Here is a 56,240-nt window from a genome sequence, read left to right as displayed (position 1 = left end):
CGCGAACTTCGAGACGATCGTCCCGGGGACGATCATCACGTCCGCCTGCCGGGGGCTGGCGCGCGGGACGCCGGACCCGAAGCGGTCGAGGTCGTGTTTCACGGCGTACGTGTGCATCATCTCGATGCTGCAGCACGCGATGCCGAACTGGAGCATGAACATCGAGTTCCCCCGTGCCCAGTCCACGAACTTATCGAACTTCGTGAGGATGAACGGCGTGGAGCCGAACGCCTCCCGGAGCTTCGAGTTGAATCGGTCGCCGCGGCCGACTCCGGCGCGGGCGTCCTGTGTCTTCCGGAGCGGTTCCTTACTCTCGACGATGCTGTCCCGGGGTGTGTCACTACTCATAGTGTCCGTGTTCTCCGTAGCGTGGGTTGCGCACCCAGCGGACGGCGCCGTTCCGCCACGCCCACGCGAGCCCGACGACGAGAACGCCGATGAACGCGAGCATGGGGACGAGCGCGGGAAGGAGGCCGACCGATGCGACGGCGTCGCGATAGATAAGCGTCCACGGGAAGATGAGGACGGTCTCGACGTCGAAGACGACGAACAGCAACGCGACCATGTAGTACTGCACGTTGAACCGGAGACGCGTCCCGCCCGTGGGGACTTCGCCGCTCTCGTAGACGGCTCGCTTCCCTTGTTCGGGCACGCTCGGACGGAGCAGGCTCGACAGTCCCATCATGCTCAGCGGAATGAGGACTGCCACTACCGCCAGCGCGCCGATGGCGATCCATGGATTCATAATCGTCGTATCGTGTGACGCTTCCAGCCGAACTCCTATAAACGTTGATTCTTCCAAATCTCGCGGCGTGGCGGCCGGATTCCGCGAATTCAGCGGTTCTGTATGAACCCGTCGATTCCGTCGTCGTGGAGGCGCTCGGAGACGTCGGCGACGCCCGACTTCTGGTCGTCGTGGAAGGCGACGAGGCGCTCGCGGAGCGCGTCGTCGGAGCGCGCGAGCACTTGGGCGGCGGACAGCCCGGCGTTGTAGGATTTCCCGGCGTCGACGGCGGTGAGCGGCGCGCCCGTCGGCATCCCGATGACGGAGTCCACCGACTTCTCCTGGACGGGGACGCCGACGACGGGAACGGGATAGGCGATGCTCGCGGTCATGTTCGGGAGGTCGGCGGATTTCCCGCCCGCGCCCGCGACGATGACGTCGACGCCGCGCGCTTCCGCGGTGTCCGCGTAGGCGTACATCAGGTCGGGCGTCCGGTGCGCCGACACCACCCACGTCTCGTAGGTGTAGTCCGCGTCATACGTGGTTTCGACGTCCGTGCACTCGGCGAACCCGAGCTCGTCGAGGGCGTCGGCCGCGCCCTTCATGACGTCGAGGTCGGAGTCGCTCCCCATCACGATACCGACGTCGGGGGCGGTGGCGAGGTCGCGTTCGGCTTCCGATTCGAGTCGCTCGATGAGGTCAGTCTCGGTGGTCATAGCTGTGAGCGGTGAGTCGTCAGTCGAAGTCGAGGGCGTCACGCGCCGCTCGTGCGCGCGAGAGCATCTCTTCGCGGTTCTCGCCATCGGTGTGGTCCGGTTCGACAGACGGGCCACTCCCGACGAGCGTGAGGTGCCCCATCTTTCGGAGGGGGCGGACGTCGTCTTTGCCGTACCAGTGGAGGTGGACGCCGGGTTCGGCGAGGACGTCCCGGACGCCGGTGAGCTTCGCGGGGCGCGTTTCGTCGACGGTGCCGAGGATGTTCGCGGAAACGGCAGCATCGCGGAGGGCGGTCGGGGCGAGCGGGAGGCCGAGGACGGCGCGCGCGTGCTGTTCGAACTGGCTCGCGTGCCCGGCTTCGATGGTGTAGTGGCCGGAGTTGTGCGGGCGCGGCGCGACCTCGTTCACGAGCACTTCGCCCTCGCTCGTCTCGAAGAGTTCGATGCCGTAGACGCCGCGGCCGTCGAGGGCGTCGAGGACGTCCATCGCGACGTCGCGGGCGCGCTCCGCCACCGCGTCGGTGGTGCGGGCGGGCGCGACCGTCTCCCGGAGGATTTCCGCTTCGTGGATGTTCTCCACGACGGGGTAGGCGGCGCGCTCGCCGTCGCCGACGACGCCGATGATGGAGAGCTCGCGTTCGAAGTCCACGAACGCCTCGGCGACGAGTCCCTCGAGGCCGCCGAAGTACTCCTCGGCGTCTTCGACCGTCTCTGCGGGCGCGTTCCCGCGGCCGTCGTACCCGCCGGTGCGGGCTTTGAGCATCAGGGGCGAGCCGAGTTCCTCGAACGCGGCTTCGAGGTCGTCGGCGTCGTCCACCTGCCTGAACGCGGGGCCGGGAACGCCGGCGTCGGCGAAGTGCGAGTCCTGCACGTACTTGTCCTGTATCGTGCGGAGCGTGTCGGGGTCCGGGTGGACAGGGACGTCGTGTGTGTCGCTTACTTCGGCGAGTACGTCCGGGTCGGCGAGTTCGATTTCGAACGTGAGCGCGTCGCTCCGCGCGGCGAGTTCGTCGAGCGCCTCCGGGTCGTCGAAGTCGCCCTGTATCTGCGCCGCGGCGGGCGGCGCGGCGGGACAGTCCGGCGTCGGGTCGAGCACGACGACGTCGACGCCGAGCGGGCTCGCCGCCTCGGCGAGCATCCGCCCGAGCTGTCCGCCGCCGACGACACCAAGCGTCGCGTCCGGAACGAGAACCGTCATCACCCGACGAGTGTGGCCGGGAGTGCATAACGCTCCCGGTTCCGACCGTCAGGTGTGCACGTCCGTGCCGTCACGTGCCTGTGGCTCGGGCAGGGCGGCCGGGTCGACGAAGACGACGATGACGGTGTTCGTCGACGTCAGCCGATAGGTTCGGGCGTCGTAGCCGGGGAGCGTCTCGCTCAGCTCCTGGTAGTGCTCGGCTTTCGCGAGGACGACGGGCGGGGCCGTGTCGTTCACGGCCGCGAGGTTCGTCGTCGAGTCGACGGTGACGTTCGAGCGCGCGAGATACCACGGGAGCGGCAGGCGGTTGTACCAGTTCCCGGCCGGCAGGTCGGTATCCCGTATCGAGGGTTCGTTCGCGACGTTGAAGTGCGAGCCGTAGAAGAGGAGGTCCGTGCCTTCGTGGTCGGCGGCGATGCGCGCCGTGTCGTCGAGGGCCGGGCGGACGTCGTAGGCGGGCTGACCGTACTGGACGAGGACGTTGTCGGGGTCGGAGTGGTTCGTGTACGAGGTCTGCGCGGCGACGACGCCGACCTGGCCGACGGCGGCGACGAGGACGACGACGGCGAGCGCGACGCCGACGGTGTCGCCGGCGCGGACGGCGCGAGCGCTTCGGCGGACGAGCAGGCCGCCGCCGACGCCGCCGAGGAGCGCGAGCGGGACGACGACGTGGACGACCGACCAGTGGCCGGAGATGTCCGTGATGGCGGGGTAGCCGAGGAGGCTCGCGAGCGCCCACGCGGCGGCGAACGTCACGAGCGGACGCGGCCCCCGCTCGCGGTAGCGGTCCGCGAAGAAGCCGAGAACGGCGAGCAGCGTCGTGACGAACGCCGCCTCCGCGAGGACCTTCCCTTGGTCGACGAAGAACGAGGAGTAGGAGGACTCGTGGCCTGACCCCCACTGGTCGAGGAAGGACCGGACCGCGCCGACCGTCGCGTCGTCGAGGAGATGCGGGTAGGCGGACGGCTGGTAGACGTCGGGGCGCGGCGCGAACAGGAATATCCACGCGACGACGAAGACGAGGAGCGCGACGACGGCCGGCGGCCACCGCTCGGCGACCGCGGGCGGCACGCGGAGCCGGCGTCTCGCCCGCTCGGCGGCCGGCGTCTCCCGGCGGTTCACGGCGTCCCAGAGCCCGCCGAGCAGGTCGACGTACGGCTGGAGGGCGTCGCCGCCGGTGGCGCGGGCGCGGAGGATGTAGTGGTCGAGGAGGACGGCGAGCGCGCCGAGCCAGCAGAAGAGGTAGAGGAGAGCGTTCTCCTTCGTGCTGAAGGCGAGCGCGAACGCGACGGCGGCGGCGTAGAGGTAGCCGTGGCGGCCGGTCGCGCGAGCGCGGAGACAGAGGCCGACGGTGGCGACGGCGAACGCGGCCACGAGGACGTCGTTCCGCATGAACCGCGAGTAGTAGAGGAGGACGGGGTTGAGCGCGAGGAGCGCGGCGAAGCAGACGGTCTCGGCGCGGTCGAGGTGGTCGCGGTAGAGCCAGGCGGTGAGCGGGAAGAGGCCGCCGACGAGCGCGACGACGGCGCGCGCGGCGTAGTCGGTCGCGCCGAAGACGTCGAAGACGACGCGGTTCACGAGGAAGAGGAAGGGGCCGTGGACGATGGGGCGGTACTCGTAGTGGCCGGTCGCGGCGAACTGGAGGGTGAGGTAGCCGACGCGCGCTTCGTCCCAGTGGAACATCCGCGCGTCGAGGAGGGCGAAACGGAGGACGAGCGCGACGGCGGCGGCGAGCGCGACGCCGAGGGCGGTGCGGCGGTCCGACTCGTTCATCTACCGGGACTCGGGACCGGGAGGGGTACAAAGTTTCCGGAGAGCGGTAGCGTTTTACTCGCCCCGCGGAAGGGACAGGTATGGTTGCACTCGGAATCGTGGTGGCGCGGTTCAACCGACCGGTCACCGAAGAGATGGAGTCGGCGGCGCTGGACGCGGCCGACGCCGCCGACGCGGACGTCGCGGCCGTCGAGCACGTCCCGGGCGCGTTCGACGCGCCGCTCGTCGCGGACCGCCTCGCGCGGAGAGACGACGTCGACGCCGTCGCCGTGCTCGGCGCGGTCGTCACGGGCGACACGGATCACGACCAAGTCATCACCCGCTCGACGGCGCGCACCCTCCAGCAGGTGAGTCTGGACCGCGACAAACCAGTCACGCTCGGCATCACCGGCCCCGGGATGTCCGGCGACGAAGCGTACGCGCGGACGGAGAACGGCGCGCACGCCGTCGACGCGGCGCTCGACCTCGTGAACACGGGGGTGGCGGCATGACGGCGTTCGACTTCGCGCGCCGCGTCACGAACGTCGAACCGTCGGCGACGCTCGCCGTCAGTAACCTCGCGTCCGAGCTCGAAGCCGAAGGCGTCGACGTCGTCGACCTCTCCGTCGGCGAACCCGACTTCCCGACGCCGGAGAACATCGTCGACGCCGCCGAGGACGCGATGGAGGCCGGCCACACGGGGTACGCGCCGTCGAACGGCGTCCCCGAGCTCAAGGACGCAATCGCCGAGAAACTCCAGGGCGACGGGCTCGCCTACGAGTCCGACCAGATCATCGTCACGCCCGGCGCGAAGCAGGCGCTCTACGAGACCTTCCAGGCGCTCGTGGACGAGGGCGACGAAGTCGTCCTGATGGACCCCGCGTGGGTCTCCTACGAGGCGATGGCGACGCTCGCCGGCGGCGACATCTCCCGCGTCGACCTCGAACCGCACGGCTTCCAGCTCGAACCCGCGCTCGACGACCTCGCCGCCGTCGTGAGCGACGAGACGACCCTCCTCGTCGTGAACTCGCCGAGCAACCCGAGCGGCGCGGTGTTCTCTCGCGCCGCCATGGAGGGCGTCCGCGACCTCGCCGTCGAACACGATATCACCGTGATTTCCGACGAGATCTACCAGCACATCAACTACGGCGCGGAACACGTCTCCCTCGGCACCCTCGACGGCATGGAAGACCGGACGGTAACAGTGAACGGCTTCTCGAAGGCGTACTCGATGACGGGCTGGCGGCTCGGCTACCTCGCCGCCCCCGACGAGGTCATCTCGCAGGCGGGGAAGGTCCAGTCGCACTCCGTCTCCTCCGCGACGAACTTCGTCCAGCGCGCCGGCGTCGAAGCGCTCGAGAACACCGACGACGCGGTCGACGAGATGGTCGACGCCTTCGAGGACCGCCGCGACCTCCTCGTCGACCGCCTCGCCGACCACGGCGTCGACGTCGCCGTCCCCGACGGCGCGTTCTACCTCCTCCTCCCCACCGACGACGACGACCAGGCCTGGTGCACCGAGGCCTTAGAGGAGGCGCACGTCGCCACCGTCCCCGGCAGCGCCTTCGGCACGCCCGGCTACGCCCGCATCTCCTACGCGGCCAGCCAGGAACGCCTCAACGAAGCCGTCGACCGCCTCGCCGACGCCGGCTTCCTCGACTAACCCACCGCCCGCCCCGACTTTCTCCGCGCGCCCACGACATCGCCCGCGACGAGCGACGGGCTTGACGACCCGTTCGACGACGCTCGCTCACTCCCCCGAAAACCTTTATGAGTGAATTAGAATCGGCCGTGCGAACGCTTCTCCCGATTTCTCTTCGTTCCAGTAATATCTGAAACATATGCTGAATCCCTCAGAATGTGCGCACATTGTCGAATTCCCGGTGCTCACCGGGAACCCGTATAAATGCGTACCGGCTCCGGCCACCAGCTTCTTACGAGAGTACGAAGACGAATAGAACAGATGGATTCACACCGGAACGGGGGCGTGCCGGACGCCGACGGCCCCCTGACCATCACACCGTCACCGGCCGGGGTCACCGTGATAGACCCCGTCGAGCGACGCCGCTGCTCGCTGGCCCTCGCCGGCGACGGTGCCTCCCCCCACGCCACCCCCCACCCCCCCACTCCCGAAGCGACGGCTGAGAACTCGCTGTCTGCCAAACCCGAAAGTACCGACACCTCGCCGTCCGTCGAACCGGCGAGTATGGGCGACTTCGTCTTCCCGGTCGACACCGCCGTGACGGCGTCGACGACTTCGATTTCCTTCGACGACGGCGTCCCCGTCATCGTTCGCGACGCCGACGGTGAGACGGTCACGGAAGCCCGCCCGACGACGACGCGCTCCTTCGACGCCGGCACGTACAGCGTCGAGTTCTGCGCGGCGCTCAAACTCTACGTCCGCGTCGACGCCGGCTTCGACCTCGCCGTCGAACCCGGGCAGACGCGCCTCGACTTCGCGGACGAAACGACTGTTCGCATCGGCGCGCGCTCCCGGCACGAACACCCCGCGGGCACCATCACGACGACGACCGACCCCGCGGACGTGATGCGCGCCGTCTCCCTCCTCGGGAGCGCGCTGAAGACGACGACGCCCGAGCGCTCCTACCCGACGCTCCGCGGCCACCCGCCGCTCGTCGAGCTCGGCGACGAGTTCGACGCGCCCGACCACCTCGAACGCCCCGACACGGGCGTCCGCGTCGAAGTCCCCGCGGACTACGAATCGGTTTTCGTCGTCGCGCCGCTCGCCTACTACCTCGGCGCGGACGTCGTTCCGGGCGACGACCCGCGACTCGTCGCCGGCGACTTCACGCACTCCCTCGACCACCGCGACGGCCTCGCGGCGGGCGTCGAGGAAGCGCTCAAGCAGGTGTTCATCCTCGACTGCGCGACGCGGACCGAGGGGGTCTACGACGTCGACCTCCACGAGCGCGACGAACTCGACGCCGCCGTCGACCTCGACTTCCCCGCGCTCTACGACGCCGACGCGGAGGCGCGCCTCGCCGCGTACTTCGCCGTCCCCTTCGAGACGGTCGCCCCGCACGTGCCGGAGTGGAAGCAGACGACGCACGTCGCGCCGACGCCGGACAGCGTCGAACTCCTCCCGCACGTGGTGAACGACCTCGCGCTCGTCCGCCCGCCGCAGACGCGAGCGCTCGGCGACGCCGACGCGAAGACCGACGCCGTCCGCGACTTCATGCGGTCCACGGGCGCGTCGACGCCCGGGTCGGCCACGGCCGTTCCGCGCACCGTCCGCCCCGAACACACGCCGTCAATCGAGCAGTCGTGGATCGGCGAGGGCGCGCCGCTCGGCGCGAGCAAACCCACGCGGGACGCGTTCGAGAACGCGCTCGGCCGCACGCCCTCCGACGGCGACGTCGACGTCGCCGTCGTCTGCAACGACGACGCGATGAACGCCGAGGGCGACGTCGTCAACGACGCCTACGAACTCCGCGGCGACGTCGCGATGAACGTCACCGTCTACGAGCGCCTCCACACGGACGCCCTCCGCGACCTCCTCGCCTCCGACGTGGACTTCCTCCACTTCATCGGCCACATCGACGGCGAGGGCTTCAAATGCCCGGACGGCCTCCTCGACGCCCGCACCCTCGACGACGACGCGGTCGGCGTCGACGCCTTCCTCCTCAACGCCTGCCGGTCCTACGAGCAGGGCATGGCGCTCCTCGAACGCGGGAGCATCGCGGGCGTCGTCACCGTCCGCGACGTCGTGAACCGCGGCGCGACCGCCATCGGCCAGACGCTGGCGCGCCTCCTCAATCACGGCTTCCCCATCACCGCCGCGCTCGACGTCGCGGGCGAGGAGTCCTTCATGTCGAATCGATACGTCGTCGTCGGCGACGGCGGATTCTCCCTCGCCCCCACCCGCGGTCGCACCCCCGCGGTCTACGAGGTCGACGAGCACGCCGACGACACCTACACCGTCGGCATCGACGCCTACCCGACGAGCGACGCCGGCATGGGCAGCATGACCGTCCCCTACTTCGACGGGAACGACCAGTACTTCCTCAACTCCGGGCGCGTCAGCGAGTTCACGCTCGACCACGGCGACCTCATCGAGTTCCTCACCCTCCAGGACGTCCCGCTCCGCGTCGACGGCGACCTCACGTGGAGCACCGAGTTCGCCCTCGACGCGCTCTGAGAGGGTTTGACGCGCCTCCGTTCCGCTTCCCTCCGCGTGTTCTCCCCGTCTCGCGCGACGGAGTCGCTGCCGTGGCTCTCACCGTTCGGACTTCGCCGTCGAGGGTAGGAAGGAGATACGTACGTCCCGCGTGGCGCGGCGAGGCGGCGGAGAGAATGCGAAGAGAACGCCGACGGTCGGAACAGTCAGTGTGGGTCAGCCTTCGCGTTCGCGTTCGCGTTCAGGGACCGCTGATGGTGCCGAGGTTGCTGGCACCGAAGCGGGCGGCGCTGGAGAGGGCGAGACCGCAGGCGAAGAGCATGCCGATCGTCCGGGGGTGGGCTGCGAGATAATCAGTGTGCGTCGTCGCGCTCATCGTATATTCCTGTCCGCGAGGAACCCGTATAAACGAACTGGCCGTTCACCTCTGCGTATTCACCGACCCGCGGTATCGGGACCGGAGTTATCTGTTCTTGGTCGTTCGGTCAGTCCTTGCTCGGGGGTCGGAGGGCGAGCGCGGCGAACCCGGAGAGGAGCGCGAGGGTGCCGCCGAGGAGGAAGGTCGCGTCCCAGCCGAGGTCGGTGACGAGGAAGCCCGTTATCGTGCCGCCGAAGACGCCGCCCCACATCTTCCCGGAGTAGAGGAGGGCGTAGTTCGCGGAGGAGTTCTCGTCGCCGTAGTAGTCGCCGACGACGCTCGGGAAGAGCGTGTACTGCGGGCTCCAGAAGAACGTCGCGACGACGACGGCGACGATGAAGAGCGCGGCCATGCCGCGCACGCCGAAGTAGACGACGGCGTAGAGGCCGAGGCCGCAGAGCGCGAACGCGGCGGCCATGGCGTTCTCGCGGTCGACGCGGTCGGAGACGCCGCCGAGGACGAGGCGGCCGACGCCGCCGGCGAGCGGGAGGACGGTCGCGGCGAGCGTGCCGACGACGGGGAGGAGGCCGAGCTGGTCGTTGTACGCGACGATTTTCTCGGTGAGCATGAGGCCCGCGCCGGAGACGCAGACGAACATCGCGTACATCACCCAGAACTGCCAGGTGCGGAGCATCTCCCGCCACGTGAACTGGACCCGCCGAATCCCGCTGCTCTCGCCGTCATCGGTGTCGAGCCACCCGCTCGGCGGGTCGCGGAGGAAGTACGCGCCGACGAGGATGACGAGGAAGATACCGATTCCGAGGTTCCGGAGCACGCTGACGTAGGTGCCGGGCGGTGCGCCGGGGCCGAACTGCCAGCGGAGGTAGGGGACGAGCGCGGCGCTCCCGCCGGCGAACGCCATCGTCCCGACGCCGGACGTGAGGCCGCGGCGGTCGGGGAACCACTTGATCGCCGTATTTACGGCGACGGTGTAGACGATGCCGACGCCGACCGCGCCGAGGGAGTAGAAGAGGTAGACCTGCCAGACGCTCGTGGCGTAGGCGACGCCGAGGTAGCCGCCGCCGGCGAGGACGGCGGCGAGGTAGGTGATGGCGCGCGGGCCGTGTTCGTCGCGCCAGGAGCCGACGGGGAACTGGCTGCCGGCCTGGAAGATGACGAAGAGGGTGAAGACGGTGGAGAGCGCGGCTTCGTTGATTCCGATCTGTGCGGCGACGGGCTGGCGGATGACGGACCAGACGTACTGGTAGGGGCCGACGACGGCCATCATCGCGGCGGCGGCGAGGATGAGCCACCACCGGGAGTGCCCGAGCACCTCGCGGGCGCGGTCGGCGTGGTCGACGTTAGAACTCATACTATGCATCGTTCCAGTTCTCGGTCGGGGTAAAGCCCCGGCACGAATATATCGGGGTTGTCACTCATTAGCAAGGGGTGTCTGGTGTTCAGTGAGCGCACACGCCACGGCGGTCTGCCATCCACTACATGCCGTGCGACGTGATGTGCTCGCCCACCTCGTCCATCACTTTTCCTTCCGCGCGGACGAGGTGTTCCCACGCGGTCGTCGGCGCGATGCCGACGGCGTCGCCGATGTCCTTCACGGCGACGTCCGCGCCCGGCTCGTAGTAGCCGAGGTCGATGGCGACGGAGAGGACTTCCCGCTGGCGGTCCGTGAGGTCGTCGAGCATCCGGGAGAGCGCGAGGTGCTCGCGGCCCTCGACCTCCTCTAAGGAGACGTCGCGGAGGAGCTCGGCGGTGTTTCCGGCGTCCTCGATGGAGCCCACGATGTCGGAGAGCGAGTCGTCGTCGTCGAGGTAGAGCGTCCAGTGCTCCCAGCCGTCCTTGATGGTCGTCCCCATGCGGTAGTGGACGCCGAGGTCGGTGAGGCGCTGGGCGATGCTGTCCCACCGGTAGAAGTCGATAGTGACGCCGGCGAAGACGCGGTCGTTCGTCAGCGGGGAGAACGGCTCGACGTCGAGGACGGGTTCGGCGTTCCCGAACTCGTCGAGGAACGCCGCGACTTCCCCGGCGGGACCGGTGAGCTCGACGATGCGCTTCCGCTCGGCGGCGCTCCCGGTGAGCGAGGAGACCGACCGGAGCGTCACGTCCGGGTGGGCGCGGCTCACTTCGCTCTCCGGTTGGCCCTGGTGGCGGATGCGGAGGGTGACTTCGCGCATACGTGTAAGTGAGGTGCGTGTGAACTTACGCCGTTCGGTCGGACCCAAATATATCCGGCGACATGTGTATACAGTTCACATGGTAACGGGAGGGTGTAACACGCATGGCAGACGATAGCGAATTCACGGACGAGGCCCTCTCGGGCCCCGTCGTCGACCGTCGTACGACCGTCTCACTCCTCGGCGCTGCCGGTCTCGGCGCGCTCGCGGGGTGTTCCGGCGGCGGCGACTCCGGGGGGAGCGGGGAGACGACTACGAGCAGCGGTGGGGAGGAGACGACGACGACTGAGTCGTCCGGCGGCGCGCAGACCGGCGGCCGCCTGCAGGCCGGCTGGTTCACGGGCAGCATCGACGTGCTCGACCCGCCCTACATCAGCGTCGGCCAGTACTTCCAGGCCGCGGCGAACATCTTCAGCGGGCTCGTCACCCTGAAGGACGACCTCACGGTCCGCGGCGACCTCGCGAAGGACTGGGAGGTCACGAACGGCGGGAAGACCTTCACGTTCCAGCTCCGCGAGGGCGTGACGTTCCACAACGGCTCGGACTTCACCGCCGACGACGTCAAATACACGATTAACCGCACCATCGAGAAGGAAGCGCCGGCGGCGTCGAAGCTCTCGACCCTGAAACCCGTCGACGACGGCGGCGTCGTCGTGCAGGACGACTACACGGTGCAACTGAACTTCAAGCAGGCGATGGCCCCCGCGCTCATCTACCTCACGCGCGGCCCGGGTCGCGCGGCGACCATCGTCTGCCAGGACGCCATCGAGGAGATGGGCGAAGACCAGTACGCCATCACGCCCGTCGGCACCGGCCCGTTCGAGGTGGCCGAACACCAGGTCGGCAGCCAGCTCACCCTCGACGCCTACGACGACTACTTCGAGACGGACGAGGACGGGAACCAGCTCCCGTACCTCGACGGCGTCGACATCAAGCCGATTCCCGACCCGTCCACCATCGTCAACGCGCTCAAGTCCGGCGACATCGACATCGCGAACCTGATTCCGCTCCAGAACGTCGACAGCGTCGAATCCGCGTCCGGCGTCTCCGTCGACTCCGCGCCCGGCGTGAACTGGTACGGCCTCGCGATGAACCAGGAGCGCGAGCCCTTCGGCGACGTCGACGCCCGCATGGGCATCGCGAAGTCCATCAACAACGAGCAGTTCATCCAGGCCGCCTACTTCGGGAACGCCATCTCCGCGCAGGGCCCCATCAACAAGGCGACGAACTGGGTGTACCGCGAGGACAAACCCGACGACCAGGCCTACGACCCGGAGGCCGCCCAGCAGCTCCTAGAGGACTCCGGCGCGTCCGGCGCGTCCTTCAGCATCCTGACGACGAAGTCCAGCCTCCGCGGCGCGAAAGTCATGCGCCAGCAGCTGAACAGCGCCGGCTTCGACGTCGACATCGAGCAGGTCACGTCCTCGACGTACTGGGAGCGCTACGAGAACGGCGACTACGACGTCACCATCTCCGGGAGCGTCGGCGACCCCGACCCCGACCAGTCCCTCTGGAACTTCTACCGGAAGGGCGGCCCGTGGAACTGGACGAACTACGAGGACGACGAAGTCCACCAGCTCCTCGCCGACCAGCGCCGCGCGCTCGACCGCGAGGAACGGAAGTCCATCCTCCAGCAGCTCGAGGACAAACTCATCACGGACGTCCCGCACGCCTACCTCGTCCACCAGGACGACCTCGCCGGCGTCAGCGACTCCGTCCAGGGGTTCCAGCACATCCCCTTCCTCCGTAACTTCCACACGGTCTCGCTCTCCGAGTAACCACACCCCAAACCCTCTCTCTCTATGCGTCGATACATCGCTAAACGCGTCCTCCACGCGGTCTTTATCATGTGGCTGGTCGCGACGACGGTCTTCTTCGGCCTGCGCGCCATCCCGGGCGGTCCCGTCCGGACGATGCTCGGCCAGGAGGCCACGCCCGAGGCGGTTGCCGCGCTCCGCGAGCAACTCGGCTTGAACCAACCGCTCCCCGTCCAGTACGTCAACTGGATCACCGACATGGCGACGGGGCAGTTCGGACAGAGCCTCGTGAACGGGCAGGCGGTCAGCACCGTCATGTCGCAGGCCGCGCCGCGCACCGCGAGCATCGCCATCGTCGCTATCGTCGTCGGCCTCGCCGTCGCGATTCCGACGGGCATCGTCTCCGCGACGCGGAAACGCCAGCCCGTCGACTACCTCGCGACCATCGCCGCGTTCACCGGCGTGTCCGCGCCCGCGTTCTTCGTCGGCATCGTCCTCGCCATCATCTTCGGCGTCCAGCTGAACTGGCTGCCCATCGTCGGGTACACGCCGCTCTCCGCGGGCGTCGTCCCGTGGCTCAAGAGCATCATCCTCCCCGGTATCGCCGTCGGCCTGCCGTACGCCGCGGTCATCATGCGGATGATGCGCTCCAGCCTGCTGGAAGTCCTCGACAAACCCTACATGCGCACCGCACGCGCGAAAGGCCTCTCCGGGAACGTCCGCCTCTACAAGCACGCGTTCCAGAACGCCCTCATCCCCGTCATCACGGTCGCGGGCATCCAGCTCGCGCTCGTGCTCGTCGGGAGCGTGACGGTGGAGATCGTCTTCGGCATCAAGGGCCTCGGCCGGCTGCTCGTCGACTCGATGCTGGACCGCAACTACCCCGTGACGCAGGCCGTCATCCTCCTGGTGGCCGCCGTCATGGTGTTCACGAACCTCGCGGTGGACATCGCGTACACCGCAATCGACCCGCGTATCCGCTACGGTGATGAGCAATGACCGAAGAACACTCTCCCTCCGACGACCCGGGGACCGCGTCGAACAGCCCCGGCGTCGGCCCGAACACGCACGCAGAACCCGGCCCGCCGGACGTTCCGCCCGAGTACGAGACCGAGGAGTACATCGACGAACACGAGTCGCTCACCGAGCGCATCGTCGGCGGCCTCGTCTCCGACAAGATGGCGCTCTTCGGCGCAGTCGTCGTCATCGCGTTCCTCCTCGTCGCCGCGCTCGCGCCCATCGTCGCGCCGCACAACCCCGAAGCCACCTACGGCTTCATGCAGCCGCCGATGAGTCAGACGACCGGCGACTTCAACGGCGACGGCCAGATGGAGACCGTCACCCACTACCTCGGCACGGACTCCTTCGGCCACGACATCCTCTCCCGTCTCATCTTCGGGGCGCGCGTGAGCCTCCTCGTCGCGCTCGCGACGGTCGCCGTCGCGTTCACCGTCGGGACGACCATCGGCCTCGCCGCCGGCTTCTACGGCGGCCTCATCGACAGCCTCCTCATGCGCTACGTCGACTTCCAGTGGGCGTTCCCCGAGCTGATCCTCGGCGTCGGCATCATCGCCCTCTCCGGCGGGTTGGGGGTGACGAACGTCATCATCGCCATCGGCATCGCGTACATCGACGACTTCGCCCGCCTCATCCGCGGCGAAGTCCTCTCGATACGCGAAGAGGAGTATATCACCGCCGCGCGCGCGGTCGGCATGTCGAACTCCCGCATCATGTTCAAAGAGATTCTGCCGAACGCCGTCGCCCCACTCATCGTGCAGGCGACACTGATGATTCCGCTCGCCATCCTCGCCGAAGCGGGCCTGAGCTTCCTCGGCCTCGGCGTCAAACCGACGACGCCGACGTGGGGGCTCCTCCTCTCCGACGGCCGGCAGTTCATCAGCCAAGCGTGGTGGATCTCCATCATGCCCGGCATCGCCATCATGGTCGTCGTCCTCGCGTTCAACATGCTGGGCGACGGCCTCCGCGACATCTTCGACGTCAACGAAGGCGAGGTTGAAGACCGATGACTGCACAACATCTGCTCGAAGTCGACGGCCTCAGAACGGAGTTCTACACCGAGCGCGGCGTCGTCACGGCGAACGACGGCGTCGACCTCACCATCGACCGCGGCGAAATCGTCGGGCTCGTCGGCGAGTCCGGCAGCGGGAAGAGCGTCCTCGCGCAGGCCCTCATGGGCATCGTCGAGGACCCCGGCGTCATCCCGGACGGCGAAGTCAAGTTCCGGTCGACGGCGACCGTCCGCGAGCTCGCCGAGCGCTTCCCGAACGCGGTCGCGGACGCCGACGACCCGGACGCCGACGACCCGGACGCGTTCGTCGTCGTCGAAGAACGCGACGCGAGCGGCGAGATCGCTGCGGGATACGTCGACCTCGCGCACGCGTCCGACGCGGCGCTCCAGCACGTCCGCGGGAGCGACATCGCGATGGTCTTCCAAGACCCGATGAACAGCCTCAACCCCACTCTCACGGTGGGCGAACAGATCGCCGAGACCGTCCGTCTCCACCAGGACGTCGGCGAGTCGGTGAGTCTCGGCGCGGAGTTCAAGCGCAAGCTGTTCGGCGCGGCGAAGAACTCGCAGGCGTGGCGGCGCGCCGTCGAGATGCTCGAAGCCGTCTCCATCCCGGAGCCGGAGCGCCGCGCGGAGGAGTTCCCGCACGAGTTCTCGGGCGGGATGCGCCAGCGCGCGATGATCGCGATGGCGCTCTCCTGCGAACCCGACCTGCTCGTCGCCGACGAGCCGACGACGGCGCTCGACGTGACGATTCAAGCCCAGATTCTCGACGAGCTCGAAGACCTCAAGGACGTATTCGACACGGCCATCCTGATGATTACTCACGACCTCGCGGTCGTCGCGGAGACGTGCGACCGCGTGAACGTCATGTACGCCGGGGAGATCGTGGAGCGCGCGAGCGCCAGCGAGCTCTTCGGGAACCCGCAACACCCCTACACGCAGGGGCTCATCGCCTCGACGCCGCGGATGAGCGACCCCGACGCGGAGGTCGAACCCATCCCGGGGAACGTCCCCGACCTCGTCGACATCCCGTACGCGTGCCACTTCGCGCCGCGCTGCCCGGAAGCGACCCGGGAGTGCTACGAAATCGAACCGGACTTCCGCGACGTCGGCCGGACCGAGGGCCACGTGGCCGCCTGCCTCCGGCGCGGCGACGACGCGGACGCCCACCTCGAGGGAACGAGAGAAGTCGCCGAGACTGACGGCGGCCGTGTCATCGATGCGGACTTCGGAGGTGACGCGCAGTGAGCGCGGACAGCCCGATTCTCCGCGTGAACGACCTGAAGAAGTACTACGAGCGCAGCGGTGGCGTCCTCGATAGCGTCCTCGGCGGCCCCTCGGACGTTCGCGCCGTCGACGGCGTGGACCTCACGGTGCGCGACGGCGAGACGGTCGCCGTCGTCGGCGAGTCCGGCTGCGGGAAGTCGACGCTCGCGCGCACCGTCCTCAACCTCGAAACCGTCACCGGCGGGACCATCGAGTTCCGCGGCGACGACATCACGGGGCTCTCCGGGAGCGACATGCGGCCGTACCGCCGCGAGATGCAGATGGTCTTCCAGGACCCGCTCGCGTCCCTGAACCCCCGGAAGACCGTCAGGGATATCTTGACGACGCCGATGGCCGTTCACGACATCGGCGACTCGCAGGCGGACCGCGTGGAGCGCGCGAAAGACCTCTTAGAGCGCGTCGGCCTGAAGGACTCCCACATCGACCGCTACCCCCACCAGTTCTCCGGCGGGCAACAACAGCGCGTCGGCATCGCCCGCGCGCTCGCCGTCGAACCGGAGCTCATCGTCGCCGACGAGCCCGTGAGCGCGCTCGACGTGAGCGTGCAGGCACAGCTCCTCGGGCTGCTCGACGAGCTGAAGACGGAACTGGGGCTCTCCCTGCTCTTCATCAGTCACGACCTCTCGGTCGTCCAGCAGGTCGCCGACCGGGTCGCCGTGATGTACCTCGGTGAAATCGTGGAGGTCGCGCCGACGCGCGAACTCTTCGCGAACCCACAGCACCCCTACACGCAGGCGCTGCTGTCCGCGGTGCCGCGCATCGACCCGGACAACCGGGAGGACCGCGTCCTCCTCGAAGGGACGGTGCCGTCGCCGGCGAACCCGCCCGCGGGCTGCCGGTTCCACACGCGTTGCCCGCAGGTCATCCCCGGCGACGGCTGGCAGGGCAGCCAGGAAGCGTTCCGCGACGCGTTCCGCTTCCGCTCGCGCGTCGAAGCCGGCGAACTCGACGCCGAGGCGGCCCGCACCCGCCTCGAATCCGAAGGGCAGGACGCGAGCGACGACGCCGTCGCCGACTACCTCGTCGAATCGAGCCTCGACCACGAGGTCGACGCGCTCCCCGCCGACGCCGCGAACGCCGTCACCGAGGCGGCGCGCGCGCTCGTCGACGACGACGAGGAGCGAGCCGTCGACGTCGTGCAGGACGCGTTCCCGTCGCCCTGCGCCGGCGACCCGCCCGAAGCGTCCGTGATCGACACCGACCACACCGCCGCCTGCCACCGACTCACAGACGACTACCCCGACACCCCGGAGTAACCCTCACCGGACCCCCTCGCGCGGGGCGGTCGTTCCGCCCCGCCCGCACACCCACCCCCTATGCCATACGTACTCGAAGAGATGACGTGGCCCGACGTCGAGGACGCCCTCGACGACTCCCGCCTCGTCGTCGTTCCGACAGCCAGCATCGAACAGCACGGCCCGCACCTCCCGCTCGCCGTCGACACCATCCGCGCGAACGTCCTCGGCCGCCGCATCGCCGACCGGCTCGACTGCTTCGTCGCGCCGACCGTGCGACCCGGGCGCTCCGACCACCACATGGCGTTCCCCGGCACCATCACGCTCCGCCCCGAGACGTTCCGCGGCGTCCTCCGCGACTACGCCGCGAGCCTCGCCGACCACGGCTTCGAGCACGTCGCGTACTTCACGAGCCACGGCGGCAACACCGACCTCCTCGACGACGCCGTCCCCGACATCGCCGCGGACGTCGGCGTCAACGCCTTCGTCGCCGGCACCAGAGACGGCATCACCGGCACACGCGAACGCGCCATGGCGTCGTTCGACGTCCCGCCCGCCGAAGCCGGCGCGCACGCCGGCGCGGCCGAGACCGCCTTCATCATGCAGACCGACCCCGAACTCGTCCAGGACACCACCGACACCACCGGCTTCCTCGGCGAGTTCACCGGCAAAGACATCGCCGCCGGCATCGACACCCTCGCCCCCAACGGCGTCCTCGGCGACCCCGAACGAGCCAGCGTCGAACAAGGCGAAACCATCATCCGCGAAACCGCCGACTACCTCGCCGACGAAATCCGCGCCGAACTCGGCGTCACCGCCTAACCGACCGCAAAACCGGCTCGCATCCAGCTCTCGCCGTCTGGCGAACCGGCTCGTGCGTCTCAGTCGAAGATTCGGGATTTCGAGTCTTCGGAGAAGTCGCCGCTCCGTTCCTTGGTGCGTTCGTAGACGCCGCGGAGTTCCGCGATGGGCGCGTCGTGTTCGTCGACGCGGAGGTCGTGGTAGGCTTCGGTCTTCGGGGCCCAGACGACGACGGCGGCGGAGGAGTGGCCGCGTTTGTCGCCGCCCGCGTCCTTGCCCGCGGCGAGCGCGGCGAGCAGGCGGTCGACGTGGTCGTCGAAGTCACCGTCGAGAGCGTCGAGGGCGGCGTCGAGCGTCTCCGGGCCGGTGAGCATGTTCCCGGCGGCGGTCCGGTCGCCCTCGACGCGGTGGCCGAACCAGCCGTCGCACCCTTCGCCGGAGTAGGCGAAGGCGTCGCCGCGCGCGTCGAGGCCGTGGACCTGGCGGAGCTCCGCGTGGTCGTCCTGTGCGAGCAGGCCCTCGACGGCGTCGGAGACGGAGAGGTCGTCGAGGAGGTCGATGCCGCGGCGGCCGAGGCGGACGTTGACGAAGCTCTGCGTGCAGATAACGCCGCGCTCGGTCGCGTACGGGCAGAGCGCGCCGACGGCGGGCGCGTCGGTCGCCGCGCCGGCCGCGAACACAGGTCCGTCGGGCGTCTCCTCGCGGAAGCAGACTGAGAACGTCATGCGCACAGCTCGCACGCCGAGGGAAAAAGCCCTCCCCCGAACCGATCCGGCATTCGAAGAACTGACACGAGGCCGATAGACGTGAATCGGGCGTGGAGACGAACTACTCGATGGGATTTCGACCGCTGAAACGCGCCGTAGTAGGCGTTTGAGCGAGCCGAGCGAGTCGTCACTGAGAATAATACGCGTACGTTTTGTCGCAGGGTTGAAGCGTCTCCGGGCGCACGTCCGGAACGTGGCTGACGTCTACGAGCGGTCCACGGCCGACTCGCAGACGCATCGGAGCTTCGGAGACGACCCCCTGGACGCCCTCGTCGACCGGCTCGGGAACGCCGGGTTCTTCGAGAAGGCCGGCGCGGCGCTGCTCGTCACCGCCGCGCTCGGCCTCGCGGTCGGCTCGCTCGCCGGCGGACTACTCGCGTTCACGGGGTCGCTCGCGTTCGTCTTCGCGGTCACGGCGGCCGTCGCGGGCGTCGTCGTCGCCGCCGGCGTCTACGCCCGGCGCGCGCTCGGCGTCGCCGCCCGCGAAGCCCGCCGCCGAATCGCACACGACTAACTCGCCCGCCGGTGGTCGTCGCCTGCTCGGGCGACTCCACGCGCGACGTGTTTTCTCGACGCTCGGAGCGTCACCCGTATCCCCTTCCGCGCGCATTCTCCGCGTATGGCCGACCGCGTCACGAGCGACAACCCGAGCGTCACCACGGTCGACGCGACCCTCGAACGCTACGGCGGCACCCGCCGCCCGCAGGTCGTCGCCCCCGCCGACGCCCGCGACCGGTTCCCCGACGAAGGCGAGGTCGTCCGCCTCGTCGTCGACGGCCACGAATACCGCGCCCGCGTCGCCGAAACGTCCGACGGCCGCGCCGCCTTCCGCGGCGCATACGACACCCCGCGCCTCGCCCGCTCCCGCGACGGCACCAACCACCTCCGCGAGTGGCTCCAGTCCACCGACCTAGATATCGGCCGCACCGTCCACGTCGACGTCGTCGAACCCGACTTCAAATACGGCGTCCGCGCGCCCGGCGAAACCGCTCGATACACGGCCACCGAGAAACCCAAGAGCTCACTCGCCGACATCGCCCGCGACCTGGACGGCTGAGCGTTAGCTCCGGTAGCGGCGGACGCCGTAGACGACCGCGCCGACGGGGAGGAGGAAGACGACGAGGTAGGGGATGGCGTAGGCCGCGAGGAGCGCGAGCGTGTGGAGCGCGTCGACGACGCCGTAGACTGAGGAGACGAACGCGCCGACGATGCCGGGCCGCGATGCGACGGCGGAGCGGTCGGGGCGCTGTTCGTCGAGGTGGACGGTGACGGTCGAGTAGGCGACGCGGTGTTCGAGCACCTGGAGTTCGCCCTGCACCTGCTCGATCTCGGTCTGGACCTCGGAGAGGCGTTCTTGCACCGCGAGGGCTTCCTCGGTGGAGTCCGTCTCGTTGTACATCTCGCGCAGGCGGTCGCGCTGGGCTTTCAGGTTCTCCAGGCGCGCGCGGAGGTCGACGGCCCGCTTCGTCACGTCCCGCGTGTCGGTGGAGACGCGGTCGACGTCGCCGCTCGCGCGGACGGCGTCGAGGAGGACGGAGTAGTTCTCGGCGGGGACCCGGAGGACGACCGTGCCGGTGGTCCACGTCTGGTTGTCCGCGTGGTGTTGTTGCTGGCGGGAGGAGCCGAGGTAGCCGCCGAGCGACCGCGTCTCGGCGACGAGCGACCGGCGGGCGGTGCCGAAGTCGTCGACGGTCACGCTCGCTTCGGCGGTTCGAATCCGGAACCGGGCGTCCGCGGCCGCGCTCATCGACTGCTCGCCGGAGTTGCTCCCGGACTGGACGGTCGTTCCGGCGCTCGCATCACCCGCCGCCGGGGTCGCCTCGACCGCGTCGCCACCGCTCCCGCCGTCGAGGGGCCCGCCGCCCGCGCCCAAACAGCCGGCGAGGACGAGGAGGGCGGCGACCGCGACGACGACGAACGTGCGTCTCACTCTCACACTCCGTAGGTGTCACTCGGGCGTGATAAGTCGAGGGGGCGGGTGAAACCGCGATTTGACCGTTAGTCGTCGAAGGAGAGGTCGCGGAAGGTCGCGCGGTAGTCGTCGCGCTCGAACGCGGACGCGGTCGAGTCGACCTCGATGCGGAGCTCCGCGATGCGCGCCTGGAGGTCCTGGTACTTCTCGGAGGCCGCCAGCTCCTCCTCGTCCTTCGCGCGCTTCAGGACGGCGCGCTTCGAGCAGAGCGTGTAGAGTTCGCTCAGGGTCTCCGAGTACGTCGTCCGGGTGAGCAGGCGGTCGACGGTCGAGAGGAGCGTGTCCTTCGACACGGGTTTCGTCAGGTACGCGTCGAAGCCGAGGTCGATGATGTCGAAGTCGGGTTCGACGGCGGTGACCATCGCGACGCGGCAGTCCTCGTCGGCGTCGCGGATGCGTTCGAGGACGTCGTCGCCGGAGAGCCCCGGCATGCTCCGGTCGAGGAGGACGATGTCGACGGCGTCGTCGAGTGACTCCAGGGCTTCCTCCCCGTTCGCCGCCGTTCGGACGTCGTAGGCGTCACCGAGGCGCGCCTCGTAGAGTTTCAGGTACTCCGGCAGGTCGTCGACGGCCAGTACGGTCGGAGTCGCCACCTCGGCGCTCGCCCCTGCCGCGGCGGACCGGGCGTTCCCCTGTGCCGTCTGGCGGTCGCTACGGCCTCCCGCCTCGCCGTCCAGGTTTGTTTCATGCCCGCTACCCATTGGTATTGAGACTATTTAGGAAACTGGTGGGCAAAAGCCTTCCCCCGGGTTTTCCGAACCGCAACACTACCGAACAGTTATATCTTTCTCTCGCGGGCGGCCGCGAAACCGAGCCAACGGAGCGCCGTATTTTCGGGTGTAACCCGCCTCTCTAGCGTGTTACTAGCTCCCACCCACCAGTATATTTTGCGAAACATTTAAGTAGGTGTCGGTCTTATCAATGGTTAGGAAGCGCCCCCCGGAACGGATTTATACGTTTTCCCGGGCGGCTTCAGTGATACACCATGAGCGACACCAGCATCCGAACCTACAGCGGCGAGCAGACCAGTACGACAGAACGAGAAGAAGAGCAGGTCGACACCGACGTCTGCCCCGAGTGCGGCGGCGACGTCCGCCACGACGCCGAACACGGCGAGACCGTCTGCGCCGACTGCGGTCTCGTCGTCGAAGAGGACGGTATCGACCGCGGCCCCGAGTGGCGCGCCTTCGACTCCGCCGAGAAGGACAAGAAGAGCAGAGTGGGAGCGCCGACGACTAACATGATGCACGACAAGGGGCTGTCGACGAACATCGGCTGGCAGAACAAGGACGCCTACGGGAACTCCCTCTCCAGCCGCCAGCGCCAGAAGATGCAGCGCCTCCGCACGTGGAACGAGCGCTTCCGCACCCGCGACAGCAAGGAGCGCAACCTCAAGCAGGCGCTCGGCGAAATCGAACGCATGAGCTCGGCGCTCGGCCTCCCCAAGGAGGTCCGCGAGACCGCGTCCGTCATCTACCGCCGCGCGCTCAACGAGGACCTCCTCCCCGGCCGCAGCATCGAAGGCGTCGCCACCGCCGCCGTCTACGCCGCCGCCCGACAGATGCAGACCCCGCGCTCCATCGACGAAGTCGCCGTCGTCTCACGCATCGACGAGATGGAGTTCAAACGCACCTACCGCTACATCGTGCGCGAACTCTCCCTCGAAGTCGCCCCCGCTGACCCCGCGAGCTACGTCCCGCGCTTCGCCAGCGAACTCGACCTCTCCGAGGAAGTCGAACGCCAAGCCCGCGACCTCCTCACGACCGCCCAGGAGACCGGCGTCACCAGCGGGAAGAGCCCTGTCGGCCTCGCCGCCGCCGCCATCTACGCCGCCAGCCTCCTCACCAACCAGAAGGTCACCCAATCCGCCGTCTCCGACGTCACCGACGTCAGTGAGGTCACCATCCGCAACCGCTACCAGGAACTGCTGGAAGCGACTGCCTAAAAAGCCCAAAACCGTCGGCTTCGCCGACGGTTTTCCCCTTTTTATGTCCCACCCTTCCCGTCGGGGGACGCAAGCGGGCGGCCTAACGGCCGCCCCGCGGCATCACGCGGTGAACTAACCGCTCCGCTACTGCTCCGCTACAACTACCGCCCGCCTCCGCGACCACTCCGCCTCCGCTGCCGCACGCCGGTTTTCCGTCCTGTTTCCGCCCGCCGAATCCGCAATGTCTCTCGCTGGGTCTGTGACCTGATTCGCTCTCGCGCGTTCGGGGTCGTGGCCGCGGCGTCGCGCCCGCACGTCGACCGCTCATCTCACGCACCGAAGTATTTTCCCGCGTACTCCGACTGCTCGTGGTATGGTCGGCCTCGCGCGCGGGACCGTCGAACTCGAACCGTACGACGAGTCGTGGGTGGCGGTCTACGAGCGCGAAGCCGAGCGGCTCGACGCGCTCGTCGGCGAGGCCGTCGAGGCGTTCGCCCACGTCGGCAGCACGGCGATTCCCGGCCTCCCGGCGAAACCGATCATCGACCTGCTCGCCGTCGTTCCCGACCGAGAAGCCGGCGAGCGCGTCGCCAACACGCTGATCGAACACGGCTACGAGCGCCGGCCGAACGACGACGTCGACGGGCGGATCTTCCTCGCGCGCGGCCCGCCGTCGAACCGCACCCACTACCTCTCGGTCGTCACGCCCGACAGCGACTGCTACCGCGAACAGCTCGCCTTCCGAGACTCCCTCCGCGCACACCCCGACGTTCGAGACGCGTACGCCGACCTGAAACGCGACCTCGCGGCCGAGCACGGCGACGACCGGGCGACCTACACCGCGGCGAAGAGCGAATTCGTCGAATCCGTCCTCGACGACGCGCTTGACTAATCAGTCGAGTGTCCGCTCGCCGGCGTCGATGCGCGCGGGAACGTGGTTGTCGGTCGGCGGGAGGGGGCTGGCGTAGGCGTCGTCGTAGTGCGCGAACGGCGCGTACGCGAGGTTGAAGTCGAGCGCGACCTCGTCGCGGGCGTCGACGCCCTCGACGTCCACGTCGAGATACCGCCCCATCGCGGGCGTCGTATCGCCGGTCGTCTCGTCCGTGAACGGCACGAGCAGCGTCTCCTGCCCGGGCGTCCGGTAGCCGGTGAGCGTCGTGAACTCGCCGCCGACGGTGAACCCGAACGCCGCCGCGGCCTCGTACTCCGCCTCGGACGGCCCGTCGCCGCCATCGCTCCCTTTCGCCATCTCAAGCACGACTGTCTCCGGCGTCTGTCGCGGCTCGTAGCGCGCGACCACTCGATACTCGGGGTCCGGTTCGTAGTAGTCGAGCCCGTCGAATCCGTCTCGGCCGGCGAGCGGCGAGTCGTCGTCGCGTTCGAGGAACGCGTCCTTCCGCTCGCGGTAGTCTCGGACTCTGTCGCGCCACGCGTCGAGGTCGAGGTCGGATTCGGCCATACCACGGGCTTCGGGACCGCGCGCCGTAAGCGACGCGCTCCGCCGCGGGCTGTGCCGCGAACGGGAAGCGGCTAAGGGCCGCCGCGTCCACCACTCAACTATGCACGTTCGCCGCGCCGCGACCGGACTGCGCCCGAATCACGAGCCGATGCGGGGTGTCGCGCGGTGACGCTCGCACTCGACGGGAGCGCGGGCGGCGGGCAGCTCGTCCGCACGGCCGCGTCGCTCGCCGCGCTGACCGGCGAGGGCTTCGAGATGACGGGCGTCCGCGGGAATCGCGACCCGCCGGGCCTGCGCGCCCAGCACGCCACCGCCGTCCGCGCCGCCGCGACGCTCTGTGACGCCGACACCACCGGCGTCGACGTCGGCAGCGAACGCGTCGTCGTCGATCCTGGTACGCTTCGCGGCGGCGACTTCGCCTTCGACGTCGGCACCGCGGAGAGCCTCCCACTCGTCGTCGACGCGCTCCTCCCGCTCGCTGTCGGCCTCCCCGAACCCGTGACCGTCGAACTCGCGGGCGGAACCGACGTTCGGCACGCGCCCTCGCTCGACTACCTCCGTCACGTCAAACTCCCGGCCCTCCGCTCGCTCGGCCTCGACGCCGAACTAGAGATCGACCGCCGCGGATTCTACCCCGCGGGCGGCGGCGAACTCACCCTCACGCTCCGGCCGTCGACGCTCGACTCCGTCGAACTCTCGGAGCGCGGCCGGCTCGCGCAGGTCGCCGTCCACTCCGCCGCGTCGAACGACCTCGCGGACGCGGACGTCGCCGAACGCCAGATATCGGGCGTTCGCGAGGGAATCGACCTCGACGTCCCGGTCCGGGAGGCGGCCGAGTACGTGTCGACGCGCTCGACGGGGAGCGTTGTGACGGTCGTCGCGGACTACGGGACGCACCGCGCGGGCTTCACGGCGCTCGGCGAGCGCGGCCGTCCCGCGGAGGACGTCGGGCTCGCGGCCGCCGCGGGCTTCCGCCGATTCGCCGGCGAGCCGGGCGCGGTCGACCGCCACCTCGCCGACCAGCTCCTCCCGTACCTCGCGCTCGCCGGCGGGAGCGTCACGGCTCCGGAGCGCACGCGGCACGTCGAGACCTGCGCGCGCCTCCTCGACGCCTTCGGCGCTCCGGTCTCCATCGAGGAGTCGGACGCGCTCCGCCTCAGCGCCACAGGAGCGGAATTGACGCGGTGAGCGCGACGAGGACGAACCACGCCACGGCGTTCCACCACGGCACGCCCCGAAACCGAAGCCCCGAGAGCGGGTGGTCGGGGTAGGACCACGCTTCGGCGTCGACGCCGAGCGGGTCGAGGAAGGCGTCGACGGCGGTCGCGACGAGCGCGGCGACGAGGACCGCGCGGGCGTCCGCCGGGACGAACACGCGGGCGAACCGGTACGCGAGATAGCCGACAGCGGGCCACGCGGCGACGACGTGCAGGGGGACGCCCGCGACGCGCGGCCGCGTGTGGTGGCGGACGAGGCCGAGCGCGACGCCGACGGCCTCCGCGAGGAAGGCCAGCGCCATCCCGCCGGAGAAGAAGGCGACGACGAGGGCGGGCGGCCACGATAAACCGGCGTGGACGGCGACGAGTGCGGCGAAGAGGGCAGTGATGAGCGAGCGATGCGACGGGTGCGAGCGGTGCGAGCGCGCCATTCCGGTCAGTCGGTGAGGCCGTAGCCGCGGCGGAAGAGATAGACGTCGACGGCGAGGACGACGATTGTGAGGCCGGTGAGGACGACGAGCGCGGTCTCCGGGCGGAGGTCGGCGGAGCCGAGGAAGCCGTAGCGCACGCCGTTCACCATGTAGACCATCGGGTTGAGGAGGCTGACCTCGCGCCAGACGCCCGGGAGCTCGGAGAGCGAGTAGAAGACGCCGCCGAAGAAGACGAGCGGCCGGATGATGAACTGATTCAGGACTGTGAGGTGGTCGAAGTCCTCCGCCCAGAGGCCGCCCATGACGCCGAACCCGGCGAAGAGCACGGTGATGACGAGCATGAACGCGACGACGTAGCCGACGGCGGCGAAGGAAACGTCGGTGAAGAAGAGGCCGATGACGGTGATCATCACGCCGATGACGACGCCGCGTGCTGCGGACGCGATGACGTAGGCGGCGACCATCTCCCAGTACGCCATCGGGCTCGTCAGCGTCTCGTGGATGTACTCGTTCCAGCGGCCGTGGAAGATGCTGAAGGAGGCGTTCTCGAAGGCGTTCCCGATGGCACCGAGGACGACGAGACCGGGGAGGATGAACTGGATGTAGGGGACGCCTCCTTGTTGATCGATGCGGCCGCCGAGGATGACGCCGAAGACGGCGAAGTAGAGGACGTTCGTGATGAGCGGCGGGACGAACGTGTTCCGGGGGCGGCGGACGAAGCGGAGAATCTCGCGTTCGGTGAGCGTCTTGAAGCCGGCTGAGAGGACGCTCACGGCGACACCTCCAGTGCGGGTTCGTCGTCGGCTTCGTCTTTCTCGGGTCGCGTCATCTCGACGAAGACCTCTTCGAGGCTGGTGCGGGAGATGTCGATGTCGACGGCGCGCAGGCCTTGTGCGTCGAGCTGGCGGACGGCTTCGGGGGCGAGCGCGCTGGCGTTGCCGGTCTGGACGCGGAGGACGTTCCCGTCGAGTTCGAGGTCGTCGACGCGGTCGTCCTCGATGGCGGGAACGCTGTCGGGAGCGCGGTCGAGGTGGACGGCGAGGGTGTCGACGCCGCGCTCGGTGAGTTCGTCGGGCGTCGCGACGGTGACGTTCCGCCCGGAGTCGATGATGGCGACCTCGTCGCAGAGCCGTTCGGCCTCCTCGATGTAGTGCGTGGTGAGGAGGATGGTGGTCCCGCGGTCGTTGAGGTCGGTGATGAGGTCCCAGAGGTCGTGGCGGAGTTCGACGTCGACGCCGGCGGTGGGTTCGTCGAGGATGAGGAGGTCGGGGTCGGTGACCATCGCGCGGGCGAGCATGAACCGGCGTTTCATGCCGCCGGAGAGCCAGTCGAAGCGCGTGTCGCGCTTGTCGTAGATATCGACGGTCCGCAGGGCGTCGTCGGCGCGCCGGGTGGCTTCCTCGCCGGTGATTCCGTGGTAGCCGGCCTTGTGTTCGAGGACTTCGCGGATCGGGAAGAAGCGGTCGACGTTGAACTCCTGCGGGGCGAGGCCGATGGCGTCGCGCGCCGCCTGATAGTCGTCTTCGACGTCGTTCCCGAAGACTTCGGCGCTTCCGCCGGTCTTCCGGACGAGTCCAACGAGGATGTTGATGAAGGTCGTCTTCCCCGCGCCGTTCGGTCCGAGCAGGCCGAAGAAGGAGCCTTCGGGGACGTCGAGGTCGAGACCGTCGAGCGCTCGGACGTCGCCGTACTCCTTCTCGAGGTTCCGCGTGCGAATCGCCGGAGGCATCTACGCGAATCGACGGCGCTTCGACGGTTAAGGGTGGTGAACACGGCCGCGCGAACCGCCACTCGCACGCGCCGCCGGCCCGCGACACGCGCTACCACTGACCGATAGTTGACCGCTGGTTGCCAACTCGTACCGTGGTGTGAAACCGCAAGACGACGGCGATGTTTCGGTTCGAAGGAGAAGGGCTTTATCACGAGACGGGTAACTCTCCGTCGATGCGACGAAAGGTCCTCCTCACTGTAGCACTCGTCGCGGTGCTCGCGCTCGCCGGCTGTACCGGCGGCACGGGCCCCGCGGCGAACAACACGACGACCAGCGACGCGGCGAGCGCGACGTACGCGCCCGGCGTGAACGAGACGGGTGTGACGAGCGCCCCGGCGCTCTCCACGGCGTACGCGGACGCGCTCTCGAACACGTCCTACGCCGTCTCCCAGAACACGACGGTCGCCTTCGAGAACGGCACGACCGACGTGCAGACGACGCTCGACGGGAACGTCGCCTCGAAGACGCACTACAACCTCACCGACGCTCAGACGGGCGCGAGCGTCTCCGACTCCGCGACGACGTACTTCACGCCCGCGAACGACTCCGCGGTCTACACGCGCACGGTCGCTGACGGGAACGCGTCTGTCGGCGTCGACTCCGAACCGGCCGCGAGCCGCTTCGGCAAGCTCGGCGTCGTCGACGACGACTTCGTCTACCTCACCTTCGCCTCCGCCGACGAGACGAACGCCACCATCGAGGACGACGCGACGCACCTCACCGCCTCCGGCTTCACGGTGACGACCCACCACGGCCTCGCCAACGTCACCGACACGCAGGCCACCGCGGTCGTTCAGGCTGACGGCACGCTCACCAGCCTCTCCGTCACCTACACCGCCACCGCCGACGGCGAACCCGTCCACGTCACCCAGACGTGGAGCTACGACACCGACGCGTCCGTCGCCGCCCCGTCCTGGACCGACCAGGCCGAATAATCGACTCGGCTCCCGCCAGCCATCCGCGGGACCCGTTCTTCTGCCGGCCGGACGCCCCGCACTAGTGAACGCTCTCAGCCGGTCGTCCGCATCCCCGCCGCGATTCCCTTTACCGTCAGGCGGAGCGCGCGGTCGACCGCCGCCGGCGTCTCTCCGCTCTGCCGCGCTTCTTCCAGCAGTTCGACCTGCAGGTGGTTCAGCGGGTCGACGTAGGGGTTCCGGCGCGCGAGGTTCTCCGCGAACCACTCCCGCTCGACGAGCGCGTCCCGCCCCGTGATGGCGAGCACCGCCTCAACCGACCGCTCGTACTCGGCTTCGAGCCGCGGGAAGAACCGCTCGCGGAGGTCGTCGTCCGCGAGGTCGGCGTACTCGGCCGCGACGCCGAGCTCCGTCCGCGCGAGCGCGTGCGCCGCCCGGTCCACGACCGACCGGAAGAACGGCCACGACTCGTAGAGCTCGCCGAGCGCCTCCGTCTCGACGGGCGCGGCGTCGACGCCCGTCCCGAACCCGTACCAGCCCGGGACGATGCAGCGCGCCTGCGTCCACGAGAACACCCACGGAATCGCCCGCAGGTCCTCCACCGTTCGCTCCCCGGTCCGCGACGCCGGCCGCGACCCGAGATGCAGCGTCTCCACCACGTCGATGGGCGTCGCCTGCTCGTAGTACGCCACGAACCCCTCGGTTTCGAGGAGGTCGCGGTACTCGTCGCGGGCCGCGTCCGCCATCGCCGCCGCCCCCTCCACCCACGCATCTCTCGGGCGCACGGCGGCGTCGGACGCCGCCGCCCCGACCGCCTGCACCTGCGCGCCCACGACCTGCTCCAGCGTCCGCTCCGCCAGCCCCCGCGTCGCGTAATGCTCCGCGATGGTCTCCCCCTGCTGCGTGAACTTTACCGGGCCTGTCGCCGTCTCCGGCGGGAGCGCGCGCAGCGCGTCGTCCGTCGGCCCGCCGCCGCGGGAGACGGAGCCGCCGCGCCCGTGGAACAACCGCAGGTCCACGTCGTGTTCGTCGGTTATCTCGGCGAGCCGGCGCTGCGCGTCGTTCAACCGCCAGTTCGAGGCGAGGAAGCCGTTCTCCTTCGTCGAGTCCGAGTAGCCGAGCATCACCTCCTGAACCCCGTCCCGCGCGTCGAGGGCGGCGCGGTAGGCGTCGTTCTCGAAGAGCGCCGTGAGGAAGTCGCGCGCGCCGGAGAGCGCGGATTCGGTTTCGAGGAGCGGGACGACGTCGATACCCGAATGGTCGGGGAGCGCGACGACGCCCGCCTGGTCGGCGAGGAAGAGGACTTCGAGGACGTGACTCGGCTCCTCCGTCATGCTCACCGCGTAGGCGTCGATGGCGTCCTCGCCGTACTCCGCCTGCCAGTCCGCGAGCGCGGCGAACCGCCGGAGCACCCGCGTTGTCGTCTCGCCGTACGCGTCGCGCTCGACCTCGACGTCGACCACGGGGGCGTCTCGGTCGATGGCGTCCGTGAGCACGCGCTGGCGCTCCGCCTCCGTCATCCCCGCGTAGTCGACGCCCTGCGCGGCGAGCGCCTCGCTCACGGCCTCGGTGTGGTTGTCCGCGTGGTCGCGGAGGTCGAGCGCCGCGAGGTGGAACCCGAACGTCGCCGCCTGCCGGCGGAGCGGGACGACGTGCACGTCCGCGAGTCGGTCGAGCCCGTTCGCCCGCAGCGCGTCCTCGACCCGGCCGAGGTCCGCGCGGAACGCGTCCGCGTCACCGTACTCGCCGGCGCGGACGCCGCCCACCCGGTCGAGGCGCTCGCGCATCCCCGCGACAGCGCGCCGGAACGGCTCGTCCGGATGGCGGTCTCCCGCCGTGCTCCCCGGCGGCGGACTCGGCAGGTCGGCGTCCGCGACGCGCGCTCCGTCCACCGCCAGCGCGTCCTCGACGTCCGCGAGCGCCTCGTCGTACCGCTCGACGACGAGCGCGCGCTGGCGGGCGAGCACCTCGCTCGTCGTGTCCACCGTGACGTAGGGGTTGCCGTCGCGGTCGCTCCCCGCCCACGACCGGAAGGAGAGGAGCTCCGGGACGGCCGGCGGGTCGTCGTAGGCGTCGTCGAGCGCGCGCTCTACCGCGTCGTAGAGCGCCGGCACGCCGTCGAACACCGTGCCCGCGAGATAGTGGTGGACGTCGCGCGCCTCGTCCAGCGGCTCCGGCCGCCGCGTCCGCACGTGCCGCGCCGTCCACAGCGCCTCGACCGCCGCCGCGAGCCGGGCTTCCTCGCGCTCTCGCTCCGCCGCCGTCAGCTGCCGCTCGTCGACGTCTTCGAGCACGTCCGCCACCCGGCCGAGCAGGCTCTTCACCGTCTTCCGTCGCGCCTCCGTCGGGTGCGCCGTGAACGTCGGCGTCACCTCGACGCTTTCCAGCACGTCGGCGAGGTCGTCCGCGTCGAGCGCGTCGGCGAGCGCCCCGATTGCGTCCGCCACCCCGCCCGGCGCGGGGCCGTCTCGCGAGCGCTCGCGGAGCTGTCGGACGCGCTCTCGGTCCTCCGCGACGTTCACCAGCTCGAAGTACGCCGTGAACGCCCGCGCGAGCGACTCCCGCTCGCTCGGCGGCGTCTCCTCCACGGCGGCTCTCACGGCGGAGTGGTCGCCCGCGTCCCCGCGCCGGTAGTCGATGGCGGCCGTCCGCGCGTTCTCGACGGCCGCGAACGCCGCCGGCGGCTCGTGCGTCGACAGCACCTCGCCGAGCGTGTCGCCGAGTCGTCGCACGTCACTCGTCACTGACCGGTCGTCCCCTGCCATGGCGTGGCACTCGATAGCATGACGCTTCAATCCCCGGGATGGATTGAGTATTACCGTAGTAACTCCGTGTGGCAAACGGTTACAACCCCCCGGTGAGAAAGACGGGGCATGTACACCGTACTGGTCGCTATCGACGACGACCGCGAACGAGCGCTCGAACAGGCCGAAGCCATCGCCGACCTGCCCGGCCGCGACGAAGTCGAAGCCATCCTCTTCCACAACTTCGAGGACAACCCCGAAGGCGCGTCCGTCAACCAGGTCGCCGCCGTCCGCCGCGCCCGCGAGAAACTCGAAGACGCCGGCGTCACCGTCCAGCTCGCCGAAGGCAGCGGCGAATCCACCGAATCCATCCTCGACGCCGCCGACGACCACGACGTCGACGCCGTCTGCGTCGCCGCCCGCAAACGCACCCCCGCCGGCAAAGTCCTCTTCGGCAGCGTCACGCAGGGCGTCATCCTCTCTTCCTCCCGCCCCGTCATCGTCTGCGGCGAAGCCTGACACGACCGGGCCCAAACACTTTCCCGCCGAACCCCCGTCCGTTCCGTCGTGAGTCGTCTCGCCGAGCGCGTCCGCCCCTTCGTCGGGCCGGGCGCGCTCATCGCTCTCGGCGCTCTCCTCGTCGTCGTCCCCGTCTACGACGTCTTCACCGACGTCTACCTCCAGCGGAAGCTCCCGTTCTCCACGCTCCTCGAGAACGCGCTCCCCGTGCTCTGCGCCGCCCTCGTCGTCGCCGCCGGCGTCTGGCTCGCCGCGAGCGACCGCGACACCGACTACGCCGACACCGTCGCCGCCTGGGGCGTCGTCACCGTCGTCGCCGCCGTCGCCCTCCACGTCTGGGTCATCGGCATCCAACTCGTCGTCCAGGACGACCTGAAGCCCTTCGTCATCGCCGCCGACGCCATCGTCGCCGCCGCCGTCCTCGGCATCTTCATCGGCGTCTCCGACGCCCGCACCGAAGCGCGAACGGAACGCCTCGAAACCGAACGCGACCGGTTCGGCGCGCTCTTCGAGAACACCACCGACTGCGTCGCCGAACTCTCTTTCGCGGACGGCGACGCCGTCGTCACTCACGCGAACGGTCAGTTCCGCTCGACGTTCGCCGACGGGCGGGCCGCCGAAGGCCGCCGCCTCCGCGACGTCGTCGAACCCGCCAGCGGCGACGCGCTCGACCGCCGCGTCACACCCGACGACGTCCGCGAAGCCACCGAGTCCGAAGTCCACCGCGAGACCGCCGCCGGCGACCGCCTCTTCCTCCGCCGGTTCGTCCCGCTCGAATCCGACACCGGCGGCTACGTCGTGTACACCGACGTCACCGACCAGAAACGCCTCGCCGAAGAGCGCGCCGAACGCAACCGCGTCGAATACCTCCACGACGTCGCCTCGCAGCTCGGCGGCGCGACCGAACGCGAACGCGCACACGCCCTCGCCATGGACGCCGTCGCCGAAGCCTTCGACTTCGAAGGCGCGGTCCTCTCCCTCGACGGCGACGTCGTCACCGCCCGCAACGCCGCGGAGCCGATCTGTCCGAACGCCATCACCGAGGCCGCCGAGACCGGCGACCCCGTCTTCGGGACGACGACGCGCGACGGCCGTACGTACGCCGTCGTCACCGCCGGCGTCGGCGACCGCGGCGCGCTCCAGACCTGGGGGCCCGTCGACGTCTTCGACGAACGCGACGGCACCGCCGCCGAACTCCTCACCACCCACCTCACCGAGACGCTCCGCCGCCTCGACCGCGAAGCGCGCGTCCAACACGAGCGCGAACGACTCGAGTTCATCAACCGCATCCTCCGCCACAACCTCCTCAACGGCATGAACGTCGTCGACGCCCGCGTCGACCTCCTCAAGGGGAACGTCGACGAATCGCACGAAGACCACCTCGCCGTCGTCGACGACCGCGTCGACGACATGGTCTCCCTCATCGAGACCATCCGCGCCTTCATGCAGACTATCGTCGAGCGCGCCGACCACGAACTCGAACCCGTCGCGCTCGCCGACACCCTCGAACGCGAAGTCGCGAAACTCCGCGACGCCCACCCCGCCGCCGCCGTCCGCGTCGACGCCCTCCCCGCCGTCGACGTGCTCGCCGACGACCTCCTCCCCGAGCTCTTCGAGAACCTCCTCACGAACGCCGTCCAGCACAACGACAAACCCGACCCGCGGGTCGCTATCGAGGCCACCGCGGACGCGGACGCCGGCGTCGCCGTCGTCCACGTCGCTGACAACGGCCCCGGCGTCCCCGACGACGAGAAAGACGACGTCTTCGATAAGGGCGTCAAGGGCCTCTCCAGCCCCGGCAGCGGGTTCGGCCTCTACCTCGTCCGCGAGATCGTCGACACCTACGGCGGCCGCATCGCCGTCGCCGACAACGACCCCGAGGGCGCGGTCTTCACCGTCGAACTCCCGCTCGCCGACGCCGAGCGCGACGCCGTCGGTGGCGACCGCACTCCGGACTAATTCTCGGTCTGACTACGGCCGCAAGATTATACCGTGCGGGTTACCTCTAGCCCAGCTAGAAGGAGCCCACTCCCCCCTATGTCATCGAAATACCCTGATGGTGGTGGTCAGGCGTCTACCGAGAGCCCGGAGGCGACTGAACCCCGAGTCCTCGTCGTCGACGACGACACCGACTTAGCCGAGACCTTCCGGCTCTGGCTCACCAGCGAGTTCGACGTCGAAACCGCCTACGGCGGCGAAGAAGCGCTCGAAAAACTCGACGACGACATCGACGTCGTCCTCCTCGACCGCCGCATGCCCGAGATGTCCGGCGGCGACGTCCTCGACGAAATCCGCGACCGCGGCCTCGACTGCCGCGTCTCCATGGTCACCGCCGTCGAACCCAGCGAGGACATCGTCGAGATGGAGTTCGACGAATACCTCGTGAAACCCGTCGAGCGCGACGGCGTCATCGACGTCGTCGAAGAACTCCACGCCCGCCTCTCCTACGACGAGGACCTCCAGGAGTACTACGCCGTCTCCGCGAAAGTCGGCGCGCTCGAATCCCAACTCACCCCGACCGAGCAATCGCAGAGCGACGCGCTCGCCGAACTCCGCGAACGCCTCGAAGAACTCGAAACCGCCACCCGCGACGGCTTCGAGGACGTCGACGGCATGGAGAGCGCGTTCCGCGAGATCTAACCGCTCTCGAATCCGCCCCGACGGGGGCTCTCCGGGGCTCCAGTCGAAGCTCTCCCCCCTCTCGCCGCTCTTGCTCCCGATTCCGCTCCTCGCTCACTTCCACCGCGTCCCTCTCTCTCACCGAACCACTCGCTTTCGCCGGTCCACTCGAACGTTCGCCGCGCTCCCGTGTCTAAGCGGCACCGGGGCCCTCGACGACCGTGACGGGGTCGCCGTCCGAGTCCGTGAGCTGGGTGACGTTCGGCGTCCCGGTGACGTCGTCGACGTAGTAGAGCGACCCGTCCTGAACGAAGACGATCTCCATGCTGCCGTCGGTGTCGACGTCGAAAACGCCGAGCGGGGCTTTCGCGACGTTCCCGGAGACGACCGTCGTCGGGGTGCCGCCAGCGCCGATGAGCTTCAGGTTGTTCGACCCGTCGACGAACGGGACGCGGGCGGTGCCGTCGCCGTCGAAGTCGTAGGGCCGGCCGACGCCGGGACCGTAGTTCGCTCCCGTCCCGCCGTTCTCGATCTTCTGCTCCGTGACGCCGGCCGCCGTGACGTAGCGGAGCTGGCCGCTGCCGTCGACGTAGACGAGTTCGTCCGCGCCGCTCCCGTCGATGTCCGCCGCGCCGGCGACGGCCGAGATGCCGTTGCTCGACACGTCGTAGGCTTCCGCGGTCACGCTGCTCGTGGTCGCGTTGTGGATGAAGTCCCTGGAGTCGCCGGCGTACCAGACGGCGGTGCTCCCGCCGCGGAACGACCCCGTCCAGAGGAGCGCGTTCGAGCTCTGCGCGTTCGGCTCGACGGCGATCGTGTCGGTCTCTCCGGTCGATTCGTCCACGAGCGCGACCGACTTGTTATCGTAGACGACGGGGAACTCCGCGGCCTCGTCGCCGTCGAGGTTCGTCTCCGGCCCGATGCTCGTCGCGGTCACGCCCGCCGGCATCGCGTACCCGGTGTGCGTGCCGTTCGAGTAGAACGCGTTCAGCGTGTCGCCCGCGTCCGTAACGTAGTTCAGGATGCCCCGCGGCACTGCGACGGCGAACGGCTCGCCGCCGGGTTTCTCCTCCGGCCGGAGCGTCGGCGTGTTCGTGTACGCGACGCTCTCGCTGCGGTAGGTGAACGTCACGTCGGCGCTGTAGATGCCGCGAACGGCGTACGGCGACTCGCTCACGGTGTTCGAGTAGGGGTACTCGGGCTCGAAGAAGCCGCCGTACTGACTCCCGAAGTCGCTGTAGCGCTGGTCGACGACGAACGCGTAGCGGCCGGTCGCGTCGCCGCCGTTCGCGATTTTGATGGTGTACGGGCCGTTCTCCGGGAGGTCGATGGCCGAGAGGGCCGTACCGTTGAACGTTCCACCGGTCACGTCGAGGGTCACCCACTGCCCGGCGTCCGTCGCGGTGTAGGTCTCACCGCCGGTCGTCAGCGTGGGCGTGCCGGTGCTATCCGCGCTGAGCGTCCCCGTCCACGCGTCGCCGGGGTCGCTGCCGTCGACGGTGACTCCGAGGGCGTCGCCGCTGTCGAGCGAGTTCGCGGAGAGGTTCAGGCGGAACGCGCGAACGCCGTCGACGTTCCGCGCCGCGTCCCAGTTGGCGTCGCCGTCGGCGTTCGCCAGCGTCCGGTTCGACTCCTGGACGACGTGCGTGCCGTTCGTCGTGCCGTCGACCGAGACGTTCAACAGCGTGCCGTGGGTGGCGCGGTGTACCTGCTCGCTCTGTGTGAACGCCGCGACGCCGCGGTCGAACGCGCGGGCGAGCGCGCCGTAGGAGTCGTAGTCGTGGTAGTTCGCCTCGCTGATGAGGCCGTTCACGCCCGTTATCGCCGCGTCCTCGACCGTGATGGCGGCTTCGCCGTCGGCAGTGGAGCGCGTCGCGAGGTTCTCCGTGTAGATGACGGTGTTGAGGATGAGCGCGAGCGCGACGAACGTCACCGCGATACCGATTCCCGCGATGAGGACGAGTTGTGCGCGCTCGCGAGCCATACCCTTCGCTTCGCGGGGGGCGATGAAAAACGTGCTGTCGACGGACCCGCAGCGTCGGGCGGTCGGCCGCCGCGCTCGGGATGGAAAGAGGCAAGGCCGCCTCGGCGTGTGAGTCCCGGGTATGCAACCCCGCTTTGCGGGTCGCCTCGGGGCGGCGGACGCCGTCACCGCGGGGAACGCCGCGCTCGGCTTCTGCGCGGTCGCCGCGGCCGCGGTCTCCCCGCGCCTCGCCGCGCGCCTCGTCCTCCTCGCGGCCATCCTCGACGCCGTCGACGGCCTGCTCGCGCGCCGCTACGGCGGCACGGACGTCGGCCCCTACCTCGACTCGCTCGCCGACGTCGCCTCGTTCGGCGTCGCCCCCGCGGCCGTCGTCGTCGCCGTCGCTCGCTCCGCGTGGGGGAGCGCGTCGCTCGCCTTCGCCCTCGCCGTCATCGCCGGCGCGGTCTTCGTCGGAATGGCCGTCGTCCGCCTCGCCCTCTACACCGCCCACGACGTCGAGAACGCGCACACGGAGGGCGTTCCGTCGACGCTCGCCGGCACCATCATCGCCGTCGGCGTCCTCGCCGGCTTCACCAGTCCCGTCGGCCTCGTCGCCCTCACCGTCGCGCTCGCCGCCCTGATGGTGACGACGCGTCGCTACCCCGACCTCCGGCCCAGACACGCGCTCGTCATGGGGGCCGTTCAGGCCGTCGTCGTGCTCTTCCCCCGCCTCCTCGACGGGCTCTTCCCGCGCGTCCTCCTCGCGTTCGCCGTCGCCTACCTCGTCTTCGGCCCGCGGGTGTACGCGCGGCGCGAGTAGGGAAGGGAAACGCTGATAGGCGTCTCACGGGAAAATCGGAGTATGACTGACGGGGACGACGAACCCGAGGACGCCCCCTCCGAGCCCACGGAGTCCACCGAGGAAGCCGCCGAGTCCACCGAGGAACCCGTCGAATCCACCGAGGAGTCGACCGAGGCGGCAGCGGAACAGGAATCGCCGGAAGCCGACGAATCCACCGAGGAAACCGCCGAGTCCACCGAGGAGCCGACCGGCGAGGAACTCGTCGAGCAGTTCCGCGAACGCCTCCGCGAGGTCGCCGACGGCGTCGAGGCCGCCGAGACGGAAGCGGACCTCGACGAGCTCGACGCGACGCTCGAAGCCATCGAATCCGACCTCGAAGCCGCCGACATCCCCGAACCGGAGGAGCCCGAGGGCGAAGACGAGGAGGTCGAGGACCCCCGAGAGGAGCTCGGGAACACGATTCAGGACCTCCAGGACGACGTCGACGCCCAGCGCGGCCCGTACGGCGAGGACGTCGTCTCCGGCATCCAGGGGTCGACGTCGACGGTGGAGAACACGCGCTGGGTGGAGTCCGGACAGGACGACGCCCCGGCCGCCATCGAGGCCTTCCTCGACGCGCTCAACGACGCGCTCGGCACCTCACTCACGCGCGACGGCGAGGATGAAGGAGAGGACGTGGATTCGTCCGCGCTCGAAGCGGCCGTCGACGCGGTCGAGGACGCCGAACTGGACGCGGACGAGGACGCCGAGACGATTCAGACGCTCCTCGACGCGGTCGACGACCTCGACGCCGCGCTCGACGACGCGAAGGAGTTCGGCGACTTCAGCACGCGCGAGAAACTCCAGTACGAGGGGTTCTACGACGTGCTCGGCGAGAAGTTCAAGGACTTCCCGCCGGAGTGGTCGGCGCTGAAGGAGTGGACGAAGCGCGACAACGCAGAGATGGTGGCGCTCTACCTCGACCTGATGGGGGAGAGCCAGCACGTCGAACGCCACTCGAAGGAAGCGATGAAGCGCATGGGGAACCCCGCGGGGCTCGACGCGATGAAGCAGAAGGCGAAACGCCGCGACATCCCCGCTATCGAAGCCATCGGGAAGATGGGCGTCCCCGAGGGCCTCGACGCCGTCCGCGACTACCTCGACGCCGACTCGAACCCCGCGCTCCAGAAGACCGCGCTCAAGGCCGCCGGCGAAATCGGCGACACCGACGTCACGCAGGACGTCGCGAACGAACTCGACGCCGAGAACGACGGCGTCCGCGGACAGGCCGCGCGCGCCCTCGGACTCCTCGGCGACACGCGCGCCATCCGGCCGCTCGGCGACGTCCTCGCTGACGACGCCGAAGCCGACCCGGTGCGCGCCAGCGCGGCCTGGGCGCTCGTCCAGATCGGCACCGCCGACGCGCTCGAAACCGCCGCGGCGTACGCCGACGAACCGAACGTCATCGTCCAGCACGAAGCCCAGCGCGCGAAAGACCTCCTCGCCTGAGTTCGCCTGAACCCACCGACTGTTCTCCTCAGACGAGCGTCGAGATGCCGCCGGCGAACCGCAGCGCGAACCCGAGCGCGATGCAGAGCGCGCCGATACGACCGATCCACGTGTGTTCGGTGACGTCGAGCGGGCTGATGTCGAAGTTGTAGGAGTCGAACTCCGGTTCGTAGCTGAGGTACGACGGGAGCTGGAAGAACTCCACGAAGACGAGGAGGCCGCCGAAGACGCCGACGGCGTCGCCGGCGAGCGTCAACGCGAGCGAGAGCGAGACCATGTGGCAGTCGCCGACTGCCACGCACAAATACCCATCGGGGCGCGGCGAACCTTCAAATACGAAGCGGCGGCCATCCCGTGGCGTGCGCGCTCGCCTCGCCCGCTCGCTCCGCGTGTTCCTCGCGCTCGTCCTCCTCGCGGCCTGCCAGCCGCCGGTCGCGGCGACCGGGAGCGCGAACACGCCGACCATCGACGCGGTCTACCCGAACCCCACAGCCGACGACGACGTCGGCGAGTTCGTCGTCCTCGACGTCCCGCGGAACACCACGCTCAGCGGGTACGCGCTCACCGACGGCGAGGGCGTCGTCGACCTTCCGAACGCGAGCGCGAGCGGGCGAATCGCCGTGACCCCGACGCCGAACCGCACGCGGCGAATCACCGACGCGCGCGTCCTCGCCGTGCCGTCGATGCTCTCGCTCGCCAACGGCGGGGAGACCGTTCGACTCCGCCGGGGGAACGCGACCGTCGACGCGCTCACCTACCCGGACGCGCCCGAAGGCGACGTCTACGCGAACGCGTCGTGGGTGACGCCCGGCCGAACCGACCGGTCGCCGGTCACGGTCCGCGGCGTGAACGCGACGGCGTTCGCCCTCCCCGACGACCCCGAACGCGCCCGGGCGTTCGTCGCGTCCGCCAACGACACGCTCCTCCTCGCCGGCTACACCCTCACCTCCCGGCGGCTCGAACGCGCCCTCTACCGGCTCCGCGACCGCGGCGTCGCCGTTCACGTCCTCCTCGAAGGCCACCCCATCGGGGGGATTCCCGCCCGCGAAGCCCGCATCCTCTCCCGGCTCGCCCGCGCCGGCATCACGGTCTCCGTCCTCGCCGGCGACGGCGACCCCTACGCCTACCACCACGCCAAGTACGCCGTCGTCGACGGCGAGCGCGTCCTCGTCGCGACGGAGAACTGGGAGCCACAGAGCATCGGCGGCCGGGGCCACCGGGGCTGGGGCGTCACCGTCGATTCGCCCCGCCTCGCCCGCGAACTCACCGCGATATTCCGCTCAGACGCAGACTCGCTCGGCGCGCGCCCGTGGCGGGACGCCCGCTCGACGCTCACCGTCCAGAACGCCACGAAGAGCGACACCCACCGCTACCCGCGCTCGTTCGACCCGCAAACCGAACCGGTGAACGCCACGCTCCTCGTCACCCCCGACAACGCCGGCCCCCGCCTCACCGCCCTCCTCGACGGCGCGGAGTCCGACATCCGCCTCGAACAGATGTCCGTCTCCGACGGCACGCTCCTCCGGCGCGTCGTCGCCGCCGCCCGCCGCGGCGTCCGGGTCAGAATCCTCCTCTCCGACGCCTGGTACGCCCGCGAGAAGAACGCCGCCACCGTCGACCGCCTCAACCGCATCGCCGCCCGCGACGACCTCCCGCTCCGCGCGAAACTCGTCCGACCCAACGGCCGATTCGACGCCGTCCACGCCAAAGGCCTCGTCGTCGACGGCCGAACCGCCGTCGTCGGCAGCCTCAACTGGAACGAACAAGCCCGCACCGAGAACCGCGAAACCCTCCTCGCCCTCCACGACCCCGACGCCGCCCGCTACTACGCCCGCGTCTTCGACGCCGACTGGCGCGGCGGCAGCAACGAACTCCCGTGGCCGCTCGCCCTCGTCACGCTCCTCGCCGCCCTCACCACCACAGCGTGGCTCCGATGCGGCGTCGAGTTCGAGCGTACGACGAGACGGTGACCGCCTCACACGCCGCGAAAGCGCCGCTACCGGCAGCGAAGAGAGCGACGGAAAGCGCGACCGAGCGCGAAGTCGAGTGCGTCAGAGCGAGTGGGAGAGAACGTGAAGGAACGGCCGAGCGTGCGGTTATCGGGTAAGGGTCGAGTGGAGCTCTTCGTCGATTTCGGCGTCGGTCATCTTCTCGACGAGGAGGTCGAGGACGTCCTCGCGCATGCCGGGGACGAAGCGGATGGAGCCGACGACGAGGTGGCCGCCGCCGGAGACGCCGGCACCGGGGAGTTCCTCGTTGAGTTCGGTGACCATCTCGGGGATGTCGAGGCGCACACCATCGGAGCGGAGGACGGCGAAGTCGGGGCCGTAGCCGATGGTGATGACGGGTTCGCCGGTCTCGACGACTTTGCGGTCGTGGACCTCGCCGGTCGTCTTCCCCGGGGCGGGGTAGGTGAAGCGGTGGGCGTGGTCCTCGACGTTGAGCCGGTAGAGGTGTGCGCCGGAGTCGATGGCTTCGTGGGTGACGTGGGGCATCACGGCGTCGAGCTGGTGCTCGACGTCCTCGTCGGCGCGCGTCGAGAGGAAGTCGACGAGTTCGCGGTGGCGTTCCTCGCGCTCCTCCGGGGACTCCTCCTCGCTCGGAGCGTCGCCGACGTTGAGGATGTCGTTGACGAGTTCGCGGCCGGCGTCGTAGCGGAGGTGGAAGGCCTCGTAGTCGAGGGCCTCCGAGATGTCCTGGAGGAACGCCTCGTCGTAGCCGGCGTCGTCGGCGAGGTCGAGGTAGTCGGCGACGGTGTCGGCCTTCGAGCGGTCGGAGAGCGCGGCGACCGCGGGGACGTGCCGGAGGTCGTCGGTGAGGCCGGGGGAGAGCATGCGCGCGAGCTCGACGCACATCATCCCGGTGGTGACGCGGTAGTCCTCGTCGTGGAGGTAGGGGTTGACGTGCTCTTCGACGTAGGGCTCGACGGCCTCGGGGTCGGGGTGGTGGTGGTCGACGACGACGACGGGGATGTCGTAGTTCGAGACGGTCTTGTACGCGGGCGTGTCCTCCTCGGTGCTGCCGTTGTCGAGCATGAGGAGGAGCGGGAGCTTCTGGCCGTGCCGGGCCTGGTCGCCGAGCGCGAAGTTCAGGTCGCGGGTGGCGTCCTCCATCTCGTAGTAGGGAGCCTTGGACGGGAGGCGGCGGAGGAGGTGACGGGTCGCCTGCGTGTCGTGGTGGACGTCAGCGATGAACCGTTCGAGGGCGAGCTGGACGGGGACGCTCGCGCACATGCCGTCGCCGTCGGCGTGGTGGCGCATGCGGATGGGGCGGCCTTCGAGGACGGCGCGGCGGAGGATGCGCGCGACGTCCTGGAGGCCGGGGTAGAGTTTCTCCATCGCGGGCCACTCGACGAGCGGCTCCGTGTCGACGGGTTCGGCGCGCTCGACGAGCGCGGCTTCGAGGCGCTCGCGGACGTTCTCCGCGGCGGCGTCCTCGAGGGCGACGAGGTTCTCGACTTCGACCTGGAGGTCGCTGCCGGTCCCTTCGACGACGCCGGTGACGTGAACGACGTCGCCGACGTCGACGGTGGCGTAGGCGCGCACGCCGGCTTCGGCGAACGCGGCGCAGGGGACCGCGCCGTCCTCGTCGCGGACGCGGAAGATGGTCGGCCCGCCGGTCTGCTTAATCTGGACGACTTCGCCTTCGAGGTGGACGAGGTCGCCCGTGCGGCCGTCGAGGTCGCTCGTCGGCGTCGGGTCGTAGTCGTGGTCGCGGTCCTCGACGGCGTAGTCGTCGATGTCGCCCTCGGAGAACCCGAGGTCGCCGTTCTCTCGAACCTCGACGAGCTCGACGACGAACTCGTCGCCGACCTCGTGGTCGCCGTCCAGCTCGGACTCGTGGACGAGCCCGGAGATGTTCTCTGAGAGGTCGACGAAGACGCCGTAGTCGACGACGCCGTTCACCGTGCCGAGGTAGCGTTCGCCGACCTCGACGTCCTCCGCTGTGCAGTCCGGCGCGAGCCGATACACCGTCTCGCCCGAAGAAGAATCACTCATTATGTCGAAAGTCGGGACGACTCGGTTTAAAGTGTACGATGGGGAGCCACCGCGCGCTGAGTCGGCTTCCGCAACGGTTAGGGTCGCGGCGCGGCGAGTTCGAGTCATGTTGTTTGGTTCGCGACCAGCGGCCCTCGGCATCGCCGAGGACACGCTGGAGTTCGCGCTGTCCGCGGCCGCGGACACCCACCCGAACGAGTACATGGGCGTGATGCGGGGAACGCCCGCCCGTGAACTCGGCGTCGACGAAGACGGCGACATCGTCACCGACGTCGTGTTCGCGCCCGGCACGACCTCCAGTCCCGTGCAAGCGACGATGCGCTCCGACCTCCTGCCGAACGACTCCCACAACGTCGGCAGCGTCCACAGCCACCCGAACGGCGTCCTCCGCCCGAGCAACCAGGACGTCCAGACGTTCGGGAAGGGCCGCGCGCACATCATCATCGGCGCGCCCTACGAGCGCGACGACTGGGCGGCCTTCGACCGGAAGGGCGAACCCCGCGACTTCGACGTCTACGACGTCTCCCTCCCCGACCCCGAGGAGTTCTTCGACTTCGACCAGGCCGACATCGACGCGGAACTGGAGGACCGATGACGCGCGTCGTCGCACAGGGGACGTTCGACCTCGTCCACCCCGGCCACGTCCACTACCTCACCGAAGCCGCCGCGATGGGCGACGAGCTCCACGTCATCCTCGCGCGCCGCGAGAACGTCACCCACAAGGAGAAACCCATCCTCTCGAACCGCCAGCGCCGCGACGTCGTCGCCGCCCTCGACCCCGTCGACCACGCCCGCATCGGCCACGAGACCGACATCTTCGCCCCCATCGAGGACATCGACCCCGATATCATCGCGCTCGGCTACGACCAACACCACGACGCCGACGCCATCGTCGACGAACTCAGCCGTCGCGGCGTCGACTGCCGCGTCGAACGCGCCGGCCCCCGAGAGAGACAGTACGAGGGCGAACTCCTCTCCACGGGCACCATCATCGACCGCATCTGCGAGGAGCGCTGCTGACTACACTTCTGCGACGGCTCTGACGGGCGCGCCGTCGCCGTCCACCCGGAGCGGATACGCCCGGAACCGGAACGATTCGGGGAGCGCGCCGAGTCCCGTGAGGTTCTCGAAGACGAGTTTCTCACTCCCGAGGAGCGCGTGGTGGGCCGGAACGCCCTCGGGTTCGCGCTCGTCCTTCCTCCCCGTCGGGTCGGGGCTGAAGCAGTCCACGGCGAGGTGGCAGTCGAGCGCGACCACGCGCTCCGCCGCGGCCGCGGTGAGGTAGGGATGGTTCTCGTACTGCTCCGTGCCCCAGTGGGCGTCCCAGCCGGTGTGAATGACGAGGAGGTCGGCGTCGACGCGCTCGGGGAAGGCGTCGGGTTCGATTGGTTCGCGCGCGTCGGCGTCCACGGCGACGAGTCGCGCGTCGAGCGCGAACTCGTCGACGTCGTAGCTGTCGAGGGTCCGCCCGTCGGGTTCGGTGTGCGCCGGCGCGTCGACGTGCGTCCCCGCGTGACTGCCGAGTTCGAGGCGGGAGACGCGGTAGCCGTCGTCGGTCATCGTCGCGGCGTCGCCGACGCTAACGGGTGGATCGCCCGGATAGACCGTCATTCCGTCCGTGACGGGGTGGGTGAGGTCGTGGCGCGTCATCGCGCAAACCTGGCGCTACCGGCCGGTTCGGCCGACCTGGAGTCGTTCCGCGTCACTACCCCCGGCATCGTGCTCTGCCGCGCGGCCGGAGTCGGTCTCGTGGATGGCGGTGGGCGGGCCGTCACGATTAGACGGAGACGGGCGAGCGAAAAATACGTCTTCGGTTAGTCTCCCGCGAGCTCCGGGTTTCGCGCGGCGTGAAGACTCTCGCAGACGCCGCCCTGGCCGCCCATGTTCGTGCGGGCGAGCCGCGCCGCCTTTTGGGCCTCTTCGACCCCTTCGGGAGTGAGCGAGTCGCCGTCGCGGTCGGCGAACACGCGGTCTCCCGGTTCGACACCGACGCCGACGGCGGTCGCCTTCTCGAGGTAGCGTTCGAGCGGGTCGGCGTCGAGCGTGACGTAGAACCCGTCGAGAGCCACGGTCGCGCGGCCGTCCTCCAGGGTGAGGTCGTCGCGCTTCAGAGCCGCGACCTGGGCGTCGCTCAGGCCGGCGTCCCGGAGCGCGTCGACGGCGTCGCGTTGACGCGCGAGTCGGGCTTTGCGGTCGAGTTCCGCCCGCGTCCCGGCCACGTCGCCGTCGGCGGTGTCGAACGCCTCCGCGAACGACAGCCCCTCGTTCACGCCGGTGGTGACTTCCTCGGCGTGCATGTGGTCGCGGAGCTCGATCCGGACCGCGTCGGTCGCGGGGTGGTCGCGGAGAGCGTCCCGGGCGTCGGTCGCCATCATCCACGCGAACGCGGGTGAACACCACGCGGTCGGGAGGACGAGCGCGAGCGTTACGTCTCCGTCGTCGACGGCGACCTCCGCGAGGTAGTCGAGTTCGACGATGGACCGGTCGAGCTCGGGGTCGGTGACGCTACGCACGGCCTCGCGGACGGCCGCCGCGTCGGGCGTCTGGGTACTCATCTCAGTCGGCGGCCCCCGCGTACTGGTCGCCGGTGTCGAAGCGCTCGGAAATAGAGTCGCCCGCGAGCGCCTCTTTCTTCGCCTCGATGTCGATGTCGTAGAGGTCGGCGGCGTTCTCCCCCATGACTTTCTTCTTCGTCTCCATGTCGAACTCGACGCCGTACTCTGCCTTCTCCTCCTCCGTGAACTCGGTGTTGAGGACGGCCTCGATGACCCAGTCGGGCTCCCAGATCGCGTAGTCGCTGCCGAAGAGGACGCGGTCCTCGCCGAGCCAGTAGAGGAGTTCGCCGAGGATCTCTCGGAACTTCTGGGGGCGGTCGCGCGCCATTGGGGCGGCGACGGCGAGCCCGCCGTACACGTTGGGTTCCTGGGTGGCGATCCAACAGAAGTCGTCGAGTTGGGGGAGACCGACGTGTTCGACGACGAAGTTGAGTTCGGGGAAGCTGCTGGCGGCGTCGTCGACGTCGGCGACGTCGAAGGCGTCGCGGTTGAGCGGGCGGATGGTCGGGCCTTTGTGCGGATGGACGTTCTTGATGCCGAGGTCGGCGCACTTCTGGAGGAACTCGAAGGCGTCGTCGGAGTCGAGCCGCCAGCCCTTCGAGTCTCCCCGCCACTCAGCAGTGTACACTTTGACGCCGTCGATATCGTACTCACGCTTCTGCCGTTCGAGCTCCCGGAGGCCTTCTTCGCCCTCGCGCGGGTCGAATCGGCCGTTCGTGATGAGGCGCTCGCTGTACTCGTCGGCGAGCGCGCCGCAGTCGTCGATGGTGTTGAAGCCGTTCTCGTAGAACTCCTTGAGGTACGTCGGCTGGAAGATGCCCATGTCGACGCTGCCGGGGCCGAAGACGTCTTCGAGGAGTCGGTCGTCGGTGTAGGTGCGGAACTCGTCGAGCGTCCACTGTCGGTCCTCGGGCGTGAACCCGGTGTGGTAGTCGTAGAAACACCGAATGAACTGTTCGCCGCCGTCGTGGATGATGTTCTCCTCCGTAGCGTCCCAGGCGTGCAGGTGCTCGTCGACGACGAAGATGTCCTCGCCCTGATGGCGGTACATACTGGTAACAATCCGCACGGTGGATGTTAATTATTATTGTCTGTGTAATCTGTGCCGATAGTCAATTATAAACACATATCCTTTTGGCATCCGTTAACACCTTCCGGAAGAGGTAGCCTTAGCCGGGGTGTCCGAGAGGGTTCTCGTATGCGTGCCGCACGACTCCACGAGTACACCGACGACATGAGCGACGCCCTCACCGTCGAGGACGTCCCCCGTCCGACTATCGAGACGTCTGACCAGATTATCGTCGAAGTCGAGGGCGCGGGATGGTGTCAGACAGACAACCACATCATCGAGGGGATGTGGGAGCCGTACGCCCCGCAGACCCTCCCGATGACGCTCGGCCACGAGAACGCCGGCACCGTCGTCGAAGTCGGCGACGAGGTCACGACCGTCGAGGAGGGGGACGCCGTCATCTGTCACCCCGTGCGGACGTGCGGGAAGTGTCGCGCCTGCCGGCAGGGCGAGGACATGTACTGCGAGAACAGCGCGTTCTCCGGACTCACCCACGACGGCGGGTTCGCCGAGTACCTCCTCACCTCCGAACGCTCCGCAATCGTCCTCGACGACGTCGACCCCGTCGACATCGCGCCGCACGCCGACGCCGGTATCACCGCCTACCACGCCGCGAAGAAGGCCGTCGACGACCTCGTCCCCGGCGACTACTGCGTCCTCGTCGGCATCGGTGGCCTCGGCCACATCGGCCTGCAGGCCGTCGACGCGATGAGCGCCGCCCGAACTATCGCCGTCGACATCAAGGACGACGCCCTCTCGCTCGCCGACGACCTCGGCGCGGCCCACACCGTGAACTCCAGCGAGGAGGACGTCGCCGAAGCCGTCGACGCGATCACCGACGGTTCGGGTGCCACCCAGGTCCTCGACTTCGTCGGTGCCGACGCCACCACCGACCTGGCACCCGACATCGTCTCACCGGGCGGCGACCACCACATCGTCGGCTACGGCGGCCACGTCCACCGCCCCAGTCAGGACCTCGTGGACGGCGAGTTCAGCTACCGCGGCAACCTCGTCGGCACCTACACCGAACTCCAAGAGCTCGTCGCGCTCGTCGAGGGAGGCCAGATGCACCTCACCACCAGCCAGTACGACCTCGCGGACATCAACGACGTCGCGGAGAAACTCGAACACAACGAAATCGAAGGCCGTGCGGTCATCACGCCGTAACCGCCCACCGCGACACGCGAACCCGCTTCGCCTGCCTCCCCCGAACCCCGTTTACTCGGTGTCGTGGAGCGATTCGCCTGCTTGGAGTCGTTCGGCGATGCGGAAGGTCTGTTCGCGTTCGCGGCGCGTCGGCGTGTGGGCGGCGAGGTAGCGCGCGGCGGCGACGAGGAAGACCGTCTTGCGGTCCCCGTCGCTGTCGAGTGCGCCCTGGAAGGCGGCTTCGACCGCCTGGAACGTGTGGAAGCCGGCGTCCTCGCGGACGAGCGCGCCGCCGAGCGCCTCCCGGAGCGCGTCGGGGTCGCCGCCGCCGGCGAGGAAGTCGGCGGCGTGGCGGCTCGCGGCGTCCGCGCCGCCCTCGACGTCGAACGCGTCGAGCAGCCGACTCAGTGCGTCCTCGGGGTCCGCGTCCGCGTCGCCGTCGGGAATCCGCGCGGGCGGCGTGTTGAGGAAGCGGTCGAGATACACCGAGGCTGCGGCGTCGAAGACGCCGCGGTAGAGGAGCGGCGTGTCAGTCACCAGCGTCCCCTGATAGACGGCGTTCGCGTAGGTGAACGTGTGGAGGACGGTGTTCCAGTCGTTGAACTCGTTCGCCGTACCGAACTGCGCCACCCGCCGCGCGGCCGCGAACCGGACGACGCCGGCGAGCTGCGTCGTGCTCGCCCCCGCGTCGACGGCGTCGCTGAGGGCGTCCACGACGGCGTCCGGATCGTCGCCGAGGAGCGTCTCCACGAAGCCGTCCGGCTCGCGCCACTCGCCCGACCCGTTCTCCTCGGGGAGGTCCTCGAAGGCGTCGTCGAGGACGGCGGCGAGGTCGACCGGCTGTCGCCACTCCTGGTCTTCTTCTGCGCGCTCGGCGTTCGCGAGCCCGGAGACGACGGTCGGGAGCACGTCTTCTGCGGCGTCCCAGCCCGCGTGGTCGAGGGACTCGACGGCCTTCGTGACGAAGTCGAGCGCGTGCCCGGTGTCGAGGTAGCGGTGGTCCGTCGCGGCGGCGTACAGCATCCCGCACACCTGCGTCGGCGAGACGGACCGGATGGCGGTGTGGAGGACGCGTTCCGCGCCGTCGGCGTCCCGGAGTTCGACGCACTCGCGGAACCACTCGGTGAGGCGCTCCGGGGAGCGGTCCGCCGGCTCGAACGCCGGCTGTGCGAACCGCGGCGGCTCGCCCGCGCAGTCGCCCGCCACCTCGACTGCGCCCTGATAGAGCGCGCGCCGCCGCCCGTCCCGGTCGAGCGAGTCACGAATGTTCGCGAGCGCCGTGTGAATCGTGAGGCCCGGCCCCCACCCGCTCTCTCTGTACCGCGTTCCGAACTCCAGCGCGCTCACGTAGGGGTCGCGGTACGCGACGTTCGCGTCGTCCAACCCCACCGCCGATTTCGCGAGCACCAGCCGGAGGTTCTCCTCCAGACCGGTGTCGAGTCGGCGCGCCCAGTGAACCGCGGGCGGGTCGTCGCGCTCCCGGACGGGCTTCACCCAGACCTCGTTCCCTCGTACCTCCACCGGGTAGGTCGGGACGTCGTCCGCCCACGGGTCGAACGTGTCCCCGCAGGCGAGTTCGAAGCGCGCGTGGTGCCAGTGACAGGTGAGCACGCCGTCGTCTACCGTCCCCTGCGTGAGCGGGAACCCCATGTGCGGACAGCGGTTGTCGATTGCGCGGACCGCGCCGTCCTCGTAGAAGAGCGCGATGGCCTGCCCGTTCTCGTTCACGAGCCGTCGTCCCTCCGCACGGAGGTCGTCGAGGTCTGCGACGTGCACGTACTCCGTCGACATACCCGAGTCGTCGGCGGGCGAGGGTATAACGGTTCGCGGAAACCCAGTTCAGTAAGACGCCCTAGACGGCGTCGGGCGCGGTGCCGAACCGCGCCTGGAGGTCGTGCCAGACCACGAACACCGAGGGCGTGACGATGACCGCGGCGAGGAACGAGAAGAAGATGGAGAGCGCGGTCACCGTCCCGAACTGGCCGAGGATGGGCGTGATGGCGATGGCGAGCACGCCGATGCCGGACACGGTCGTGAACATGCTGCCGGCGAGCGCGCCGCCCGTCCCGCGGATGGACGTCTCGACGGCCGGGACGACGTCGCCGTCGTACTCGTCCGCGAACCGGTGGACGATGTGGCTGGAGTAGTCGACGCCGAGCCCGATGCTGATCGAGAGGATGGTCGCCGTCATCGCGTTGAACGGGATGTTCAGGAAGCGCATCGCGCCCGCGAGCCACGCGATGGTGACGAGGATGGGAACCATGTTCACGAGACCGAGCGACGGCCGGCGCTCGAAGCCCCAGAAGCAGATGACGAGGAAGACGAGCGCGGCGAGTATCGCGGTCACGAGACTCCGGAGCGCGGAGTTGAGGATGACGGACGTGAGCGCCTGGAAGATGACGGGCTGGCCGGTGCCGATGGAGTTCGAGTGGTAGCGGTCGGCGAGCGACTCGGCGGCCGCGGCGGCTTCGTCCTGACTCGCGGACGCCTCGATGGTGTAGTCGACCTTCATCGAGCGGTAGTCCTCCGCGAGATACTGGCTCGCCTGCCCGCTGTACGGGCTCTCCATGAGCTCGTCGTAGATGACTTCGAGGTTGTCGTCGGGGACGCCGTTGTCGTTCACGTCGTTCCGTTCGACGAGCCGGGCGAACGACGGCGAGGCGTCGGCGTACGACTGGATGACGCCGATGATGCTGCTCGCGTCCGCCGTCCGGTTCGCCGCCGCGACCGAACTCGGCGGGCTCGCGCTCGCGTGTCGTATCTGCTCCAAGGAGTCGTCTTGCCGCATCGGCCCGGTGACGTAGACGGTGACGGAACTCCCGCCGACCCGGCTGAAGTGGTCGGTGAGGAAGTTCGTCTGCGCGGTCGCCGTGTACTCACTCGGCGCGAACGGCTCGGGGAGCGAGTCGAGGTAGGCCGGCGTGTCCTCCGGCGGCAGGAAGTCGTCCTGATTGAACGAGGTGTTCACCCCCGTGCCGTAGTAGCCAGCGCCCGCCGTGAACAGGACGATGCAGATGAGGAAGACGTAGGGGGCCTTCTTCGCGACGACGACGCCGGCGGGGAGGACGCGCCCGAGGAGCGACCCTTCTCCGCCGATGGGGCGTAAGCCGAACGCGGGGATGTCGCGCTCCTCCCGGAAGGTGTCGATGAAGACCTTCCCCGCGGGGAGGAAGATGCCGAAGACGAGGAGGGTGAAGGTGATGCCGATGGCGGCGACGAGCCCGAAGTCCTTGATGGGGCCGAGCGAGCTCGTGAGGTTCGAGAGGAAGCCGAGCACGGTCGTGCCGGTGACGATGAAGAACGCGACGAGGAGCTGGTCGGTCGTCGTCTCCATCGACTCGACGACGCCGTGGCCGTCGACGCGCTCCTCGCGGTAGCGGTTCACCGCGTGGATACCGAAGTCGATGCCGACCGCGAGCAACAGCGGCGGCACCGCGATGAGCATCTGGCTGAACGCGATGCCGGCGAGCCCCATGAACCCGAACGTCCAGATGACCGCCATCACGAGGGAGACGATGCCGAGCAGGAGGTCGAACGGGTCGCGGTAGCTGTAGACGAGGAACGCGACGATGAGGAGCGCCGCGGCCGGCACGACGATGAGCAGGGAGTCGGCGATGACGTTACTGAAGTCCTGCGAGAGGATGCCGGCCCCGAAGACGGTGATGTCGCCGCCGACGGAGTCGACGACGTGTTGCGCTTCGAGCTGGATGTCCATCAGCGGACTCGACCCGGACGACCCGACGGAAGACGAGGTCCCGCCGGGGAGTTCGTGCGTGACGACGCCGACGGCCGCGGTCGCGGACGCCGACGGCGCGTTGAAGTCGTCGGACACCGACGACGTGAACGCCGGGTTGTCCGCGTTCTCACGGACCGCGGCGTCGATTTCGCTCGGCGTCGCGTCCTCGACGGCGTCGATCTTCTCCGAGAGCGAATCCGCGCTCGGGTCGAGCGTCACCGCGATGACGTCCGCGGGGCTGGACGTCGTGTCTACCCGGAGTTCTTCGCGCTCCTTCATCCGGTGTTCGGCCTTCAACATCCGGACGAGCGCGGGTTTCGCGAGGACGTTCTGTCCGCGCTGGATGAGCTGCGTGGAGCCGCCGCTCGAACTGAACGCGGGCGAGAACTCGTCCTGCACGGCGTCGTAGGCCTCCATCGCGTCGGACCCCTCCGTGAACTGGCTCGTCCCGGACTGCGTGCTGATGGAGCCGAGGCCGGCCCCCATCACGAGCGTCACGAGGAGGAACGCGACGATGACGGCCTTCGGCCGCTCGGCGACGAGGTAGTCGATCCGGTCGATGACGTCCTGATAGCTAGCCATCGAGCGTTCTAGTCCCGGTTCCAGTAGTAGTAGCCGCCCACGGCCGCGACGAGCAGGAGGATGACCGCGACGATGGGGACGACCGGCAGCCCGCCGCCCTCGGGGACGGTGACCTGCACCGGCACCTGGTAGGTGTCAGAGAGCGTCTGTTCGCCCTGTGCGTTCTCGTACTGGAAGTCCATCCGGAGCGGGTAGTTCTTCTCGATGGCGCTCCCGGACGCGCCGACGTCGAACGTCATCGTCGTCGACTCGTCGGGGTCGAGCGCCGTGGTGAACGCCGTGTCGTCGTTCGCGGACAGGGGACTGTTGGTGAAGATCTTCGCGTTCACGTTCGACACGGGCTCGTCCATGTTGTTCGTCACCTCGAGGGTTATTTCCGCGGAGCCGCCCGCGGTGACGTTGACGTCCTGCGGCTGGACGAGGAAGGCGTCGCGTTCACCGCTGATGGGGACTTCGGCGGGGAGGGAGTCGCTCTCTCGCGTGTCGCCCTCCGGGTTCTGGTAGGTGACGCTGAAGTCGAGTTGGTGCGGGCCGGATTCGGCGGCGCTGCTCACCTGAATGGGAAAGTCGACGGTGGTGGCCGCGCCGGCGTCGAGAGAGCCGACGGCGTACTCGCTGCTCTTCGGCACGACGCCGTCGGCGCTCGCGGCGACGTGGACGACGACGTGGTCGGCCGCGCGCGGCCCCGCGTTCGTCACCCTCGCGGTGACGTTTCCGTCCTCACCGACGCGGAGTTCGCTCTGCACGTTCGAGACGTCGAACGTCTGCTCGGGCTGCGGCGCGACGCCGACGATGGCGGGGTCGGCTTCGCGCGTCTGGCCGTCTTCGTTCTCGTAGGTGACCGCGGACCGGAACGTGTACGGCGCGGGGTTCGCGGTGCCCGCGGCGGACGCGCTCACGACGACCGTCCGGTTCTCGCCGGGCTGCCAGTCGCCCGTGAACTGAGAGACGGAGCCGCTGGTGCCGACGGCGAACGCGGAGGACGTCGACTGCACGGCGACGTGGGAGGCGTTCGCGGCCGCCGACCCGACGTTCCGGAGAGTGAGCGAGACGTCGCCGGTGTCACCGACGCTCACGTTCGTCTTCGAATCGACGACTTCGAAGCGGGGCGCGTCCTTCACTTCGACCTTGACGTACGCGGTCTCCGTGCGGCTGAGCTCGGAGATGATGTTCTCGGAGGCGTCGTACTGGTAGGTGTAGTCGTAGTGGAGCTTGACGGGGAGTTTGTACGTCCCGGGCTCCGCTCCCGGTTTCACGCTGATGTCGAACTGCGCGGTTTTGAGCCCGCCGTCGGGGACGCTCCCGACGGAGACGGTTCCCGAGTTCACCTCGATGGGCGCGTCGTCGCTCTTCAGGGAGGCGCGCACGGCCTTCGCGGTGGTGACAGTGCTGGTGGCTTCTGCGCTCCTGGCGTCGACGTAGTCGAGGGAAGCCCCGTTCGAAAGCTGGACGGTGAGTTGTGCGTCTTCGCCCGGAGCGACCTGACTGTTCGGGAGGGTCGCGTTGAGGTCTGGTTGCCCGCGGACGAGGCCGGTTGCCGCCCCCGAGGAGACGAGGAGGCAGGCGACGAGGACGAGTGTGATGAGTTTCTTGCGCATGTACGGATGTCCGTTGCTGAATGAACGTTCAGTCCGACGGTTCTTAAATCGGCCGGAAACGAGACGGAACCGCAGGAGAGTTTATCCGTGAGGGAGGTCGAGCGCGGCGAACGCGTCGTCGACGAGTCCCGGGTCGTAGGTCAACACCCCGTAGAACTGTCCGAGAACCCCCTCTTCTGCGAGGAGCGCCGACTTCTGCGGGCGCTCTCCGCCGCCGTCGTACAGCACGAACCACGGGTCGACGCGACGCGCCGCCGCCTCGTGAACCGTCACCTCGTCCACCGGGTCGTCGAGACCGCCCGGCACGAACACGTGGACGTCGAGGCCGCCGGACGCCAACACCTCGTACGTGTGCCGCTGCGCCTCGAACGCCGCCGGAAACTGAAACCCCGCCGCGAGCGTGCCGCGGTCGGCTCGCCACGCCCGGTCTTCGATTTCGCGGCTCGCGTGCAACATCGCGTCCACGTCGCACGCGGTGAACGTCGCGTCGTCGACGGCCTCCAGAATCTCGCGGTACGCCACGTCCTCGCCGACGCGCTTCAGCGGCGGGTCGTCCGCGACGAAATCCGAGACCGAGGACGCGTCGACGGTCGCGCGAACCCGCCCGCGCTCGCTCACCTCGACGCGCGGCACCCCCGATTCGAGGGGTTCGTGGCGGACGCGGACGTTCTGCGACGCGAAGTGCGCGCGAAGCGCGTCGGCGAGCGACGCGTCCGATGCGTACACTGTCAGCGTCCGCTCGCGCGCTCGGACCGCGTCGATGACGTCTCTGAGTCCCGGCCGCATCTCGGAGCGGCAGTTTCGGAAGTGGCAGTATATACCTTGTGGCTACGTCGAGGCCGTGGAACGACCCGACCGCACCGCAAGCGGCGCGCCACCGGCCGCTCAGCGGCGATTCGAGAGCCAGCCTGACCGGCGGTAGAACGCCGGGAACGCGGACTGTTCACGACCGTTCAACCGCGCTCAACAGTCCGAAACTCGCCGGTACTGTCGGCCCCTTATATGGAACCGGGGGCTCTATCAGCGGATGCGATGAACCGGACGACATCCGTGCGCCGCCCGCGCTGGTCGCAGCCGCGGTCGGGAGTTCTCTCCCAGCCGTGGCGGCACAGCCGAGGCCGCACGCGTCCGGACACTGACTCATCGCCGGTGAGCCCGCCGACAGCCGCCGCGGCCCCGACGCCACCACGCGTCGACGAGCCTCGGCCGCGCTCGCGCGGACGCCCGACGTCGACCACACTGCGCTCCGGGACGCGGTAGTTCCTCCCGACGTCGACGTCCGCGCGCGACGGGCTCGCCGAACCGAACCGAACCACGACGCGGCCCGCGACGACACGACCGGCGCGCGAACGATCGCTCGTTCGCCGCCGACCCAACGGCACAACGCAGAGGCACACGCCAGCAGAGCGCGACCCCATACTCGCCGGTTCGACGGCCGGCGGGGAACACGGGTACCCGCCGGTTCGACAGACGGCGGGAGACGGCGTTCACCGCAGTCGCGGCGCGCTCCGGACCCCCCGTCGACGCGGCCGCACCCGGTTCGAAGGCACAGCCACTCTCCCCCCGACACGGCTGAACGGCACGACGACCGCAGCGAGACTCGCCGACACCCTCGACGGCCGACGGTTCGGCGAGCGCGACCGTTCAGTCGCCCAATCGGGTCGCCCCGACCCGCCCCCGCTGACGAACCCGACCCGGCCAGTACAGCCTTAAGCCCCGTCACGTCAATTCTTACGTATGGCTTCCTCGCCGCTCGAGAACATGCTGGCCCAGATGGATCGGGCCAGAGACCACGTCGACATCAAGCCGGGCGTCTACGAACGCCTGAAACACCCCGAGCGGACGCAGAAAGTCGCCCTCCCCGTCGAACTCGACGACGGCAGCGTCGAAGTCTTCACCGGCTACCGCGCCCAGTTCGACTCCGCGCGCGGCCCCTACAAGGGCGGCATCCGCTATCACCCCGCCGTCAGCATGGACGAAGTCGAAGCGCTCGCCGGCTGGATGACGTGGAAGTGCGCCGTCGTCGGCCTCCCCTTCGGCGGCGCGAAAGGCGGCGTCGTCTGCAACCCCTCCGAACTCAGCCGGACCGAACTCCGCCGACTCACCCGCCGCTACACGCAGGGCGTCCGCCGCATGATCGGCCCGCAGACCGACATCCCCGCCCCCGACGTCAACACCGACCCCCAGACGATGGCGTGGGTCATGGACACCTACTCCACCTACCACGACCACGCCGTCCCCGAAGTCGTCACCGGCAAACCCCTCGAACTCGGCGGCACCGAGGGCCGCGTCGACGCCACCGGCCGCGGCGTCACCATCACTCTCGAAAACGCCTTCGACTACCTCGACCAGGACCTCCGCGGCGCTGACGTCGCCATCCAGGGCTTCGGGAACGTCGGCTCCGTCGCCGCCGGCTTCATCGCCGACCGCGGCGCGAACGTCGTCGCCATCTCCGACATCACCGGCGGCTACTACCACCCCGACGGCCTCGACATCGACGCCGCCACCGCCCACGTCGCCGAACACGGCCAACTCGCCGGCCTCCCCGGCGACCACGAGGAAATCGAGAACCGCGACCTCCTCACCCTCGACGTCGACGCCCTCGTCCCCGCCGCCATCGAAGACGCCATCACCCCCGAAATCGCCCGCGACACCCGAGCCGACGTCATCGTCGAAGCCGCCAACGGCCCCACCACCTTCGCCGCCCAAACCATCCTCACCGACCGCGACATCCCCGTCGTCCCCGACATCCTCGCCAACGCCGGCGGCGTCA

General features: G+C 69.2%; 51 protein-coding genes (2 of these 51 cut by a window edge). 25 read left to right on the top strand and 26 right to left on the bottom strand.

Going from position 1 to position 56,240, the window contains the following annotated elements; translation table 11 throughout:
* From IEY26_RS09700 to IEY26_RS09680, 5 genes are all read right to left on the bottom strand, one after another.
* Window positions 1-348, bottom strand: the beginning of a protein-coding gene (locus tag IEY26_RS09700; protein WP_188978361.1) for an NADH-quinone oxidoreductase subunit B. 360 nt of this gene lie to the left of the window's left edge; the window shows 348 of its 708 coding nt (coding positions 1-348); it begins with the start codon at window positions 346-348; the stop codon falls past the left edge of the window.
* Entirely contained in the window at window positions 341-745 is a 405-nt protein-coding gene (locus IEY26_RS09695; RefSeq protein WP_188978359.1) for an NADH-quinone oxidoreductase subunit A, read from the bottom strand. The genes IEY26_RS09700 and IEY26_RS09695 overlap by 8 nt, the downstream gene beginning before the upstream one ends.
* Window positions 746-834: 89 nt before the next feature.
* Window positions 835-1,440, bottom strand: coding sequence for a 5-(carboxyamino)imidazole ribonucleotide mutase (purE, locus tag IEY26_RS09690; protein ID WP_188978357.1), 606 nt, complete (start codon window positions 1,438-1,440; stop codon window positions 835-837).
* Window positions 1,441-1,459: 19 nt separating this feature from the next.
* Window positions 1,460-2,638, bottom strand: coding sequence for a 5-(carboxyamino)imidazole ribonucleotide synthase (locus IEY26_RS09685; RefSeq protein WP_188978355.1), 1,179 nt, complete (start codon window positions 2,636-2,638; stop codon window positions 1,460-1,462).
* A 48-nt stretch (window positions 2,639-2,686) separates the two neighbouring features.
* Window positions 2,687-4,411, bottom strand: coding sequence for a flippase activity-associated protein Agl23 (locus IEY26_RS09680; RefSeq protein WP_188978353.1), 1,725 nt, complete (start codon window positions 4,409-4,411; stop codon window positions 2,687-2,689).
* A gap of 80 nt (window positions 4,412-4,491) precedes the next feature.
* On the opposite strand from IEY26_RS09680, the gene ribH reads away from it, so the two are divergent.
* The 3 genes from ribH (at window position 4,492) to IEY26_RS09665 (ending at window position 8,549) form a co-directional block, all read left to right on the top strand.
* Window positions 4,492-4,902 carry a 6,7-dimethyl-8-ribityllumazine synthase gene (gene ribH, locus IEY26_RS09675; protein ID WP_188978351.1) on the top strand — a complete coding sequence of 137 codons (411 nt, stop codon included), beginning with the start codon at window positions 4,492-4,494 and terminating at the stop codon, window positions 4,900-4,902.
* Window positions 4,899-6,053, top strand: a complete 1,155-nt coding sequence (locus tag IEY26_RS09670; protein WP_188978350.1) for a pyridoxal phosphate-dependent aminotransferase — start codon at window positions 4,899-4,901, stop codon at window positions 6,051-6,053. The genes ribH and IEY26_RS09670 overlap by 4 nt, the downstream gene beginning before the upstream one ends.
* Window positions 6,054-6,353: 300 nt before the next feature.
* Window positions 6,354-8,549 carry a CHAT domain-containing protein gene (locus IEY26_RS09665; RefSeq protein ID WP_188978347.1) on the top strand — a complete coding sequence of 732 codons (2,196 nt, stop codon included), beginning with the start codon at window positions 6,354-6,356 and terminating at the stop codon, window positions 8,547-8,549.
* A gap of 220 nt (window positions 8,550-8,769) precedes the next feature.
* On the opposite strand, the gene IEY26_RS17670 is transcribed toward IEY26_RS09665, so the two are convergent.
* The 3 genes from IEY26_RS17670 to IEY26_RS09655 all read right to left on the bottom strand — a co-directional run bounded on the left by IEY26_RS17670 (window position 8,770) and on the right by IEY26_RS09655 (window position 11,078).
* The gene (locus IEY26_RS17670; RefSeq protein WP_268239807.1) at window positions 8,770-8,904 is read right to left on the bottom strand and encodes a DUF7503 family protein; all 135 of its coding nucleotides are present in this window, start codon (window positions 8,902-8,904) and stop codon (window positions 8,770-8,772) included.
* A gap of 109 nt (window positions 8,905-9,013) precedes the next feature.
* Entirely contained in the window at window positions 9,014-10,258 is a 1,245-nt protein-coding gene (locus IEY26_RS09660) for an OFA family MFS transporter (RefSeq protein ID WP_188978345.1), read from the bottom strand.
* Window positions 10,259-10,382: 124 nt separating this feature from the next.
* The gene (locus IEY26_RS09655) at window positions 10,383-11,078 is read right to left on the bottom strand and encodes a helix-turn-helix domain-containing protein (RefSeq protein ID WP_188978343.1); all 696 of its coding nucleotides are present in this window, start codon (window positions 11,076-11,078) and stop codon (window positions 10,383-10,385) included.
* A 104-nt stretch (window positions 11,079-11,182) separates the two neighbouring features.
* Here IEY26_RS09655 and IEY26_RS09650 point away from each other — a divergent pair, with 104 nt between their 5' ends.
* The 6 genes from IEY26_RS09650 to IEY26_RS09625 are packed head-to-tail and all read left to right on the top strand — an operon-like array spanning window position 11,183 to window position 18,211.
* Window positions 11,183-12,856 (top strand): ABC transporter substrate-binding protein, encoded by a 1,674-nt coding sequence (locus IEY26_RS09650; RefSeq protein WP_188978341.1) that lies wholly within the window; start codon window positions 11,183-11,185, stop codon window positions 12,854-12,856.
* A gap of 24 nt (window positions 12,857-12,880) precedes the next feature.
* The gene (locus tag IEY26_RS09645) at window positions 12,881-13,834 is read left to right on the top strand and encodes an ABC transporter permease (RefSeq protein WP_188978339.1); all 954 of its coding nucleotides are present in this window, start codon (window positions 12,881-12,883) and stop codon (window positions 13,832-13,834) included.
* Window positions 13,831-14,862: an ABC transporter permease gene (locus IEY26_RS09640; RefSeq protein WP_188978338.1), complete on the top strand. Its 1,032-nt coding sequence runs from the start codon at window positions 13,831-13,833 to the stop codon at window positions 14,860-14,862. The genes IEY26_RS09645 and IEY26_RS09640 overlap by 4 nt, the downstream gene beginning before the upstream one ends.
* Window positions 14,859-16,115 carry an ABC transporter ATP-binding protein gene (locus tag IEY26_RS09635; protein WP_326838280.1) on the top strand — a complete coding sequence of 419 codons (1,257 nt, stop codon included), beginning with the start codon at window positions 14,859-14,861 and terminating at the stop codon, window positions 16,113-16,115. The genes IEY26_RS09640 and IEY26_RS09635 overlap by 4 nt, the downstream gene beginning before the upstream one ends.
* Entirely contained in the window at window positions 16,112-17,410 is a 1,299-nt protein-coding gene (locus IEY26_RS09630; protein ID WP_188978336.1) for an ABC transporter ATP-binding protein, read from the top strand. The genes IEY26_RS09635 and IEY26_RS09630 overlap by 4 nt, the downstream gene beginning before the upstream one ends.
* A gap of 60 nt (window positions 17,411-17,470) precedes the next feature.
* Window positions 17,471-18,211: a creatininase family protein gene (locus IEY26_RS09625; RefSeq protein WP_188978334.1), complete on the top strand. Its 741-nt coding sequence runs from the start codon at window positions 17,471-17,473 to the stop codon at window positions 18,209-18,211.
* 59 nt (window positions 18,212-18,270) lie between these two features.
* Here IEY26_RS09625 and IEY26_RS09620 read toward each other — a convergent pair whose 3' ends face one another.
* Window positions 18,271-18,915, bottom strand: a complete 645-nt coding sequence (locus IEY26_RS09620; RefSeq protein ID WP_188978332.1) for a DUF1028 domain-containing protein — start codon at window positions 18,913-18,915, stop codon at window positions 18,271-18,273.
* Window positions 18,916-19,150: 235 nt separating this feature from the next.
* Between IEY26_RS09620 and IEY26_RS09615 the strand changes: the two genes are divergently transcribed.
* Window positions 19,151-19,471 carry a hypothetical protein gene (locus IEY26_RS09615; protein ID WP_188978330.1) on the top strand — a complete coding sequence of 107 codons (321 nt, stop codon included), beginning with the start codon at window positions 19,151-19,153 and terminating at the stop codon, window positions 19,469-19,471.
* A gap of 105 nt (window positions 19,472-19,576) precedes the next feature.
* A complete protein-coding gene (locus IEY26_RS09610) occupies window positions 19,577-20,014 on the top strand; it encodes a DUF7112 family protein (protein ID WP_188978328.1) in 438 nt (145 codons plus the stop codon).
* 3 nt (window positions 20,015-20,017) lie between these two features.
* Here IEY26_RS09610 and IEY26_RS09605 read toward each other — a convergent pair whose 3' ends face one another.
* Together IEY26_RS09605 and IEY26_RS09600 are read right to left on the bottom strand one after the other, a co-directional pair.
* Complete coding sequence (locus IEY26_RS09605; protein ID WP_229774012.1) at window positions 20,018-20,893, bottom strand: DUF4349 domain-containing protein; 876 nt, start codon at window positions 20,891-20,893, stop codon at window positions 20,018-20,020.
* 62 nt (window positions 20,894-20,955) lie between these two features.
* Complete coding sequence (locus IEY26_RS09600) at window positions 20,956-21,522, bottom strand: response regulator transcription factor (RefSeq protein ID WP_229774010.1); 567 nt, start codon at window positions 21,520-21,522, stop codon at window positions 20,956-20,958.
* 392 nt (window positions 21,523-21,914) lie between these two features.
* On the opposite strand from IEY26_RS09600, the gene IEY26_RS09595 reads away from it, so the two are divergent.
* Entirely contained in the window at window positions 21,915-22,874 is a 960-nt protein-coding gene (locus IEY26_RS09595) for a transcription initiation factor IIB (protein ID WP_188978324.1), read from the top strand.
* A gap of 355 nt (window positions 22,875-23,229) precedes the next feature.
* Window positions 23,230-23,748 (top strand): GrpB family protein, encoded by a 519-nt coding sequence (locus tag IEY26_RS09590; protein ID WP_188978321.1) that lies wholly within the window; start codon window positions 23,230-23,232, stop codon window positions 23,746-23,748.
* Here IEY26_RS09590 and IEY26_RS09585 read toward each other — a convergent pair whose 3' ends face one another.
* Window positions 23,749-24,315, bottom strand: coding sequence for a DUF1684 domain-containing protein (locus IEY26_RS09585; protein ID WP_188978319.1), 567 nt, complete (start codon window positions 24,313-24,315; stop codon window positions 23,749-23,751).
* A 165-nt stretch (window positions 24,316-24,480) separates the two neighbouring features.
* On the opposite strand from IEY26_RS09585, the gene rtcA reads away from it, so the two are divergent.
* Window positions 24,481-25,503 carry an RNA 3'-terminal phosphate cyclase gene (gene rtcA / locus IEY26_RS09580; protein WP_188978318.1) on the top strand — a complete coding sequence of 341 codons (1,023 nt, stop codon included), beginning with the start codon at window positions 24,481-24,483 and terminating at the stop codon, window positions 25,501-25,503.
* Here rtcA and IEY26_RS09575 read toward each other — a convergent pair.
* Genes IEY26_RS09575 through IEY26_RS09565 form a run of 3 tightly spaced genes read right to left on the bottom strand, consistent with a single transcriptional unit; the run spans window position 25,472 to window position 27,692 of the window.
* The gene (locus tag IEY26_RS09575) at window positions 25,472-25,963 is read right to left on the bottom strand and encodes a carotenoid biosynthesis protein (protein WP_188978316.1); all 492 of its coding nucleotides are present in this window, start codon (window positions 25,961-25,963) and stop codon (window positions 25,472-25,474) included. The genes rtcA and IEY26_RS09575 overlap by 32 nt on opposite strands.
* 5 nt (window positions 25,964-25,968) lie before the next feature.
* Window positions 25,969-26,736, bottom strand: coding sequence for an ABC transporter permease (locus IEY26_RS09570; RefSeq protein WP_188978314.1), 768 nt, complete (start codon window positions 26,734-26,736; stop codon window positions 25,969-25,971).
* Entirely contained in the window at window positions 26,733-27,692 is a 960-nt protein-coding gene (locus IEY26_RS09565; RefSeq protein WP_188978312.1) for an ABC transporter ATP-binding protein, read from the bottom strand. The genes IEY26_RS09570 and IEY26_RS09565 overlap by 4 nt, the downstream gene beginning before the upstream one ends.
* Before the next feature lie 215 nt (window positions 27,693-27,907).
* Between IEY26_RS09565 and IEY26_RS09560 the strand changes: the two genes are divergently transcribed.
* Entirely contained in the window at window positions 27,908-28,669 is a 762-nt protein-coding gene (locus tag IEY26_RS09560) for a hypothetical protein (protein ID WP_188978310.1), read from the top strand.
* A 74-nt stretch (window positions 28,670-28,743) separates the two neighbouring features.
* Here IEY26_RS09560 and IEY26_RS09555 read toward each other — a convergent pair whose 3' ends face one another.
* Window positions 28,744-31,413 (bottom strand): phosphoenolpyruvate carboxylase, encoded by a 2,670-nt coding sequence (locus tag IEY26_RS09555; RefSeq protein WP_188978308.1) that lies wholly within the window; start codon window positions 31,411-31,413, stop codon window positions 28,744-28,746.
* 108 nt (window positions 31,414-31,521) lie between these two features.
* Between IEY26_RS09555 and IEY26_RS09550 the strand changes: the two genes are divergently transcribed.
* The 3 genes from IEY26_RS09550 (at window position 31,522) to IEY26_RS09540 (ending at window position 34,551) form a co-directional block, all read left to right on the top strand.
* Window positions 31,522-31,911, top strand: coding sequence for a universal stress protein (locus IEY26_RS09550; RefSeq protein WP_188978306.1), 390 nt, complete (start codon window positions 31,522-31,524; stop codon window positions 31,909-31,911).
* 48 nt (window positions 31,912-31,959) lie between these two features.
* A complete protein-coding gene (locus tag IEY26_RS09545; protein WP_188978304.1) occupies window positions 31,960-33,870 on the top strand; it encodes a sensor histidine kinase in 1,911 nt (636 codons plus the stop codon).
* 78 nt (window positions 33,871-33,948) lie between these two features.
* Window positions 33,949-34,551 carry a response regulator transcription factor gene (locus tag IEY26_RS09540; protein WP_188978302.1) on the top strand — a complete coding sequence of 201 codons (603 nt, stop codon included), beginning with the start codon at window positions 33,949-33,951 and terminating at the stop codon, window positions 34,549-34,551.
* Between the two features lie 172 nt (window positions 34,552-34,723).
* Here IEY26_RS09540 and IEY26_RS09535 read toward each other — a convergent pair whose 3' ends face one another.
* Window positions 34,724-36,514 (bottom strand): DUF7261 family protein, encoded by a 1,791-nt coding sequence (locus tag IEY26_RS09535; protein WP_188978300.1) that lies wholly within the window; start codon window positions 36,512-36,514, stop codon window positions 34,724-34,726.
* A gap of 121 nt (window positions 36,515-36,635) precedes the next feature.
* Here IEY26_RS09535 and IEY26_RS09530 point away from each other — a divergent pair, with 121 nt between their 5' ends.
* Window positions 36,636-37,313, top strand: a complete 678-nt coding sequence (locus IEY26_RS09530) for a protein sorting system archaetidylserine synthase (RefSeq protein WP_188978297.1) — start codon at window positions 36,636-36,638, stop codon at window positions 37,311-37,313.
* A gap of 42 nt (window positions 37,314-37,355) precedes the next feature.
* Window positions 37,356-38,783: a HEAT repeat domain-containing protein gene (locus tag IEY26_RS09525; RefSeq protein ID WP_188978295.1), complete on the top strand. Its 1,428-nt coding sequence runs from the start codon at window positions 37,356-37,358 to the stop codon at window positions 38,781-38,783.
* A 28-nt stretch (window positions 38,784-38,811) separates the two neighbouring features.
* Here the strand turns inward: IEY26_RS09525 and IEY26_RS09520 are convergent, their stop codons facing one another.
* Complete coding sequence (locus IEY26_RS09520) at window positions 38,812-39,060, bottom strand: hypothetical protein (protein WP_188978293.1); 249 nt, start codon at window positions 39,058-39,060, stop codon at window positions 38,812-38,814.
* 82 nt (window positions 39,061-39,142) lie between these two features.
* Between IEY26_RS09520 and IEY26_RS09515 the strand changes: the two genes are divergently transcribed.
* Window positions 39,143-40,753 (top strand): phospholipase D-like domain-containing protein, encoded by a 1,611-nt coding sequence (locus tag IEY26_RS09515; protein ID WP_188978291.1) that lies wholly within the window; start codon window positions 39,143-39,145, stop codon window positions 40,751-40,753.
* A gap of 126 nt (window positions 40,754-40,879) precedes the next feature.
* On the opposite strand, the gene IEY26_RS09510 is transcribed toward IEY26_RS09515, so the two are convergent.
* Window positions 40,880-42,781, bottom strand: a complete 1,902-nt coding sequence (locus tag IEY26_RS09510; RefSeq protein WP_188978289.1) for a DHH family phosphoesterase — start codon at window positions 42,779-42,781, stop codon at window positions 40,880-40,882.
* Window positions 42,782-42,887: 106 nt separating this feature from the next.
* Between IEY26_RS09510 and IEY26_RS09505 the strand changes: the two genes are divergently transcribed.
* Both IEY26_RS09505 and IEY26_RS09500 read left to right on the top strand, forming a co-directional pair.
* Window positions 42,888-43,376, top strand: coding sequence for a Mov34/MPN/PAD-1 family protein (locus IEY26_RS09505; protein WP_188978287.1), 489 nt, complete (start codon window positions 42,888-42,890; stop codon window positions 43,374-43,376).
* A complete protein-coding gene (locus tag IEY26_RS09500) occupies window positions 43,373-43,801 on the top strand; it encodes an adenylyltransferase/cytidyltransferase family protein (RefSeq protein WP_188978285.1) in 429 nt (142 codons plus the stop codon). The genes IEY26_RS09505 and IEY26_RS09500 overlap by 4 nt, the downstream gene beginning before the upstream one ends.
* On the opposite strand, the gene IEY26_RS09495 is transcribed toward IEY26_RS09500, so the two are convergent.
* From IEY26_RS09495 to IEY26_RS09485, 3 genes are all read right to left on the bottom strand, one after another.
* A complete protein-coding gene (locus IEY26_RS09495; protein WP_188978283.1) occupies window positions 43,802-44,431 on the bottom strand; it encodes a cyclase family protein in 630 nt (209 codons plus the stop codon).
* Window positions 44,432-44,595: 164 nt separating this feature from the next.
* The gene (locus tag IEY26_RS09490; protein ID WP_188978281.1) at window positions 44,596-45,336 is read right to left on the bottom strand and encodes an iron-sulfur cluster assembly protein; all 741 of its coding nucleotides are present in this window, start codon (window positions 45,334-45,336) and stop codon (window positions 44,596-44,598) included.
* A 1-nt stretch (window position 45,337) separates the two neighbouring features.
* On the bottom strand, window positions 45,338-46,387 hold the full coding sequence (locus tag IEY26_RS09485) for an amidohydrolase family protein (protein ID WP_188978279.1): 1,050 nt from the start codon (window positions 46,385-46,387) through the stop codon (window positions 45,338-45,340).
* 147 nt (window positions 46,388-46,534) lie between these two features.
* On the opposite strand from IEY26_RS09485, the gene IEY26_RS09480 reads away from it, so the two are divergent.
* Complete coding sequence (locus tag IEY26_RS09480; protein WP_188978277.1) at window positions 46,535-47,572, top strand: NAD(P)-dependent alcohol dehydrogenase; 1,038 nt, start codon at window positions 46,535-46,537, stop codon at window positions 47,570-47,572.
* Between the two features lie 51 nt (window positions 47,573-47,623).
* On the opposite strand, the gene IEY26_RS09475 is transcribed toward IEY26_RS09480, so the two are convergent.
* The 4 genes from IEY26_RS09475 to IEY26_RS09460 all read right to left on the bottom strand — a co-directional run bounded on the left by IEY26_RS09475 (window position 47,624) and on the right by IEY26_RS09460 (window position 54,253).
* Window positions 47,624-49,342 (bottom strand): Rieske (2Fe-2S) protein, encoded by a 1,719-nt coding sequence (locus tag IEY26_RS09475; protein ID WP_188978275.1) that lies wholly within the window; start codon window positions 49,340-49,342, stop codon window positions 47,624-47,626.
* 61 nt (window positions 49,343-49,403) lie between these two features.
* A complete protein-coding gene (locus tag IEY26_RS09470) occupies window positions 49,404-51,869 on the bottom strand; it encodes an efflux RND transporter permease subunit (RefSeq protein ID WP_188978273.1) in 2,466 nt (821 codons plus the stop codon).
* 8 nt (window positions 51,870-51,877) lie between these two features.
* Window positions 51,878-53,467 carry a COG1361 S-layer family protein gene (locus IEY26_RS09465; protein WP_188978272.1) on the bottom strand — a complete coding sequence of 530 codons (1,590 nt, stop codon included), beginning with the start codon at window positions 53,465-53,467 and terminating at the stop codon, window positions 51,878-51,880.
* An 81-nt stretch (window positions 53,468-53,548) separates the two neighbouring features.
* Complete coding sequence (locus IEY26_RS09460; protein ID WP_188978270.1) at window positions 53,549-54,253, bottom strand: DICT sensory domain-containing protein; 705 nt, start codon at window positions 54,251-54,253, stop codon at window positions 53,549-53,551.
* Between the two features lie 951 nt (window positions 54,254-55,204).
* Between IEY26_RS09460 and IEY26_RS09455 the strand changes: the two genes are divergently transcribed.
* Window positions 55,205-56,240, top strand: the 5' portion of a protein-coding gene (locus IEY26_RS09455; protein ID WP_188978268.1) for a Glu/Leu/Phe/Val family dehydrogenase. Its footprint extends 215 nt past the window's final position; 1,036 of the gene's 1,251 nt are visible here — the first part of the coding sequence; its start codon is at window positions 55,205-55,207; the stop codon falls past the right edge of the window.

Source organism: Halocalculus aciditolerans, from assembly GCF_014647475.1.
Lineage (GTDB): Archaea > Halobacteriota > Halobacteria > Halobacteriales > Halobacteriaceae > Halocalculus > Halocalculus aciditolerans.
Note: the sequence above shows the minus strand (reverse complement) of the source record. Positions and strands in the feature narration are given on the sequence as shown.

Bases quoted from the DNA above. Each gene is read 5' to 3' on its own strand.
- IEY26_RS09550 (WP_188978306.1), top strand. From the start codon at position 31,522: ATGTACACCGTACTGGTCGCTATCGACGACGACCGCGAACGAGCGCTC.
- IEY26_RS09555 (WP_188978308.1), bottom strand. From the start codon at position 31,413: ATGGCAGGGGACGACCGGTCAGTGACGAGTGACGTGCGACGACTCGGC.
- IEY26_RS09585 (WP_188978319.1), bottom strand. From the start codon at position 24,315: ATGGCCGAATCCGACCTCGACCTCGACGCGTGGCGCGACAGAGTCCGA.
- IEY26_RS09510 (WP_188978289.1), bottom strand. From the start codon at position 42,781: ATGAGTGATTCTTCTTCGGGCGAGACGGTGTATCGGCTCGCGCCGGAC.
- purE (WP_188978357.1), bottom strand. From the start codon at position 1,440: ATGACCACCGAGACTGACCTCATCGAGCGACTCGAATCGGAAGCCGAA.
- IEY26_RS09480 (WP_188978277.1), top strand. From the start codon at position 46,535: ATGCGTGCCGCACGACTCCACGAGTACACCGACGACATGAGCGACGCC.
- IEY26_RS09670 (WP_188978350.1), top strand. From the start codon at position 4,899: ATGACGGCGTTCGACTTCGCGCGCCGCGTCACGAACGTCGAACCGTCG.
- IEY26_RS09470 (WP_188978273.1), bottom strand. From the start codon at position 51,869: ATGGCTAGCTATCAGGACGTCATCGACCGGATCGACTACCTCGTCGCC.
- IEY26_RS09625 (WP_188978334.1), top strand. From the start codon at position 17,471: ATGCCATACGTACTCGAAGAGATGACGTGGCCCGACGTCGAGGACGCC.
- IEY26_RS09680 (WP_188978353.1), bottom strand. From the start codon at position 4,411: ATGAACGAGTCGGACCGCCGCACCGCCCTCGGCGTCGCGCTCGCCGCC.
- IEY26_RS09640 (WP_188978338.1), top strand. From the start codon at position 13,831: ATGACCGAAGAACACTCTCCCTCCGACGACCCGGGGACCGCGTCGAAC.
- IEY26_RS09525 (WP_188978295.1), top strand. From the start codon at position 37,356: ATGACTGACGGGGACGACGAACCCGAGGACGCCCCCTCCGAGCCCACG.
- IEY26_RS09540 (WP_188978302.1), top strand. From the start codon at position 33,949: ATGTCATCGAAATACCCTGATGGTGGTGGTCAGGCGTCTACCGAGAGC.
- IEY26_RS09465 (WP_188978272.1), bottom strand. From the start codon at position 53,467: ATGCGCAAGAAACTCATCACACTCGTCCTCGTCGCCTGCCTCCTCGTC.
- IEY26_RS09505 (WP_188978287.1), top strand. From the start codon at position 42,888: ATGTTGTTTGGTTCGCGACCAGCGGCCCTCGGCATCGCCGAGGACACG.
- IEY26_RS09590 (WP_188978321.1), top strand. From the start codon at position 23,230: ATGGTCGGCCTCGCGCGCGGGACCGTCGAACTCGAACCGTACGACGAG.
- IEY26_RS09530 (WP_188978297.1), top strand. From the start codon at position 36,636: ATGCAACCCCGCTTTGCGGGTCGCCTCGGGGCGGCGGACGCCGTCACC.
- IEY26_RS09645 (WP_188978339.1), top strand. From the start codon at position 12,881: ATGCGTCGATACATCGCTAAACGCGTCCTCCACGCGGTCTTTATCATG.
- ribH (WP_188978351.1), top strand. From the start codon at position 4,492: ATGGTTGCACTCGGAATCGTGGTGGCGCGGTTCAACCGACCGGTCACC.
- IEY26_RS09650 (WP_188978341.1), top strand. From the start codon at position 11,183: ATGGCAGACGATAGCGAATTCACGGACGAGGCCCTCTCGGGCCCCGTC.
- IEY26_RS09565 (WP_188978312.1), bottom strand. From the start codon at position 27,692: ATGCCTCCGGCGATTCGCACGCGGAACCTCGAGAAGGAGTACGGCGAC.
- IEY26_RS09485 (WP_188978279.1), bottom strand. From the start codon at position 46,387: ATGTACCGCCATCAGGGCGAGGACATCTTCGTCGTCGACGAGCACCTG.
- IEY26_RS09475 (WP_188978275.1), bottom strand. From the start codon at position 49,342: ATGTCGACGGAGTACGTGCACGTCGCAGACCTCGACGACCTCCGTGCG.
- IEY26_RS09560 (WP_188978310.1), top strand. From the start codon at position 27,908: ATGCGACGAAAGGTCCTCCTCACTGTAGCACTCGTCGCGGTGCTCGCG.
- IEY26_RS09665 (WP_188978347.1), top strand. From the start codon at position 6,354: ATGGATTCACACCGGAACGGGGGCGTGCCGGACGCCGACGGCCCCCTG.
- IEY26_RS09490 (WP_188978281.1), bottom strand. From the start codon at position 45,336: ATGAGTACCCAGACGCCCGACGCGGCGGCCGTCCGCGAGGCCGTGCGT.
- IEY26_RS09460 (WP_188978270.1), bottom strand. From the start codon at position 54,253: ATGCGGCCGGGACTCAGAGACGTCATCGACGCGGTCCGAGCGCGCGAG.
- IEY26_RS09635 (WP_326838280.1), top strand. From the start codon at position 14,859: ATGACTGCACAACATCTGCTCGAAGTCGACGGCCTCAGAACGGAGTTC.
- IEY26_RS09655 (WP_188978343.1), bottom strand. From the start codon at position 11,078: ATGCGCGAAGTCACCCTCCGCATCCGCCACCAGGGCCAACCGGAGAGC.
- IEY26_RS09610 (WP_188978328.1), top strand. From the start codon at position 19,577: ATGGCCGACCGCGTCACGAGCGACAACCCGAGCGTCACCACGGTCGAC.
- IEY26_RS09520 (WP_188978293.1), bottom strand. From the start codon at position 39,060: ATGGTCTCGCTCTCGCTCGCGTTGACGCTCGCCGGCGACGCCGTCGGC.
- IEY26_RS09495 (WP_188978283.1), bottom strand. From the start codon at position 44,431: ATGACGCGCCACGACCTCACCCACCCCGTCACGGACGGAATGACGGTC.
- IEY26_RS09695 (WP_188978359.1), bottom strand. From the start codon at position 745: ATGAATCCATGGATCGCCATCGGCGCGCTGGCGGTAGTGGCAGTCCTC.
- IEY26_RS17670 (WP_268239807.1), bottom strand. From the start codon at position 8,904: ATGAGCGCGACGACGCACACTGATTATCTCGCAGCCCACCCCCGGACG.
- IEY26_RS09660 (WP_188978345.1), bottom strand. From the start codon at position 10,258: ATGAGTTCTAACGTCGACCACGCCGACCGCGCCCGCGAGGTGCTCGGG.
- IEY26_RS09620 (WP_188978332.1), bottom strand. From the start codon at position 18,915: ATGACGTTCTCAGTCTGCTTCCGCGAGGAGACGCCCGACGGACCTGTG.
- IEY26_RS09595 (WP_188978324.1), top strand. From the start codon at position 21,915: ATGAGCGACACCAGCATCCGAACCTACAGCGGCGAGCAGACCAGTACG.
- IEY26_RS09685 (WP_188978355.1), bottom strand. From the start codon at position 2,638: ATGACGGTTCTCGTTCCGGACGCGACGCTTGGTGTCGTCGGCGGCGGA.
- IEY26_RS09575 (WP_188978316.1), bottom strand. From the start codon at position 25,963: ATGGCGCGCTCGCACCGCTCGCACCCGTCGCATCGCTCGCTCATCACT.
- IEY26_RS09535 (WP_188978300.1), bottom strand. From the start codon at position 36,514: ATGGCTCGCGAGCGCGCACAACTCGTCCTCATCGCGGGAATCGGTATC.
- IEY26_RS09500 (WP_188978285.1), top strand. From the start codon at position 43,373: ATGACGCGCGTCGTCGCACAGGGGACGTTCGACCTCGTCCACCCCGGC.